The 57,671-nt window shown below is 58.5% G+C and carries 47 protein-coding genes (1 of these 47 running past the window's edge); 13 read left to right on the top strand and 34 right to left on the bottom strand.

Translation table 11 applies throughout. The features are described 5' to 3' along the window. On the bottom strand, positions 1–783 hold the 5' portion of the coding sequence (locus EPN93_16275; protein TAL32372.1) for a DUF4185 domain-containing protein. It extends 303 nt beyond the left edge of the window; only the first 783 of its 1,086 coding nucleotides appear in the window; it begins with the start codon at positions 781–783; its stop codon lies beyond the left edge, outside the window. 645 nt (positions 784–1,428) lie between these two features. Here EPN93_16275 and EPN93_16270 point away from each other — a divergent pair. Next, complete coding sequence (locus EPN93_16270; protein ID TAL32371.1) at positions 1,429–1,905, top strand: cyclic nucleotide-binding domain-containing protein; 477 nt, start codon at positions 1,429–1,431, stop codon at positions 1,903–1,905. Here EPN93_16270 and EPN93_16265 read toward each other — a convergent pair. The 13 genes from EPN93_16265 to EPN93_16205 form a co-directional block, all read right to left on the bottom strand. After that, positions 1,887–2,789, bottom strand: coding sequence for a DMT family transporter (locus EPN93_16265; GenBank protein TAL32370.1), 903 nt, complete (start codon positions 2,787–2,789; stop codon positions 1,887–1,889). The genes EPN93_16270 and EPN93_16265 overlap by 19 nt on opposite strands. 119 nt (positions 2,790–2,908) lie before the next feature. Then, positions 2,909–4,918: a diguanylate cyclase gene (locus EPN93_16260; protein ID TAL32369.1), complete on the bottom strand. Its 2,010-nt coding sequence runs from the start codon at positions 4,916–4,918 to the stop codon at positions 2,909–2,911. A gap of 279 nt (positions 4,919–5,197) precedes the next feature. Beyond that, positions 5,198–6,877: a long-chain fatty acid--CoA ligase gene (locus EPN93_16255; protein ID TAL32368.1), complete on the bottom strand. Its 1,680-nt coding sequence runs from the start codon at positions 6,875–6,877 to the stop codon at positions 5,198–5,200. 139 nt (positions 6,878–7,016) lie between these two features. After that, entirely contained in the window at positions 7,017–8,186 is a 1,170-nt protein-coding gene (locus EPN93_16250) for a hydroxymethylglutaryl-CoA reductase (protein ID TAL32367.1), read from the bottom strand. A 39-nt stretch (positions 8,187–8,225) separates the two neighbouring features. Further along, the gene (locus tag EPN93_16245) at positions 8,226–9,104 is read right to left on the bottom strand and encodes a 3-hydroxyacyl-CoA dehydrogenase family protein (GenBank protein ID TAL32366.1); all 879 of its coding nucleotides are present in this window, start codon (positions 9,102–9,104) and stop codon (positions 8,226–8,228) included. A gap of 59 nt (positions 9,105–9,163) precedes the next feature. After that, complete coding sequence (locus EPN93_16240) at positions 9,164–10,630, bottom strand: 4-hydroxybutyryl-CoA dehydratase (GenBank protein ID TAL32365.1); 1,467 nt, start codon at positions 10,628–10,630, stop codon at positions 9,164–9,166. Further along, a complete protein-coding gene (locus EPN93_16235) occupies positions 10,627–11,502 on the bottom strand; it encodes a patatin family protein (GenBank protein ID TAL32364.1) in 876 nt (291 codons plus the stop codon). The genes EPN93_16240 and EPN93_16235 overlap by 4 nt, the downstream gene beginning before the upstream one ends. 4 nt (positions 11,503–11,506) lie before the next feature. Next, positions 11,507–13,366, bottom strand: a complete 1,860-nt coding sequence (locus tag EPN93_16230) for an acyl-CoA dehydrogenase (GenBank protein TAL32363.1) — start codon at positions 13,364–13,366, stop codon at positions 11,507–11,509. 88 nt (positions 13,367–13,454) lie between these two features. Then, positions 13,455–14,255 carry an enoyl-CoA hydratase/isomerase family protein gene (locus tag EPN93_16225; GenBank protein ID TAL32362.1) on the bottom strand — a complete coding sequence of 267 codons (801 nt, stop codon included), beginning with the start codon at positions 14,253–14,255 and terminating at the stop codon, positions 13,455–13,457. A 185-nt stretch (positions 14,256–14,440) separates the two neighbouring features. Next, a complete protein-coding gene (locus EPN93_16220) occupies positions 14,441–15,049 on the bottom strand; it encodes a TetR/AcrR family transcriptional regulator (GenBank protein TAL32361.1) in 609 nt (202 codons plus the stop codon). Positions 15,050–15,298: 249 nt separating this feature from the next. Beyond that, complete coding sequence (locus EPN93_16215; GenBank protein ID TAL32360.1) at positions 15,299–16,435, bottom strand: response regulator; 1,137 nt, start codon at positions 16,433–16,435, stop codon at positions 15,299–15,301. A 133-nt stretch (positions 16,436–16,568) separates the two neighbouring features. Continuing rightward, a complete protein-coding gene (locus EPN93_16210) occupies positions 16,569–18,905 on the bottom strand; it encodes a PAS domain S-box protein (GenBank protein ID TAL32359.1) in 2,337 nt (778 codons plus the stop codon). Between the two features lie 126 nt (positions 18,906–19,031). Further along, positions 19,032–19,886: a LysM peptidoglycan-binding domain-containing protein gene (locus EPN93_16205; GenBank protein TAL32358.1), complete on the bottom strand. Its 855-nt coding sequence runs from the start codon at positions 19,884–19,886 to the stop codon at positions 19,032–19,034. A 245-nt stretch (positions 19,887–20,131) separates the two neighbouring features. Between EPN93_16205 and EPN93_16200 the strand changes: the two genes are divergently transcribed. Next, positions 20,132–21,676 carry a long-chain-fatty-acid--CoA ligase gene (locus EPN93_16200; protein ID TAL32357.1) on the top strand — a complete coding sequence of 515 codons (1,545 nt, stop codon included), beginning with the start codon at positions 20,132–20,134 and terminating at the stop codon, positions 21,674–21,676. 30 nt (positions 21,677–21,706) lie between these two features. After that, complete coding sequence (locus EPN93_16195; protein ID TAL32356.1) at positions 21,707–22,207, top strand: DUF4442 domain-containing protein; 501 nt, start codon at positions 21,707–21,709, stop codon at positions 22,205–22,207. A gap of 123 nt (positions 22,208–22,330) precedes the next feature. Here the strand turns inward: EPN93_16195 and EPN93_16190 are convergent, their stop codons facing one another. The 13 genes from EPN93_16190 to EPN93_16130 form a co-directional block, all read right to left on the bottom strand. Continuing rightward, positions 22,331–23,503, bottom strand: coding sequence for an acyl-CoA dehydrogenase (locus tag EPN93_16190; GenBank protein ID TAL32355.1), 1,173 nt, complete (start codon positions 23,501–23,503; stop codon positions 22,331–22,333). 49 nt (positions 23,504–23,552) lie between these two features. Next, on the bottom strand, positions 23,553–24,704 hold the full coding sequence (locus EPN93_16185) for an acyl-CoA dehydrogenase (GenBank protein ID TAL32354.1): 1,152 nt from the start codon (positions 24,702–24,704) through the stop codon (positions 23,553–23,555). Positions 24,705–24,806: 102 nt separating this feature from the next. After that, positions 24,807–26,249, bottom strand: coding sequence for a hypothetical protein (locus EPN93_16180; GenBank protein ID TAL32353.1), 1,443 nt, complete (start codon positions 26,247–26,249; stop codon positions 24,807–24,809). Next, entirely contained in the window at positions 26,242–27,429 is a 1,188-nt protein-coding gene (locus tag EPN93_16175; protein ID TAL32352.1) for a hypothetical protein, read from the bottom strand. Before EPN93_16175 ends, EPN93_16180 begins: the two co-directional genes overlap by 8 nt. 1 nt (position 27,430) lies before the next feature. Continuing rightward, on the bottom strand, positions 27,431–28,639 hold the full coding sequence (locus tag EPN93_16170; protein ID TAL32351.1) for a thiolase family protein: 1,209 nt from the start codon (positions 28,637–28,639) through the stop codon (positions 27,431–27,433). 12 nt (positions 28,640–28,651) lie between these two features. Continuing rightward, positions 28,652–29,797, bottom strand: a complete 1,146-nt coding sequence (locus tag EPN93_16165; GenBank protein ID TAL32350.1) for a thiolase family protein — start codon at positions 29,795–29,797, stop codon at positions 28,652–28,654. A 138-nt stretch (positions 29,798–29,935) separates the two neighbouring features. Beyond that, positions 29,936–30,865, bottom strand: a complete 930-nt coding sequence (locus EPN93_16160; protein ID TAL32349.1) for an electron transfer flavoprotein subunit alpha/FixB family protein — start codon at positions 30,863–30,865, stop codon at positions 29,936–29,938. Beyond that, a complete protein-coding gene (locus EPN93_16155; protein ID TAL32348.1) occupies positions 30,866–31,624 on the bottom strand; it encodes an electron transfer flavoprotein beta subunit/FixA family protein in 759 nt (252 codons plus the stop codon). A 63-nt stretch (positions 31,625–31,687) separates the two neighbouring features. After that, positions 31,688–31,972, bottom strand: a complete 285-nt coding sequence (locus EPN93_16150) for a hypothetical protein (GenBank protein ID TAL32347.1) — start codon at positions 31,970–31,972, stop codon at positions 31,688–31,690. After that, on the bottom strand, positions 31,969–33,252 hold the full coding sequence (locus EPN93_16145) for an FAD-dependent oxidoreductase (GenBank protein ID TAL32346.1): 1,284 nt from the start codon (positions 33,250–33,252) through the stop codon (positions 31,969–31,971). Before EPN93_16145 ends, EPN93_16150 begins: the two co-directional genes overlap by 4 nt. A gap of 32 nt (positions 33,253–33,284) precedes the next feature. Beyond that, a complete protein-coding gene (locus tag EPN93_16140) occupies positions 33,285–34,427 on the bottom strand; it encodes an acyl-CoA dehydrogenase (protein ID TAL32345.1) in 1,143 nt (380 codons plus the stop codon). 27 nt (positions 34,428–34,454) lie between these two features. After that, positions 34,455–35,621 (bottom strand): acyl-CoA dehydrogenase, encoded by a 1,167-nt coding sequence (locus EPN93_16135; protein ID TAL32344.1) that lies wholly within the window; start codon positions 35,619–35,621, stop codon positions 34,455–34,457. Between the two features lie 36 nt (positions 35,622–35,657). Further along, positions 35,658–37,685, bottom strand: coding sequence for an FAD-dependent oxidoreductase (locus EPN93_16130; protein TAL32343.1), 2,028 nt, complete (start codon positions 37,683–37,685; stop codon positions 35,658–35,660). Positions 37,686–37,969: 284 nt separating this feature from the next. Here EPN93_16130 and EPN93_16125 point away from each other — a divergent pair, with 284 nt between their 5' ends. The 7 genes from EPN93_16125 (at position 37,970) to EPN93_16095 (ending at position 45,510) form a co-directional block, all read left to right on the top strand. Beyond that, complete coding sequence (locus EPN93_16125; protein TAL32342.1) at positions 37,970–39,763, top strand: long-chain fatty acid--CoA ligase; 1,794 nt, start codon at positions 37,970–37,972, stop codon at positions 39,761–39,763. Between the two features lie 213 nt (positions 39,764–39,976). Then, positions 39,977–40,621: a TetR/AcrR family transcriptional regulator gene (locus EPN93_16120; protein ID TAL32341.1), complete on the top strand. Its 645-nt coding sequence runs from the start codon at positions 39,977–39,979 to the stop codon at positions 40,619–40,621. A gap of 219 nt (positions 40,622–40,840) precedes the next feature. After that, the gene (locus tag EPN93_16115; GenBank protein ID TAL32340.1) at positions 40,841–41,164 is read left to right on the top strand and encodes a hypothetical protein; all 324 of its coding nucleotides are present in this window, start codon (positions 40,841–40,843) and stop codon (positions 41,162–41,164) included. A 20-nt stretch (positions 41,165–41,184) separates the two neighbouring features. Next, the gene (locus EPN93_16110) at positions 41,185–42,132 is read left to right on the top strand and encodes a 3-hydroxyacyl-CoA dehydrogenase family protein (protein ID TAL32339.1); all 948 of its coding nucleotides are present in this window, start codon (positions 41,185–41,187) and stop codon (positions 42,130–42,132) included. Positions 42,133–42,136: 4 nt separating this feature from the next. Beyond that, the gene (locus EPN93_16105) at positions 42,137–43,717 is read left to right on the top strand and encodes an acyl CoA:acetate/3-ketoacid CoA transferase (protein TAL32338.1); all 1,581 of its coding nucleotides are present in this window, start codon (positions 42,137–42,139) and stop codon (positions 43,715–43,717) included. Between the two features lie 25 nt (positions 43,718–43,742). After that, the gene (locus EPN93_16100) at positions 43,743–44,753 is read left to right on the top strand and encodes a CoA transferase subunit A (protein ID TAL32337.1); all 1,011 of its coding nucleotides are present in this window, start codon (positions 43,743–43,745) and stop codon (positions 44,751–44,753) included. Then, on the top strand, positions 44,740–45,510 hold the full coding sequence (locus EPN93_16095; GenBank protein ID TAL32336.1) for a 3-oxoacid CoA-transferase: 771 nt from the start codon (positions 44,740–44,742) through the stop codon (positions 45,508–45,510). The genes EPN93_16100 and EPN93_16095 overlap by 14 nt, the downstream gene beginning before the upstream one ends. A 30-nt stretch (positions 45,511–45,540) precedes the next feature. Here EPN93_16095 and EPN93_16090 read toward each other — a convergent pair whose 3' ends face one another. The 3 genes from EPN93_16090 to EPN93_16080 form a co-directional block, all read right to left on the bottom strand. Next, positions 45,541–46,185, bottom strand: coding sequence for a response regulator transcription factor (locus EPN93_16090; GenBank protein TAL32335.1), 645 nt, complete (start codon positions 46,183–46,185; stop codon positions 45,541–45,543). Then, positions 46,182–47,303 (bottom strand): PAS domain-containing sensor histidine kinase, encoded by a 1,122-nt coding sequence (locus EPN93_16085; GenBank protein ID TAL32334.1) that lies wholly within the window; start codon positions 47,301–47,303, stop codon positions 46,182–46,184. Before EPN93_16085 ends, EPN93_16090 begins: the two co-directional genes overlap by 4 nt. Before the next feature lie 84 nt (positions 47,304–47,387). Next, the gene (locus EPN93_16080; protein ID TAL32333.1) at positions 47,388–48,470 is read right to left on the bottom strand and encodes a hypothetical protein; all 1,083 of its coding nucleotides are present in this window, start codon (positions 48,468–48,470) and stop codon (positions 47,388–47,390) included. Positions 48,471–48,720: 250 nt separating this feature from the next. Between EPN93_16080 and EPN93_16075 the strand changes: the two genes are divergently transcribed. Continuing rightward, on the top strand, positions 48,721–49,503 hold the full coding sequence (locus EPN93_16075; GenBank protein TAL32332.1) for an RNA methyltransferase: 783 nt from the start codon (positions 48,721–48,723) through the stop codon (positions 49,501–49,503). A 148-nt stretch (positions 49,504–49,651) separates the two neighbouring features. Here EPN93_16075 and EPN93_16070 read toward each other — a convergent pair whose 3' ends face one another. Both EPN93_16070 and EPN93_16065 read right to left on the bottom strand, forming a co-directional pair. Further along, complete coding sequence (locus EPN93_16070; protein ID TAL32331.1) at positions 49,652–50,629, bottom strand: M23 family metallopeptidase; 978 nt, start codon at positions 50,627–50,629, stop codon at positions 49,652–49,654. Further along, positions 50,616–51,083 carry a YaiI/YqxD family protein gene (locus EPN93_16065; GenBank protein ID TAL32330.1) on the bottom strand — a complete coding sequence of 156 codons (468 nt, stop codon included), beginning with the start codon at positions 51,081–51,083 and terminating at the stop codon, positions 50,616–50,618. Before EPN93_16065 ends, EPN93_16070 begins: the two co-directional genes overlap by 14 nt. Before the next feature lie 186 nt (positions 51,084–51,269). On the opposite strand from EPN93_16065, the gene EPN93_16060 reads away from it, so the two are divergent. After that, positions 51,270–51,980, top strand: coding sequence for an ABC transporter ATP-binding protein (locus tag EPN93_16060; GenBank protein ID TAL32329.1), 711 nt, complete (start codon positions 51,270–51,272; stop codon positions 51,978–51,980). Between the two features lies 1 nt (position 51,981). Beyond that, positions 51,982–53,103: an ABC transporter permease gene (locus EPN93_16055; protein ID TAL32328.1), complete on the top strand. Its 1,122-nt coding sequence runs from the start codon at positions 51,982–51,984 to the stop codon at positions 53,101–53,103. A 229-nt stretch (positions 53,104–53,332) separates the two neighbouring features. On the opposite strand, the gene EPN93_16050 is transcribed toward EPN93_16055, so the two are convergent. Then, entirely contained in the window at positions 53,333–55,699 is a 2,367-nt protein-coding gene (locus EPN93_16050; GenBank protein TAL32327.1) for an FAD-binding protein, read from the bottom strand. A 9-nt stretch (positions 55,700–55,708) separates the two neighbouring features. Then, a partial coding sequence (locus tag EPN93_16045; GenBank protein TAL32326.1) for a hypothetical protein occupies positions 55,709–57,671 on the bottom strand: 1,963 nt, incomplete at its 5' end.

Here is a 57,671-nt window from a genome sequence, read left to right as displayed (position 1 = left end):
CGGCACGCCCTCACGCACTGCACCGGTCCAGGCGCCCCCCCTGCCCAGGAACTCGTAGGCCCCTGGATTTCCGATATTTTCGGGACGGACCCGCGCGATCTTCACGGGGCTCGACAGGTCCGGCGCCGTATAGTGCCCAGCGGTATAAAGGTAGCCGTCCTTTTCGAGAACGCTCACCCCGAACGCCGGGTAATCGCCCGGGAACAGGTCCGGGAGGCGTACGAAGGAAATGGGGTCGCCGATACGCCATTGTTCCGGCACGACCCAGCACGCCAGCCCCACCGCGCGCATCGAGAAGTCGAACGGCTTCCCGCTGGATCCTACCCTGATCGCCAGGTAATACACGTAAACCTTGTCACCCATGCGAACACCATCGACCGCCCAGAGCCGGTCGGTTTCCGGGCGCTCGTGCGGCAGCAGCTTTATAAACTGGGCCACCTCCCCGCGATCGGTGTAGAAGGTGAACGGGAGCGCGGCGATCGTCTCGGGGGTGGGCGCGGGGGTGAAGGCGAGCGAGTTCGATATCATGGAACGGACGTTTGCGCGCTCGGAAAAGGTCGCCGCGGAGGATACCGAGCCCTTCCAGTCGCCTAAAAGCGTATCGCCAAAGGTCCACATGGTGATGTAATTATTGAAGGGGATGGACGTTACCCCGTCCTGACCCAGAACGAGCGCGCGGCGCGACTCGCCGAAAGGTCCCATCATCTCGGCGCGGGGGCCGCAGGCGGGGACGAGCCAGATGCAGAGCCCGAGGAGCGCGGGTACGATGAAGCCCTTCTTCATAGAGGTATTATTATCGGTCACGGTTTCGCCTGTCAACCGGCTTTAGCGGCGCCGATCCGCTGAAGGCTGCCGGAACCGGTCTTTTTGCGCATCGGCCCCCAAAAAAAACCATAGCCTTAAAAAATTTGCTTGGTTTGGGAGCCGTGCGGCCTTACACTTAATCGGGCGATATCAAGGGAGGGATATATGGACATCAAATCTATCACCGGGACGGATCTATTGCATACGGGCGCCGTCGAGAATTCAACGCAGTACAGCAGGGACAAGATCAGCAGGGAAGAGAAATACGTACAGCGTGACGTGATAAAGGAAGCCGTCGCCGAATCTCTCAAGAAGGGCCAGAACGTAGACAAGACCGCCTGACCCCGCGTGGATTCCCTAACTCCACCAGCGCTTGCGGACGTCTTTTGGACAGGAGAGCACACTCCCCTCGAAAATCACGCGGTGCTGCATGTCATGACCGTGGATACAGAGGGCGCAATCGGCCCTGGATTCCACGAAAAATCCGCACTGCCTGCAATCGTTTATCTTCATGGCCCGGAATTCTCTCCCTGAATTTCATGCTTCGTTACGCTACAATATCGGACGTTTCCACTGTTTGGTTAATACCGGGGCCCTGCCGGGGCCTCCCACCGCGGGGGTGTCATGGATCTCGAAAATGCGCTGAAAGTTCTCATGGAGAGCAGCAGGTTCTTCAAGACGTTCAATGACGCCGAAACGCGTGAGCTCCTCAGGTGCTGCACCAGCCGGGCGTTTAAGGGCGGGGAGACGATCTTCAAGGAGGATTCGGGCGGCACCGAGATGTACATTATCGTGAACGGCTCCGTCGTGGTAAAGAAAGAAGGGAAAACCATTGATATCATCAGGTCGGGCGAGTGTTTCGGGGAGATGGGCGCGCTTTCCGGGGAAAAGCGCTCGGCAAGCGCCGAGGCGAGCGGCGACGTGATCCTGCTTGCCGTGAGCGAATCGAAGCTGGGAACCCTGGACCCCGCGATCCAGGCAAAGCTATTCAAAAATATCCTGCTTATTCTATCCGAAAGGCTGCGCGAGCGCATTGAGGAGAACGTGCGGATGGGCAGCCAGTCGCAGGACGAAAAGCCCGCTCACACCCCCGGATCGTAGGGAATGGGGTTGCGTATTCCGCCTGCCGGTCCCCTGCGCCGCCGTTCCAGGAATCCACTCACGCCTATAAGCGCCGCCAGTATGAGCACGGCCCCCGCCAGTATCCTGCACGTAAGCGGGTCCGCAAAGAACGTCACGCCGATTATCCCCGCGAACAGTATACGGCTCCCCGAGACGATCGCACCGGTCGCGGCCTCGATGTAACGGTATCCCACGGTGAGAAACATCTGCCCGGTTACCGCCACGGCTCCGGAGAGTATCGCGTACACGAGCGCCATCCCTTCCGGCATGATGAACGAGGGGAGCATGATCAGGAAGGTGATCACCATCCCCGGCACCATGAGGTAGAACAGTATGATATCACTGTCGTCGTACTTGCGCGCCTCGCGCAGGTAACAGATGCCGAACCCGGCAACGAACCCGGACGCGAGCGCGAACACGTCCCCGGTATTGATCCCCTGGAAATCCGGCACCACCACCAGGTACACCCCCGCAAGGGCCGCGCCGATCCAGAGCAGGTTTTTCATCCGGCTCTTCTCGCCGTTGATGAACGGCGAAAAAAAGAACACGAACACGGGATAGGTGAGGTTCAGCATGTTCGCGTTCGTCACGGTTCCGTACTGGAACCCGGTATAAAAAAGCAAGACTGCTACTGTGTTTGTTACACCCCTCAATAATACGAGCCGGGTATTATTCGGACGGAATGAAGCATTTTTATAATACATATATCCGGACACGGTTACAAACCCAATAAGGTAACGAAAAAATGCCAGTTCTGTTCCTGAGACAGGCGATAAGTTTGTCGCGGACTTTCCAAATACCGAGGATAGAGTGAGACAAAGCTCGGCGATGAGAAGAAGTATCGTTCCCCGGTAGGCTTCCATGAAGGGAAGAGATGGGTCTGATAGATTTTAAGGCAAGAGAAAAATGCGGGCTGGACAAAAAGAGCCATGATGCGCGTTCAGGAAGGGCGCGCGCGGTCAGGCGGGAGCGCCAGTTTAATTCACGATCCGGTTTTCTCGACCAGGGGCGCGTGCTCTACCCTGTTCTTGCCCTTGTGCTTTGCCTCATAGAGCGCTTTGTCGGCTTGCTCGGTAAGCTCCTTGCTGGTGGACGAGGTGGACGGGTAACACGCAACCCCAAGGCTTACGGACAGGCGCAAGTCGGGTCCCTCGATGTCTTTCAGAAAGTCGAGCTTTTCGACGGCCTTCCGGACCTCCTCGTTCACCGCCATCGCGGTCGGGAGGTCGGTGTCGGGGAGGAGGATCGTGAACTCGTCGCCGCCGTAGCGCGCCACGATATCGGTTTCGCGGAACGCCTGCCTGAAGACCTTTGCGACCTCCACAATGTAGCGGTCCCCCACTTCGTGGCTGTAACCTTCGTTTACCTCGCGGAAGGAGTCCATATCGGCCATAACCAGGGAAAGCGCCTTGTTGTCCCGGCGGGCAGCGTTGAACCTGTTCTCGAGCTCGCTCTCGAGGTAGCGGCGGTTGAATACGCCCGTGAGCTTATCGGTCACCGCGCGCAGCGACGCGTCCTCGCCCCATTTGACCATCTGCATGATGAACTGGCCGCTCGCGTTGAGGCGGTCCGTGGTCTTGTTCAGCATGTTCTTCATCACGTTGATCGCGGTATGGGGGGACGATTTCATGAGGCTGAAAAAATTGTCCTTGTGCAGGCGCAAAATCTCGCAGTCCTCGGCGGCGAGACAGGTCGCGGAGCGCGGGGCGTTCTCGAAGATCGCCATCTCGCCGAAAAACTCCCCGGCCTTAAGCACCGCGATCTCCTTTTCGCTCCCGTCCTGGACCCGGATGCGCACCGAGGTGCTTCCTTCCTTAATGATGAAAAGCTCGTTGCCGTCTTCCTTTTCCCGGAAGATGACGTTCCCGTTCTGGTAGCGGACAAGGTCCAGGTATTGCGCGAACTGGTGGAGCTCGGACATCTTGAGGCTCGAGAGTATCCCCACCGTCCGCAGGAAATTGTTGAGCTCGTCCTCGCCGGCGCTGGCGACGCGCACTCCGTTTCCCCCCGCCTCGCGCTGCTCGAACACCTTGGTGAAGGCCTTCTCGATCAGGTCGAGTATGCTCTTCTCGTGCTCAGGGTAGGCGGCGACACCGATGCTGAAGCTCTGGAAGAGGCTGTCGCGCTTCATCGCGAGGCCGATATCGTACCGGTTCATCTCTTCAAGGTATCTGGCGGCCAGGGCGGCGGCCTCGTCTATGGGCGTTGACGGGAACACGACGATGAACTCGTTGCCGCGATACCGTACGGCGAAATCCTGCTCGCGCAGCAGGCTCTGCAGCTTCGAGGAGATAGCCTGGAGCGCGCTGTCGCCCGCCTCGTGGCCAAAGGTATCGTTGATGAGCTTGAAATTGTCGGGCTTGATGACAAGCAGGCTGAAGGCGGCCCCCAGGAACGAGAAGTTCTTCGCGAGCTCGTCCTCCAGGTACGTGCGGTTGTACACCCCGGTGAGCTTGTCGAAGAACATCTGCTTCTTGAGCTCCTCCATCCACCCGGTCTTTTCGCTTATGAGCTTGTGCGTGAGGCGCTGCCGCCCGGCGTTCACGGAGATGAGCCGGTGGTAGACCTTCGCGAAGATGTGCGCGTACTCGTCGAACAGGTGGTCCAGGTCCTCGCCGTCGCGCGGGAACGCGAGAAGGGTGCTCTCCTCCGCCGCCAGGGCGAAGGCGGTGCGGGTGTCCTCTTCGAAAAACTCGAACTCGCCGAATATCTCACCGGCGATAAACCGGGCTATGGCCTGGCCCGTGCCGCGGTCATTCTCGCGCGAGGTCGTGTCGAAGCTGCTGGTGATGGCGACCTCGCCCCTTGAGATTATAAACAGGTTCCGGCTTTTGCTCCCTTTTTCAAAAACCAGTTCGCCCTTTCGGTAGACATAGAAACCGGCGCGGCCTGCAAGTATCTCGAGGTCCGCCTCCGGCAAGCCCGAGAAGATCGCCGTTTTCTTAAAGATGTCGATTATTTTAGTATGGTCCTGTTCCATCAAAGCTGGCATGATGCGTTCTTCCGTATAGTGTGACTTTTCCTTCCAAGTTCATGGTGTACGACGTAAGGCTTATTTTTCAACTCTAATATGCCGGGTTCCCGATTATTTCGGCCATTGCGATTATCGATTCCCTCCCGGCGATGCACTATTATCCAAGAAGTTGAAAACAGGAATTGATTCCATCATGCGGAAATAAGGGAGGGTACCCGTGAAATATGAAGCTCATGCGGGAATATCGATATAATGACGCACGCCCGGAGACCATACGCCCGGGCATGCGTCGCGACGCTATGCGGTGTGCCCCTTCCTGAGTTCCTCGGCGCGCAGCTCCTTCCGGAGGATCTTGCCCACCGTGCTCTTGGGGAGCTCCTTCCTGAACTCGACGTGCGTGGGGAGCTTGTACGTGGCCAGCTTCGTCGCGCAGTAGTCGACGATCTCTTTCTCCGTGGCCGATTCCCCCTCCTTGAGCACGACGAAGGCCTTGATCTGCTCTCCCCGCGAGGGATGCGGCACGCCGATCGAGCAGGCCTCCATCACCTTGGGATGGGCGAAGAGGACTTCGTCGATATCCCGCGGGTACACATTATAGCCGCCCGAGAGTATCATATCCTTCTTGCGGTCAACGATATAAAAATACCCCTCGTCGTCCATTGTCGCGATATCGCCGGTAAAGAGCCATCCGTTCCGGATTGTGTTCTTCGTCTCTTCCGGCTTCTTCCAGTAGCCCTGCATAACCTGCGGTCCGCGAATGATAAGCTCACCGGGCTCGCCCGCGGGAACCTCCTTCTCGCCGGTATCGAGGTCCACGATGCGGCACTCGGTGTCCGGGTACGGCAGGCCTATGCTGCCCGTTTTCTGTATTCCATCGAACGGGTTCGCGTGGGTCACGGGCGAGGCTTCCGTCATGCCGAATCCCTCTGAAATTTTCGCCCCGGAACGGTTTGCGAACTCGTTGAAGACCTCCACCGGGAGCGGCGCGCTGCCGGACACGATCCTCTTCACGAACGACAGATCGAGCGCGTCGAATTCCGGGTGCTGGAGCAGCCCGATAAACATGGTGGGTACCATCGCGACTATCTCCGGCCTGTACTTTTTTAAAATATCGTAGATGACCTCAGGCGTGGGACGCCCGGACAGGCAGCAGGTAAATCCGTAATACACCGTGAGGTTCATCACGGTGGAGAGCCCGTACACGTGGAAGAACGGCAGGAACCCGGTTATCTTGCACACCGCGCCGCGTTCGATAGAGGTATCCCATGCGTCGATCTGCTGTATCTGTTTCGAGAGGTTCGCGTGCGTAAGCACGGCCGCCTTCGACACGCCCGTGGTGCCGCCGGTGTACTGGAGCATGGCGATGTCGTCCATCGAGATCGGAACGGTCGGCGGCGTCGGTGAATATTTCTTCATGATATCCGTCCACCGGTACAAGTTTTCCGCCTCCTTCGGGTCGGCCGCGAAGACCTTCGAGGGATCGGCGTCGGGGGGCAGATAATCCTTCAGGGAAACATATACGATCTGCCTGATCCCGGTCTTCGGTCGCAGGTCGATCATGCCGTTCGCGAAGAGATCGAGCGTCACGAGCACCTTCGACTCGGAATCGTTGAACTGGTACTCGAGCTCGCCCGCGGAATAGAGCGGGTTGTTCATGACCGCGCGCGCCCCGATTTTCAGGATGCCATAATAGGCCGCCACCGTCTGGATGAGATTGGGCAGGTGGAGCGCGACGCTGTCGCCCTTCTTCACGCCGAAATCCGCGAGGCACGCGGCGAAGCGGTACGCCGCGTCCCTGAGCGCGCCGAACGTCATCGCGTATCCCTGGGAGATGAACGCGTCCCTGTCGGTGAAGTTTTTGGCCGCGTAATCGAGAAAATCCACCAGGGTCTCGTCCCGGTAGTTGACAGCGGCCGGAACGCCCTTGTCATAATGAGCCAGCCAGGGTTTTTCGGAATACAGTGCTCTCTTGGTCATCGTTTTCCTCCTGTTTATTTCATGGAACCAACTGTGCATAGTGTAAAATCCAGGCGCGGCAGCGTCATGCCGCCGATCCCCGGAAGGGAGCGTGCCGTGCATCGCCCCCTTCCGGCATTTTCGGGCGCCGATTCGCCTCCTACCTGTTGCGACCCATCTTCTCGTGGCTCGACACCCAGTCTCCCGCCAGTACCGCTGAAAGCAACGAGAGCTCGCCGCAGAGCACCGTCGCGGCAACGATCTCCGCGAACTTGTTTACCTTTCCGGCGCCGTAGCACCCCAGCATCTCCAGGCACTCCCGCTGGGTGGCCAGCCCCGTCCCGCCCCCGTACGTCCCGACGATGAGGGAGGGTATGGTTATCGAAAAGTAATAACTGCTGTCGCCCGGCGCCTGGTCGGAGTACACGAGCGCCGCCGAGGATTCCGCGACGTTTGCCGCGTCCTGCCCGGTCGCGATGAACACGGCCGTGATCCCGTTCGCGGAGTGCATGCCGTTGTTGTTCGAGCCCGCGAGGATGGCGCCGGTGTTGGTGATGTTGCGCTGCCGGAGAAGCTCGCCCGCCGGGAATTTCGCAAGCCCGGAGATGAGGTCCGCGCGCAGGTTTATCTCGGCGATGACGCGCTTCCCGCGCGTGTTCAGGGTGTTGATGAACGATGTCTTCTTGTCGGTGTCGATATTGCCCGAAAGATTGTAATGCCGGACGGCCGGGTACGAAGCCCTGATCCATTCGCATGCCGCGAATGTCGCCTTCCCCACCATGTTCTGTCCCGCGGCGTCGCCCGTGGTGAAGTTGAACCTCACGAAGAAGAGCTTGCCCACAGCGTAGCGCTCCAGTCCCTTCAGCTTCCCGACGGAGGTGGTCTTCTCCGCCTCGCGCTTGATCGCCTCATAGTTCTCATCCAGCCACGCGTTGAACTTCTTCGCTTCACGCGCGTCGTCGAACATGAATACCGGTGCCCTGTTCATGGCGTCATCGACGATCGTGGTCCGTACCCCGCCGCAGGCGTGTGCCAGCTTCATCCCGCGGTTGTAGCTCGCCACGAGGGTCCCCTCTGTGGTGGCCATGGGCACGTAGAACTCGCCCTGCGCGTATTCGCCGTCCACGAGGAGAGGCCCCGCGAGGCCCAGGGGAACCTGGGCCGTTCCCAGGAAGCTCTCGACATTGCCGCGGAGCGTCCCCGGGTCGATCGAGTACTTGTCCACGTGCTTGAACGCCGCGCCGGTCTTTTCCTTCACGAATTCCTGGCGCGCGCGTATGATGGGCGCCGCGTAATCGTCATCTTTAGATCGTGGTATATGGTCGTTCATTAATCTTTTCCTCCAAAAAATAATTACTCGCCAACCCTTTCATTTCTTATCCTGCGCGTATTCGTACCAGCCCCTGCCCGTCTTCTCGCCGTGATCGCCCTGAAGGTAGCGCTTCACCACGCCGGGAGAGGGAAGCTCGGCCCTGTCCCCTGTATTCTTGAATGCCTCCATACGGATAAAGTACTCGAGGTCGATTCCGGTGAGGTCCATGAGCCTGAACGGTCCCATGGGATACCCGGCGCCGTGCACGCACGCCTTGTCGATGTCTTCGGGCGAGGCGATGCCCATGTCATTGAGCCACAGGGCTTCTTTCAGGAGGGCGCCCAGCATCCGGTTGAGGAGAAAGCCGTCCACTTCCTTTTCGAGAAGCACCGGAATCTTCCCGAGCTTTTTGCACAGCTCGAACGAGACATCCACCGTGTCCGGCGCGCAGTGCGGCCCGCGCACCACCTCCACGAGTTTCATCACGAGCGCGGGATTGAAAAAATGCAGGTTGCATACCTTCGAGGGACGCCCCGTCGCGTCCGCGATACGCGAGCTCACTATGCGCGAGCTGTTCGTCGCGAGAATGGCGTGGGCCGGCGCATGCGTGTCGATATCGGCGAAGATTTTTCTTTTAATGGCGAGCGTCTCCACCGCGGCCTCGATCACGTAGTCGGCGTCCTTAACGGCCTGGGGCAATTCCCGGGTGAACCGGGCGTTTCCGCGCGCCTTCGCGGCCTGTGACTCCGTGAGCTTGCCCTTCTGCACCCGTCCGGCAAGGTACGTGTCGAAAAACGATTCCGCCTTCGCGAGCGCATCGGCGCTCGTGTCGGTGCACGTCGTCCTGAAACCGTTCAGGGCGCACAGTGTGGCGATCTGGTGCCCCATGTTCCCGGCGCCAATCACCGCGATGCTTTTGATGTCCTTGATGTCCATTGCGTCTTCCCTACCCCGTAGTAAATTTTCCGGCAGGTTTGGCTATCGGCCCCCCGCCCCTATTCCTTTCCGTCCATGTCCCCGTCCTCGACGATGCCCGCGAGACGCTTCGAGAGTTTCTGCTTTTCCTTCATGTTGACAAGCCGCGCGATCATGATGCGCTGCGCCTGCGGCGAGCCCGCGCCGTGCATAGACTCCGTGAGATACCCGACGGCGGCGCTCCCCATCGTGATGTTTTCCAGAAGCCTGAGGATCCGGATGCGGTGCTCGGTGGGAACGCCCGGCGCCGCCTGGAAATATTTTTTCACCCAGCGGCCCACCTCGGGCGATTCGAGGTCGTCCTCCGAGGGACAGGTGACCATGAGGCCGCCGGCGATATCCTGCGCGAGGCGCGCGATCTCGTAGGGGAAGCGCGTTATGTTCTGCTTGTGGACGTTCGCGAGGAGCGTGTTCACGTAGTACGTGCCCGACGGCTCGCAGTGCCCCTCCGAAGCGCACGCGATGCAGCCGCAGTAGAGCGTCTCATTCAATTGGTTCATCTCGATGATCTTGTCTTTCACGTGCGACGCCTTGTGCGCGCCGTTGTACTCGGCCGCTGTCTGGGTCGCGCCTATGAGCACGTCGCCCACGCCCACCTTGCAGGCGTAGCTCTGGCGATGGTACGACGCGAACTGCTCGACGAGCTGGCCGGAGAAATCGTGCTCCCTGTACATGAACACGCGCTCCCAGGGCACGAACACGTCGTCGAACACGATGAGCGCCTCGTGCCCGCCGAACCCGGCGTTCCCGCGGTCGATCTTCCCGGCTTCGAGCTTGCGCGTGTCGCAGGACTGGCGCCCCATGATGTAGGTGATGCCCTTCGTGTCGCTGGGCACGGCGAAGGCGATCGCGTAGTCGCGGTCCTCCTCGCGCATCGCAATCGTGGGCATCACGATCACCTCGTGCGAGTTCACAGCCCCGGTCTGGTGCGCCTTCGCGCCCTTGACGACGATCCCGTCCTTCCGCTCCTCGACCACGCGGAGAAAGAGGTCCGGGTCCGCCTGCTTGTGCGGCGGCAGGGAGCGGTCGCCCTTGGGGTCGGTCATCGCGCCGTCGCAGACGAGGTCCTCGTCCTGGACGTAGCGCAGGAAATCCAGGAAGCGCGTGTTGTAGTTCGTGCCGTATTTCGCGTCGATATCGAAGGTGGTCATGGAGAGCGCGTTCATCGCGTCCATGCCCACGCAACGCTGGAAGCAGCAGCCGGTCTGCGCGCCCATGAGCCTTCCCATCTTGCTCTTCCTGACCAGGTCATCCACGCTCCGGTGTATGTGCGTGAAACGGTTAATCTTCTTCCCGGTGAGGTGCGAGGTCGCGGTCATGATGTCCTCGTACTTCGGGTTGCGCGCGAGCGCGTAGGTGAGCGCCACGGCGTTGAGCGACGGCCGTATAATGGGATCGTCCACCACGTTCTCAACCCTCTTCCCGAACATGTACACGACCAGGTCCAGTTTTCTCAGGCTCTCGATATACTCCTGCGGTGTCTTCATCGCGTTTTTTCCCCCGCGTGGTAATTTTTTACAAAATCGCTTCCCCTCTCGACTCCCCGCAGATACGCGAGGCGAAGGACGCGCATGTCCCGCGTCGCTCGGCCCGGTCCCTCTCCCGGCAAAGGCGCGATCTCGTCGATAATGATGCCCACCGGCGGATCGTTTATGAACCGGACCGATGCGTTGTAATTCTCCGCGCGCTCTTCCAGCGCCTTCGCGAAGCGGGGGTGCTTCCTGAACGCCATCGAGCCCAATTTTTCCATGCGACCGGCGGCCATGCGGTAATCCGATGCGCGGGTCCGTATCACGGTGATCCTCCCCGCCCCGCGACGGTACGCCTCCCGTACCGGTATCGAATCGGCAACACCGCCGTCGGCCGCGCGCTCCGTGTCCGCGAATAGGTTTCCCCGGTACAGGAGCGGGAGGGCGCTCGAAACCTTGAGCGCGTGCTCCAGCGTGGTTTCGTCCGGCCGCAGGTACAGGGCCTCACCGCGATCCATCGATGTGACCGCGACGAGGAACTCCTTTTCCCGCGCGTGCAGCGTTCCGAAAAGCCTTTTAAGATCGAGCCGGTACTCCAGAATGGTCACGTCCCAGAGCCAGTCCAGGTCCATTAGATGCCCGCCGCGCACGAACCTCAAGAGATTTATGAAGCGCTTTGTTGAGGAATAGCGCTCGATGATGTCGAAGTTCCTGTCGTTCTGCCCCGCGAGGTGCGAGGCAAGGTTGCACGCCCCGGCCGACACGCCGATATACAGGTCGAAGGGATCGAAGCCCGCCTTCCCGAACGCGTTCAGGACGCCCGCGGCGAACACCCCGCGCATCCCGCCGCCCTCGACGACGAGCGCCCATTTCCCCGCGCGTTTCTTCATGCCGTCACTCCGGCGCCCCCGTGAAGATGTCCGCGAACGATTCCGCGACGGCGCTCTCCCCCGAGGTCACCGCGTCCATGAGCCCGAAGTATTTATGGAGCTCGGTCTCCAGGAAGAAGCGTGCCGAGAGCACCTTCCCGTAATAATACGCGGCCTCGGCGTTATCGGCGGCGAACGCCGCGAGCTTTTCGCCTTCAAGGCCTCCCGACAGCTCCCTGAGCCTGGGCGCGCACAGTGAAAGGGACCATAGGTGCATCCACGCGTGGCTGAGCATCCTGACCGCCTGCAGCATGGGCGTGGCCGCGGCGAGGACCGCCGCCATGTTTCCCGCATCGCGGTACCCGGCGAGCACGCCTATCGCCGCGTCCAGGCGCTCCAGCGCCTTTTCGACCGACCCCGCGTATCGGCCCCCTTCCGTATCCTTCGCCCGCGCGATCGTTTCGGCGACACGCTTCCGGAAAACGGAATAGTTATACATGCCGGGGTCCATGAGGAGCTTGCGCATCGTGAGGTCCAGGGACTGGATGCCGTTTGTCCCCTCGTAGATCGAAAGGATCTTCGAATCGCGCGCGAGCTGCTCCACCGGGTAATCGGTGCAATAGCCGTAGCCGCCGTAGACCTGGATCGCCTCCGCGGTCACGAGCCACGCGAGATCGGTGTTCCCCGCCTTGCACACGGGGATCAGGAAATCCAGGAGCGCCCTCGCCTCGCGCGCCCTCTCGCCCGTCTCCGCGTGCGCGACGTCGGAAGAATACGCGGTGAGCAGCGTGAGCGCCCGCATCGCCTCGACGTGCGATTTCATCCAGAGCAGCATGCGCCGCACATCGGGATGACACACGATGGGGGCCGATACGCCTCCCTTCCGGAGGGGGTCCGCACCCTGCACCCTGGTGCGCGCGTAACCCACCGCGTGCATGTACGCCGCACTCGAGACCGCGAGACCCTGGAGCGCGACGTCCAGGCGCGCTTCGTTCATCATCTGGAACATGATCTTCATGCCCTGGCGCTCCCCGCCCATCAGGTAGCCCGTACAGGCGCCGTTATCGCCAAACGAGAGCGTGCACGTCGCCGATCCCTTGATCCCCATCTTGTGCTCTATCCCCGAACACGCCACGTCGTTGCGCGCGCCGATAGACCCGTCCTCGTTCGCGAAAAACTTGGGAACCAGAAATATGGAAATACCCTTCGTCCCGACCGGATCGCCCTCTATCCGCGCCAGCACCGGGTGGACGATGTTTTCATACAGGTCGTTCTCGCCGGAAGAGATGAATATCTTCTGTCCCGTTATGCGATAGCTTCCGTCCGCCATCCGTACCGCCTTCGTCTTGAGCGCCCCCACGTCGCTGCCCGCGTCGGGCTCGGTGAGGCACATGGTCCCGCCCCAGCGCCCGGACACCATCTTTTCGAGGTAGAGCTTCTTCATGTTTTCGGGCGCGAAATTTTTCACGAGATTCGCCGCCCCCACCGAGAGCGACACGTACATCGTGAAGGAAATGCTCGCGCCGAAAAAGTATTCCATGACCGCGCGGCTTATCGCCTCGGGCATGCCCATGCCGCCCCATTCGGGATCGGCGGCGAGCCCGGTGAACCCGGACTCGTTGAAATACTTCATCGCGTCATGGAAGGATTCCGGCACGGACACCTGTTTCGTCGCCGCGTCGTAGCGCGCCCCGTTTTTATCCGCGAGCGCGTTCGCGGGGTATACCCGTTCCACGGCGATCAATTCGGCCAGGTCGAGCGTCGCCTCGAAGGCGTCCCTGTCCAGGCATGCATATTTTTCATACGCCGCGAGTCCCTCTGCGCCCAGCATCTCGAACAATACGAAGCGCGTGTCCCTTGAATCCACCAGTACATTGCGTGCCATGTCGCTCTCTCCACGGTTAATTTATTTCCAGCACCGCGGCGGTGCCCATTCCCTCGCCACGATCACCACGTCGTTCAATGCCGCACCCCTACCTGCCCGTGAAATTCGGTTTTCGTTTTTCGATGAACGCCTTCATGCCTTCCTTCTGGTCCTGTGTGGAAAAAAGCCCGGCCCACACCTTTTCTTCGTGCGCGATCCCGGCGCGCAGGTCCAGCGCGCTCCCGTAATTGACGACCCCCTTGGCGTACCTGAGCGCGACCGGCGATCGCTCGATCAGTTTTTTCGCGATACGAACCGCCTCCTCGACCGGGTCCCCGTCCGCCACGCGATTGCAGAGACCGTACGCAAGCGCCGTCTGGGCGTCGATAAATTCCCCCAGGAAGATCATTTCCTTCGCCCGCCCGGCCCCGACCAGCCGTGGAAGGCGCTGCGTACCGCCCGCCCCCGGAAAAATCCCCAGCTTGATCTCCGGCAGCCCCAATTTCGCGTCCCGGCCGCAGATACGCATGTCGCACGCCATCGCCAACTCCAGTCCCCCGCCCAGCGCGTACCCCGCGATCGCCGCTATGACCGGAAGGGGGAAATCCTCTATTGCATTGAATACCGCGTTGAAGGTCATATCGCCGGCCTCGATCGGGGACTGGTCAACCATCCCGGTGATGTCGGCGCCCGCCGCGAAATTGCCGGCGCTTCCCGAGATTATGACCACGCGCGCCTCCGCCGATTTCCTGACAAGATCGAGCGCCTCGCGCAGCTCCCCGACGAGTGCGAGGTTGAGCGCGTTCAGCACCTTGGGGCGGTTCAGCATGAAATGCGCAAGTCCGTTTTCGATCGTAAGCGTGCTTAATTGGAAATTCAAATTTCGGTCCTCCCGCTGGATTCGGTTCATCCGGCCTTACCGGGGACATATTAATGAATGACCATTAACCATTACAATCAAAAAAAATATCTCGCATAAATATTAATCCGGCTCATTTAAGCGCATGGAACCGCGAATTGACGCGAATGAACGCGAATCATTAAATTGCAGATATTAGCGTTTATTCGCGTGCATTTGCGGTTACTCCTTCTTCCTTACAAATTTCCATTTGATTTGGCACCAAGGCCGTTCAGGGCGAACGCGCATATGAAATCGATGATTTCATCGACGGTATGTTTACCCTGCGGGTTGAACCATATCCTCGATCGCGCGATCATGGAGGCGATGCTGTATACTGCCATCTTCGCGTCCGTCTTCCTGAATACCCCCGTCCTTATTCCCCTTTCGATTATCTTGACCGATATGCGGTCGTACTCGTCGCGCAGCGTGATGATCTTTTTCCTGTTCGCGGGCGAAAGATTTTTCAGACCGGCATCGAATAAAAGCTTGGAGTTCATTTTTTCGCCCAGGGTGAGCTTGAGGTGGTTTTCGATCACCAGCCGCATGGCCTGTGGGGGGGGTATGGTCTCGTCGTCTTCCAGGCTCCGGATGGGGCCCAGGATTTCCATCATTTCATCGTAAAGAATCTCGAAAAGGATGGATTCCTTGTTCTCGAAAAAATTGTAGATGTTGGCGGGCCGGAAACCGCATTCACCCGCGATGTCCTTCATGCTGGTCTCGGCGTAGCCCTTTTCCCAGAAAAGACTGCTCGATTTCGAGATGATAAGCGCCTTCTGGGTCTTGTTCACCCTGTTCTCAGTCATCAAAGATTCTCGCCGCCCCGTATAAGCGCACCCGGAAGGCCGGTTGTATCGGAAATGGAACCTGACCGCATTCCTTTTCCGACGGCACCGTCATCGCTTGTATATTCTGGTTAATAAACGACCGTTATCCTTATTGAAAAACAATGTCAAGCGTATTCCCGCGTCATAACGGACAATGCACCGGCAGTGTGCGTAACAATATTCGTTCAGCACATTTACCTTCCCGCGGGAGTGGGATTGATCCGTGTATTATTCTTTCAGTAGTATCACTTTAATCGAACTTTTCACATCCATGCTTTTCCTGAAATTTACGAGGCGCAGCCGCATCGAAGCAGTGACCTCCTGCCCTTTTGCGACCAGAAGGAGCCCGTTCTCGTCAATGATGTCCTCTGCAATAATCATGCTCGTCGACAGCTCGTCGATGCCGACCTCGCGTACGGCATAGCCTGTTTCCACGGTAATGAGCTTTTCAAGCGCGGTAACTGCGCCGGGATCGTACCATGCTCCCTTTTTATGAATCTCCACAAGGGCAAGCCCGCTGTCCAATCCGGCCATGACCAGAATATCGTGATCGAGCGCTACTTTTAGAATTCTCGATTCAAGCGGGATGTCGTTCCCCTTGGGACCCTCTCCCCCCGACCCATCGTACCGCTGCTCCTGGTTCGCGATGATCTGCGCGATTTTCTCGAGGCGGGGAATATTGGCGATGAGCGAGGCCCCCGCCTTAGCGTAACCCTGGTACATCTTCGATTCCGTTTCATTGAGCGACTTTCCGGTAAAAACCTTGGCGAGTATCTCATCGGGGATCGTCACGCATCCGAGCTGGGAGAGCATCGCGGCGATCTCGAGCTGCCACGTATTATCGAGACCCAGGTGGCCCGCGAGTTGTTTCACAATGCGTCGCACACGGGCGGCATGGCTGAAAGCCCGGGGATTCACGAGCGAAAGGATATCGGTGAGCACCTTGATGCCGCCGCTGAGCGTCCTTTCCAGGATGTCCTTTTCGGCCATGACAAGGCGGTATTGCTCGATTCCTGCGGTGAGTACGAGCGCGAGCGTTTCCGGGGGGCAGGGCTTCGTAAGAAGCCTGAAGATATTTCCCTGGTTCACCGCATCGATCGCCGTTTGAAGATCAGCGTACCCTGTGAGCATTATGCGCACGCTGCGGGGGGCGATCCCCCTGGCAAGGGCGAGAAATTGAATGCCGTCCATTTCCGGCATACGGAAATCGGATACGATAACCGCAAACGGTCCCAGTTTCTTTATGGCCTCGATCGCCGCCTTCCCGCCGAGCGCGGTTTCGATGTTGATTTCCTTCCGCAGCGAGCGCTGGTAGGATGAAAGCAGATTAGCGTCGTCGTCCACGAACAGCACCTTCTCTTCCATAGCAAATCCTTCACGATTTTATTAGATTGGACGGTTGGTCCGTCCCATTTTTTCGCGTCTCACTCGATATCGCCATCCCCTTCAATCGATACCGGAAATTCTCTCATTAAAGTCATGGAAGATCACCCTTCCCTCAGGATATCGGCATCCGGATGACGAACGTGGTGCCTTTCCCCTTTTCCGAGTCAAAGGTGAGCGTGCCGCCGTGTTTTTTTACCACCACCGCGTACGCGATGGAGAGACCCTGGCCGGTTCCCTTGCCTACTTCCTTCGTAGTGAAAAATGGATCGAATACCTTAGAGCGGATGGATTCCGGAATGCCAGCCCCGGTATCCGAAATCCTGATTTCCACTTCGCCGCCGGCGCGCCGGGTCGTAATGCGAATGGTCCCCTTTCCCGCACCCCCGTTCCCGGCTTTTTCCTCGATCGCATGTGCCGCGTTTATTATTATGTTCAACAACACCTGGTTAAACTCGCCCGCGATCAGCGGCACCGCGGGCAGGCCGGGCTCCAGGTCGGTTTCAAGATCGGCAATATATTTCCATTCGTTCCGTGAGATCGTGACGGTGCTTTCGATCGACCGGTTGATATCGGTCATGGTCTTCTCCGTCGTGCCCGGGTGAGAAAACTCTTTCATCGATTTGATGATCGAGACGACCCGCTCGATCCCATCGATCGATTCCTGCACCGCTTTGGGAATCTCCGCGGATACGTACGCGCGGTCGATATGCGCGATGCTCGCTCGGGCCGAATCGGCATCCCCCGCGCACCCCGGCATCCCGGAGAGCGTTTTTTCCATTTGATCGTACGCGCCGAAAATCTTCATGAGGTCCCCGAAGGAGTCCCGCAGAAAGGAGAGATTATCGCGGATATACTGGAGCGGCGAATTGATCTCGTGCGCGATGCCCGCGGCAAGCTGCCCTATGGATTCCATTTTTTGCGCGTGCGCGAGCTGCGACTCCATGATCCTTCTATCCGTGATATCGGCGCCGAAAATTATGAACCCCCTCAACAAATCATTCGCGTCCTTGATGGGGCTGATGGTCACCCCGAGAATCCTCGCGTTACCCGCCCTGTCCTTGAACGTAAGATCTTTGAGTCTCACCGAGCGTTCCTGGAGTATGCAATCCGAGATGCCCTCATATACCCTGCCCCAGTCCCAATCGATCTGAATCTCGCCGAACTTCCACCCGATTACCGCCGCCTTTGGCAGGTCGAATGCCGCCGCGGCGGCCGGATTCCAGTGGGTTACGACATCCTTGAGTGAAACCCCGATGAGAATCGAGGTGATGGCGTTAAGGATATGCGCGATCTCCGCATGAGTCGTTTTGACTTGCCCCATCGCGTACTCGCGTTCCGTGATGTCATGGCTGATTCGCATCGCCATCGGCCGGCCATGATAATCGATTATCCTGGTGTTTACCTCCATGGGGATTCTACGGCCGTCCTTCGCGATATGGATCGATTCGAATTTACTACGGCCTTCCTCGCCGAGTTCCTTGAGCTGAAGTTCTACAAGTCCCGCCGACTCCGGGGCTGTAAGCGCGGAGATCGACGACCCGAGCAATTCGTCCTTTTCGTAGCCGAGCTGCTTGTACGCGGCCGCGTTTACCTCGACAATTTTCCCACCCAGATCGTGAATATATACGGGATCGATAATATTGTCGAAGAATGTCTGAAACTTCGACAGGCTCTGCTGAAGAGCGGACTCGAGGGCTTTTCTCTCGGTGATATCGCGAAGGGAACCCTGGATGAACGCGGGATTACCGTGTGCGTCCCTGAGAAGCGTAGAAGTAACCAGGCAGGAGAGGATGGACCCGTCCTTGCGGCGCAGCGAAATCTCGAAATCCTTCACGAATCCGTTTTGCAGAAGTATCTCCTGCAGTCGAATTCGATCCTCCTTGTTGACGTACACGTCGGCCGCGTTCATGGCGCTGAATTCTTCCCGGGAGTAACCGAACAATTCGAGCGTAGATTTGTTGAAATCGAGAAGGCTCCCGTCGATCCTCCGGATGTAGATCGCGTCCTTCGAATTTTCGAACAGGGTCCTGTATTTCGACTCGCTCTCGCTCAGCCTGATCTCCATCTGGTGCTTGACGAGGGCGAGCTCGATATTGGAAATTATTTCGGATCCCTGGAACGGCTTCATTACATAACCGTACGATATCACCTTGTTCAATCGTGCGAGCGTCGCGTCATCCGAGTACGCGGTCACGAAAACCACGGGAATCCCGAATCTCTCGTTGATAAGGGCGGTCGTCTCGACCCCGTCAAGGTCGCCCTCGAGATGCAGGTCCATGAGGACCACGTCGGGGCGTTCCCCGGCGATAAGCTCAAGCGCGCGCCGCCCGCTGGGCACCGGTCCCGCGGTTTCATACCCGCGGTTCTGGAGGATGGAAGCGATGCTGTTTCCGATTATCAGCTCGTCATCGACTATAAGCACCCTTGTTTTCTGCATGTCCTCTTCCATGGATTGACGGACCCGCTTTTGCCGGGTTTATCCCCTGCAATGCGCGAGTCAAAAAAAACGCCCGCATCATGTGCTACAGAATACGGGCCTTCCTGACCGGTATGGGGCCGGTCTCGTCTTGTTTTCTTATCTGTTCCGGGTCATGCCCTCCGGTATCCGCAGCCGCTGCCCTACGAAGATGAGCACGGGGCTCTGGACGGTGTCCCTGTTCGCGTCGAATATCTTCTCCCAGTTCCTGTAATCCCCCGTGATCTCTTCGCTGATTTTAATCAGCGTGTCCTTTTCCTTCACCACGTAGATGTTTTTCTCTTCCACGGCCGCTGGTTTCTCCACAGGGGCAGCCGGTTTTTCCGCGGGGACTTCCTGTTTCATTTCCGCGGGCTTCGCGATTTCCGGAACCTTCTGCTCTTCCACGCGGCTCCTCTCGCCGCTCCGGGGGATCTCGGGGGTGGGACCGAAGAACAGGTTTTTAAGCGGCTTTATCAGAAATATGGCCGCCACGGCCGCGATTACCAGTACTGCCGCCAGGAAAAACCGTTTTATTCCATCACCTTCGCCGGGCGGAGGCGCTTTTCTTTCCGGCGCGGGCAGCAGGGGTGTTTCCCTCAACGGCATGCCGGTTTCCCTGCGGGAAGCGGGCGCGGGGGTGCGTTCGGCCCTGCCCTTGGCGGCGGGGGCGGCCTTCGCGGGCGATGCGGTCTTTCTGGCGGGAGAGCCCTTCCCCTTCTTCGCGGCCCACTTTCGGATCTCCGTGCGGAACCACGAATTAGCCTCTTCGGTGAATTTGTAATTGTCCCGGATATAGCTCATGGTCGTCTTTTCGACGCCCGTGTACTCTTCAGAGTCCTTGACCGTCGCAAGAATCCGTTTCGCTTCCTTCAGGGATATTCTGCCGTCTCCCTTTCCCTTTACCGCCGCGTCCGCGATCTTGAGGAGGTTTCCGTCATAATCTTTACCTTTTATCTTCTTATAATACGCCATGGTTTACTTACCCCCAGATTTTATATAATTATACATGTAATATTGCACATCGAGGAACGCATGTCAAGACGGCGGAAATTAAAATTTTATTTGACTTACAACAATTTTACCATATTATCACATAAAAAGGGATTATAATCATCTCTGCCAGCGTTTCCGAGCCCATCTCGCCGGCTTTTATCGACCTCCTCCCCCTCCGATGCGTTAATCCCTGCAATCACCATACATTTTTGAGGAGGCTTCCCATGGATCTGGGCGGATTGGTAGCACGTAACGCACGAACGGTTCCCGAGAAAGAGGGCGTAGTCTACGAAGGAAACCGCTATACCTGGAAAGAAGTAAACGAGAGGGTGAACGCGGTTTCGAACACGCTTATAGGAAAGGGCCTTAAAAAGGGGGACAAGGTCTCGATGTGGATGTTCAACACCGATAATTTCGTATTCGCGTTTTACGGAATCGTGAAGGCGGGCGGCGTCGCGGTCCCAGTCAATTTCCGGATCGCTCCCCCCGAGGCCGAATACATCTTCGGCAACAGCGATTCCACGGCGGTGATCTTTGACGATATTTTCGAGCCCGCGGTCAGGGAGATGAAGCCCCGGCTTCCCGGGGTTAAGGGTTACTATTCGGCCGGACCCGGCGCCTTTCCCGATTTCGTTCCCCTCGGGGAGGCAATGGCGACGGGCGGAAAGGGAGAGCCCGGCATACCCGTGGACGAATTCGACGAAAGCGAGATCATCTATACATCGGGAACGACGGGGCGGCCCAAGGGGGCGGTGCTCACGCACCACAACCAGATGATGCTCACAACCTCCATGGCCACGCTCGTGGGTCTCAATCCAAGGGACCGCATCCTTCACAGCGCCCCGCTCTTTCATTCCGCGGAGCTGAACCTGTACCTTAACCCGGGCACGTACCTGGGGGCGACCCACGTCATCGTACGCGATTTCGTGCCGGGGCCGGTGCTGTCGCTCATCCAGAATGAGAAGATCAGCCAGTTTTTTGGTGCGCCCGTGATGTACTCCTTCATGATGATGGTCCCGGAGTTCGACAGCTTTGACCTGTCGGGGGTTCGCTTTTATGGTTACGGGGCGGCGCCCATGGCCGCCGAGGCCGTGAAGGCCATGATGCAGAAATTCAAATCGACGAATTTCTTCTGCCTGTGCGGATACACGGAGGCGGGGCCCGGCGGGATCGCGCTTCTCCCGGAGGACCAGGTGCGCAAGGCGGGCGCCGGGGGCAAGTACGTGGTGAACATGGAATCGCGCCTTGTGGGCGCGAGCGGCGAAACGATCACCACGCCTGGTGTCGTGGGCGAGCTGGCGGTCAAGGGTGAGACTACGATGAAGGGGTATTACAAGAATCCGGAGGCGACACAAGCTGCGATCAAGGACGGCTGGGTGTATTCCGGGGACCTGGGCGTCATGGACGACGAGGGGTACATTACCCTGGTGGATCGCAAGAAGGACATGATAATCACCGGCGGGGAGAACGTATACAGCAAGGAGGTCGAGGACGCCATCTACGAGAACCCGAAGGTCCAGGAGGCCGTGATAATCGGCATCCCGCACCCGAGCTGGGGGGAAACGGTCATGGCGGTGGTCGTGCTCAAGCAGAAGGAAACCATGAGCCTCGAGGATCTCAAGGGATTCCTCAAGTCGCGCATCGCCGATTACAAGATCCCCCGCCTGCTGGAGATCATCCCCGCGCTTCCGCGCAACGTTTCAGGCAAGGTGCTCAAGTACAAGCTCCGCGACGAGTACAAGGACAAGGCGATGAAGAAAACCGGATAAGAATCCGAACCACATGGAAAGAGAGGAACCATGCAATCAGAACTGCCCATGATCGATGAGCGCTTTCGGGACTTCGCGGCCTATGTCGAAACGGGAATAAACGCCGTGCGGAATATGGGGATGAAGTTTCTCGTCTGCCGGGAAAACCACGTGCGACTCATGATGCCGCTCGATGGCAATATCAACCATATCGGCACCATGTACGCGGGCTGTATTTTCACCCTGGGGGAGGTGGCGGGCGGGGCCATATTCGGCGCCTGTTTCGATCTCACCCGCTATTTCCCTATTGTAAAGGAGATGACCATCCGGTACCGGCGGCCCGTCACGAGCGACATCACGCTCGATGCGTCGCTGTCGCCGGAGCGCGTGAGGGAGATCGAGGCGGTGGTCGTCGCGCAGGGAAAATGCGACCTCATCATGGACCTGGAACTGGTCGGCACGGGCGGCGAGGTCGTCGCGCTCGTGCACGGGACCTGGCAGGTCCGCGCCGTTCCGACGGGTTTCGTCAATCCGCTGGCGGACAAGGCCTGAGTCAGGTTCGCACACCGGGATAATCGCGTGATTATAATCGGCGCCCCCTATCAATGGCATGGGGGCCGATACGCAAGTTCCGCGCAACGGAGCCCCCGGAAAACGGTTCCGTTGCGCGCCCTTCTACGAAGCGTACCGGCGCATAAGGTCCTTCGCGATGAGCACCCTCTGAATCTCCGAGGTGCCTTCGCCGATCTCGCCCAGTTTCGCGTCACGGTACAGCCGCTCGACCGGGAACTCCTTCATGTACCCGTACCCGCCGAACACCTGCACCGCGAGGCTGGAGCTCTGCGTCGCCGATTCCGAGGCCCACACCTTCGCGACCGATGCGAGCACGGCCGATTCGGCGCTCCCGTTCTCCTTGGCCCACGCCGCCTGGTAGATGAGCAGGCGCGCCACGTCCGAAAGTATCATCATGTCGGCAAGCTTGAAGGAAACCTCCTGGTAGCGGTTGATGGGCTTGCCGAACGCCTTGCGCTCCTTCGAGTACGCGTTGGCGAGCTCGAGGCAGCGCGTCGCGATGCCCAGGCACACCGTCGCCATGCCGATACGCCCGTACTCGAGCGTCTGCATCGCCTGGATGAAGCCCTTCCCGACCTCGCCCAGGACGGCGCTTTCCGGGACCTCGCAGTCATTCAGGAATATCTCTCCCGTGGGCGAGCCGCGGAAGCCCATCTTTTCGAAGGGCTTGCCCGTGGAAAATCCCTTCGTGGTTTTATCAACTATGAAGCAGGTCACGCCCGCACCGGGTCCCTTGGCCCTGTCGGTGTAGGCGAAGATGAGGGCGGCGTCGGCGATGGGCGCGTTCGTGATGAAGGTCTTCACCCCGTTGAGGACGTATCGGTCCCCCTTCTTTTCCGCGCTCGTCTTGATGGCGGCCGCGTCGCTCCCGGCCTCCGGCTCCGTAAGGCCGAAGCACCCCACAAGGTCCCCCTTGACGAGGCCGGGTAAATACTTATCCTTGTGCGTATCGGTCCCGAAAAGCCGTATGGGTATGCCGAACAACCCGGCCGATGCCCCGCAGGAGAGGAACGTCGAGGCGCACGCCTTCGCGACCTCTTCCCCGGCGATCATCTGGCTTATGAGGTCCAGGTTTGTGCCGCCGAATTTTTCCTCGTGCATCATGCCGGGATACCCGATCCCCGCGAGCTTTTTTATGTTTGCTCTAATAAGCGTTTCGACATCGCCGTGCGCGGCAGTATCGAGTACCTGTGCGTTCGGTTCGATTTCCTTCGTACAGAATTTCGAGAAGGTTTCCTTTATCGCAATCTGTTCCGGCGTAAGATCGTAGTTCATGGTGTCGTTCTCCTGTCTGGATTGTGCGTTTCCCCGCAAGACGTATCGGCTAGAAGAAGCTCAGTATCCGCGAGATGATGAAGCGCTGCACCTCGGAGGTGCCCCCGCCGATCTGCGCGATCTTCGCGTCCCGGAGAAAGCGCTCCACCGGGTACTCGTGGATGAAGCCGTATCCGCCGAATATCTGCACCGCCTCGCTTGCCGCCTTCGTACCCCAGTCGCCCACGAGCGCCTTCGCGATGGAAGTATGCAGGTGGTTCAGGGGCTTGCCCGAGTCCTTGTCGTGGGCGACGCGGTAGACGGTCATGCGCGCGGCCTCCTTGACGATCTTCATGTCGGCGAGCTTGTGCTGGATCGCCTGGAAGGAGCCTATGGGCTTGTTGAACTGCACGCGCTCCTGCGAATAGCGCGCGCACTCCTCGATCGAGAATTGGAGCGTGCCTATAAACGGCGCGAGCAGCGCGCTCCGGTCCCAGGAGAGCGTTTCGTGCGTGTACTCGAATCCCTTGCCAACCTCACCCAGCAGGTTTTCCTCCGGGATCTCGCAGTTGTCCAGGAAGACCTCGGAGGTCGCGGACGCGCGCACGCCCATCTTGTGGAAGGGCTGACCCGTGGAAAATCCCGGGGTCCCGCGATCCACGATGAATGCCGTGATGCCCCCGTGCTTCAATTTTTTGTCGATCGTCGCGTAGACGACGCACACGTCGCATACCGGCGCGTTTGTGATGAAGGTCTTGGACCCGTTCAGTATCCAGCGGTCGCCCTTCTTTTCCGCGGTGGTCGACATGGACGCCGCGTCGCTTCCCGCACCCGGCTCCGTGAGCCCCATGCAGCCGATCCATTCGCCGCTCGCGAGCTTCGGGATGTACTTCTCGTTCTGCGCCTTCGTGGCGTGCTTGTAGATGGTGTCGGCGCACAGGTAGGTGTGCGCGCCCAGCGCGAGCAGGTGCCCCTGGTCGACGCCCGCGTGCCCCAGCGCCTCGGCCGAGAGGCAGCAGGTCACGACGTCGGCGCCGGAACCGCCCAGCTCCTCGGGAAAGGGAAGGCCCAGGAGCCCCATCGCCCCGAGCTTCTTCCACACCTCCATGGAAAATTCCGACTTGAGGTCGGCCTCCTCCACGAGCGGCACTATTTCTTTCTTGGCGTACCGATACACCGACTCCCTGAACATCATTTGCTCTTCAGTAAATCCGAACTCCATACGAACCTCCGTTTCGATCGGAAATATATTTCCTTTTACGCGTCACAACGTACGGGGCGGGCGCACGCCCGCCCCTGAGAGAGACGGCCCGGCGGCCCGTCTCTACCGTTTATGAATACCCATGATCGCACGCGCCTCGTCCGGCGTCGCGACGCCGCGTCCCAGGCACTCGGCCGCGTGCACCGCGACCTCGACTTGCTCCCAGCTTCCTTTCGCGAGCTCGCCGTCGGGCATACGGATGTTGTCCTCCAGTCCCACGCGCATGTGTCCGCCCAGGATCCCCGACTGCATGATCGCCGGAAACTGGTCCAGACCCACGCCGCATGTCGTGAAGTTCGCCTTTGCCGGAAGCGCGTTCATGAGCGCGACGAAGGTCTCGACCCTGAAGGCCTGCCCGCCCGCGACGCCCCACACGAAGTTGAAATTCATGGGATTGGTGAAAAAGCCCTGCTTCGCGATCAGCATCGTGTTATCCAGCCCGCCCATGTCGTAGACCTCGATCTCGGGCTTCACGCCGTTCTCCTCCATAGCCTTCCCGAAGTCCTGCAGCATCGTGAAGGTGTTCTCGAACACGAAGTCGATGAAGATCTTGCCGCTCTTGCGGTCTAGGAGGCTGAAGTTCATCGTGTTGGTATTGAGCGATGCCATCTCGGGCTTCACCGCGACGATCTGGGAGATGCGCTGTTCGGCGGTCTTGCCCATGCCCACAGCCGAGCTCAGGTTCACGATGAGCTCGGGACAGCGCTGTTTGATGGCGTCGTGCGTCGTACGGATGCGCTCGTGATCGTGCGTGGGCATGCCGTTGTCCTCGCGCGCATGTACGTGGACCATGGCCGCGCCGGCCTTCCAGCACTTGTACGCGTCTTCCGCGAATTCCGACGGGGTGTAGGGCACCGCCGGGGTCTGATTCTTCATGGTTGCCGCGCCCGCGAGCGCCGCGCAGATTATCACCGGTTTCGACATGTCGGGTTTTCCTCCCCTTCTCTTATCCTCGATCCCGGATTCGGGTTCGGGTACGTAAGGCTTGCGCGCGGCTTTGGGCCGCCAGCCGGTTTTCGCCCTTTCCGCCTCGGGCTTGAAGTGGTCGATGTCCAGGATCGTCGTCGTCGTCTTTTCGGCGAAGACGGCTTCCACGCGCATGCCCTTCTTCACGTCCTCGGGCTTAAGCCCGTCCAGTATGTGCGCCATGGGTGTATCGGCCCCATCGAGCTTTATCATCGCGATCACATACGGGGGCTTGCGTGCGAGATGCCGGTCCTCGTAGCGCACGACCGTGAAGTTCACGACCGTACCGGAGCTTCCTACGTCCACCCAGTTGTTGCGGATGTCCGTAAAGTCCTTCTGGCAGACCTGCCGCGGGGGCAGATACACCTTTCCGCACGTGGGGCACTTCGTTCCCATAATCTTCTTCTGGTCCCGGATGGTGGTGAGAAACTTGCTTCCCACCCTCCCGGCGAAGTAGGTGTAGGGGAGCGCGAGTTTCCCTTGAACGGCGAAACTGTCCTTGTCGGTGTTTTTCGTGCTCATCTGTCCCTCCTCACTCATCTATCTCGAAATACTTGATGTCGAAAATGCTGCCGACCCGGTGCTCGTTCCACACGGGCCTGACCCTGGTGCCGGATTTTTCGTTGCGCCCGCCCTGGATGCGGTCGATCTGATCGCTCCGGATCAGATGCATGAAGAGATCGTTCCCCCTGCAGCCGTCCAGGCGCACCATGATCATACCGTACGGCGTTTCCCTCGATTCGCCGGTGAGCGGGTCGGGGCTCGAATAGTACACGTACTCCATGTAGCGCACCTGGCCCTTGGGGCCCACCTCGACCCATTCCTCCGCGCGCACGCGGCACTCCGCGCACACCTCGCGCGCCGGAAAATGCATGCGACCGCACTTGGGGCAGCGATTGGTGATGATCTTCTTCTCCTTGAGCGCGTTCAGGAACTTTCCCATGACAGGACCGGTTACGAACGTCTGGTTGACCGATATTGTTTTCTTGAGCATCAGGAGCTCCTGCTCGGGCTCGCCGGTCGCCATCGGGTCCGCGTATTTCTCGAAATACTGGCCCCACTTGAGCGCGATGTTGATATCGCCGATCGCCGCGCCGCGCCCGGCCGCAAGCAGGCTGTTGGCGTCGATCTTTCCCAGTATCATGTCGACGTAATCCTTCGCCTCGCCGAACTCGAGCGTGACCGAGGTCTTCCCCTGGAGGCCGGTCACCAGCGTGCATTTCCGGTCCTTGATGAACACCGTCCACTTTCCGCCGTCCGTGCCGCCAAGGTCGAAGCCATAGACGTAGTCTACTCCCGCCGCCGCATCCGGCTTGAAGCGCGCCACCACGGTGCCGAACATGTCCGCGAGGTAATCCTTCACCGACATCTCCTTCTTGGGGGGAGTGTACTTTCGAAACAGCTTGCCCGTTTTACCGAACGCGCCCAGGTCCCCCTCCACCTTGATCTTGCCGCCGGTGAATGCGCTCGCCGCGTCCACCTTGCCTATGTTCACGCCCACGAAGCTCTCCGCGTCCGAGACCATGGACGAGACGCATCCCGAGAGATCATTCGCCTTCTCGAGCCTCATCGCCCCGTCCTTCACCGTGAGCTTCCACTTTCCCGCGCCGCCTATGTCGTAGCCGAACACGGCGTCCACGCCCTTCGCGCCTTCGGGCCGGAAACGCTCCTGCATCGTATCGAAAATATTATCTACCGTTACTCCCCAGTATTCCGCCATCTTACGCCTCCTGCCAGTTGAGTTCCTTCTCGAGCATCATGAGCACGGTCCACATCGTGCCCCCGAACCCGGACGCGAGCGCGTGCTTCACGGGCTTCGGTATCTGGTGCGCCCCCGCGTCGCCGCGTACCTGGAGGGCCGCCTCGGCCATCCTTAAAAGCGCCGTCGCGCCGATCGGATTCGATGCGATCACTCCTCCCGAGGGATTGACCGGCATTTTCCCGCCGATCATGATCTCGTGGTCCTCGACGAGCTTCACGGCCTCGTCGCCCTTGAGAAGCATGAAGTCGCGGAACCAGTCGACGCCCCACCACGATGCCGGGTCGTACATCTCGAACACGTCGAAATACTCGAGCGGCTTCGTGATCCCGTTGCGCGTGTACAGGTTCTCGGCGGCAAAGCGCTGTGTCTGGGCCGCCGGATATTTATCGTCGTAGCCGAAGATGTTAAAAACCTCTTCGCGGTGTACGGTAATATGGTCGCGCACCCATACAGGCTTCTTCGAAAGCTCCTTCGCCCTCTTTTCGCATGCGAAGATCACCGCGCAAGCGCCGTCCGACTGCGAGCACATCTCGATGAGCTTGAGGTCACCTACCAGCTTGGGCGAGTTCTTGATGAGGTCATCCGCCTGCGCGAAATCGAGGCCGAACGAGCGGTGCGCGTTCGGGTTGAGGCCCGCGTGCTTGTCCATGATGATGCGGTAGGTCATGGACACCTTCTTCGCGCGCTCCTCGCCGAACTCATAGATGAGGTCGTACGCCTTCGAGCCCGTGAGGGCGCCCGTCTGAAGGTTCCGAAACCACAAAGGGTCCGCCATATTCGTGATGCCGCCGGTGGTGTGGCCCTCCTGCAGCTTCTCGAAGCCGATCGCCATAACGATGTCGTACATGCCGCTTGCGACCAGGTTGTCCGACGCGCACGCGAGGGTGATGCCCACCGTGCCTCCGGTCGTTAAGCGAAACGTATCCTTGCCCCCGGCGCCGGTCCCCAGCGTGTGCCAGAGATCGGGCTGGTGTATCATCTCGAAGAGCTCCATGTTGCCGTGCACGATGCAATCGACGTCCTTCATCGTGAGACCGGCGTCCTTGAGCGCCGCGGCTATCGCTTCGTGTATCATCTCGGGCTGGTTGACATCCTCGCGGTGGCTGGAATGCCTGGTCTGCCCTATGCCTATTATCCCGACGTTTCTGTTCTTCTTTCCGTGTGCCATGTTCCGTCCTCCCTAGCTCTCCATGATGAGCACCGCCTGGTGCTGGCCGGCGCCGCCGTATGCAGCCTGTGCGAGCGCGCGCTTCACGCCCTTCACCTGGCGCTCACCCGCTTCGCCGCGCAGTTGCAGGAAACACTCGATCGCCCTCGCGGCCCCTCCCAGGAGCAGCGGGTTCCCGTTCAGGTGCCCTCCCGAAAGGTTGACGTTGAATTTGTCCGGTCCCCCTTCGTCAATCCACGCGCCGCCCTTTCCATCGCCGGCGATTCCCACACCCTCCGCCCACAGCGGAAGCTGGTAGGCCGCATGGTCCGAGAGCTCAAAAAGCTGGATGTCCTTTTTCGGATCTTTCACGCCGGCCTTCGCATATGCGCGCGCGGCGGCATTTTTAAGCGGGAAGTTCGACGCAAGATCGCGGTCGCCCATGAAATACTCGTCCATGCAGGACCCGAAGCCCGTCATCCACACGGGATTCTTGGTAAATTCCTTCGCGCGTTCCTCACTCGCGATGAGCATCCCGTATGCCCAGTCGGTGACCGGGTAATAATGCAGGGCGCGCAGGGGATCGCAGATCATGGGCGATGACATCACCGCCTTCTCGTCCACGGACTCGTTTGCGCGGGCGTAGGGATTCTTCTTCGCGTTCTTCCGCGCGCGCACCACGATCTTCGCGAGCTGCGCCTCGGTGATCCCGGCCTTGTCCATGTATTCCCCCGCCTGCAGCGCGTCCGCGTTCTGGAAGTCCATTCCCAGCGGCCTGCAGTAGAACGGATCATAGGCGAGATTCGTGCACATGCGGCGGCTTTCGGACTGGGACTCCTTGCAGTGTCCCATGAAGAGGATTACGTCGTCGTGCCCGGACAGGATGCACGCCATCGCGTAGCCCAGGCCGTTGATGCTTTCCTGCGCCATCTTTTCCTCGCCGCGGAAATGGGCGCCCACCACGTCCGTCACGCCGTTGTCCGATATCGTGCGCGCGTCGAACACGTCGTCGGAGCAGGTGATGATGTTGCGGATGCCCTTGTCCATGTCGAAGGTCACCTTCGTCTGCTCCATGATTGACTCGAAGCATTCCAGCAGCATGTTCTGAAAACGCATCTGCGGGTACTCCGGCTGATTCTTGATCTGCGCCACGGCGCAGATCGCCGCCCTTTTACCCATTACCGTTCCTCCTGCCTTGATTTAATTTCCAAAACCCGAGATCCCTTCGATAGACGATTTCGGCCCATACCGGTGTGCCGTTGTGCGCACTGCATTTTTTGCCCGGCCATAAGCCGCCTCTCCCGCAGGAGCGGCTGGTCAGGCCTTAAGCTTCGCGACCAGCTCGGGGACGATCCGGTACAGGTCCCCGATGATGAAATAGTCCGCCATCTTCGCGCTGGGCGCGTTCTCGTCCGTGTTGATCGACACGATCGTCCCGGCGTCGCGTATTCCCGCCGCGAACTGGACCTGGGCCGATACGCCCACCAGGAACGCGAGGTTCGGCGCGCATTTTTTTCCGGAAAGCCCTATGATCCTGTCCTCCGGCATCCATTTGCGGTCGGTCGCGAGCGGCTTCGAGCAGCCGGTCGCCGCCCCCAGCGCGTGGGCAAGCGACTGGACGAGGGACAGGTCTTCCCGGTTCTTGAGCCCCATCCCCACGGCGACCAGCGTATCGGCCCCCTCTATGTCTGCGCCGTCTTTTTCCTTCGCGCGCGTCTCCACGAGGGTTACCTTCGACGGGCCGGGTTGCGTCTCGAGATCGATAATCTCGCCGCCCGGCGCTTCGGCCGCGGCAGCGTACGCACGGGGTACGAGCGCGATCACCTTGGCGGGACCGGGAATCTCCTGCTCGGCGATCGTGGCGCCGCCCAGGCTCATGCGCTCGCACACGATCGCACCGTCCGCGCCGCGCATCGTACGCACGTCGGTGAGGCATCCCGCGCCCATCGCCTGCGCGAGCATGCCCGCGAGCGGCTTTCCCCTGCGGTCCGAGGCAAGCATCACGATGGACGCCCCCGCCGCGCGTGCGGCCTGCCCGACTACTCGCGCGATCCCCGCGTGGTCCGCGAATATTAATTTCTCGTCGCGCACCCGGTACACACGCGAACCGCGCGCGCACAGCGCCGTGGCGAGGTCTTCATCGTTTATCGCGACCGACGAGGCCGCGTCCCCGGTCAGCGCGCGCGCCGACTCCAGGAGCTCGAGCGCCCTCTCGGGTGAATCACTGTAACAGAGTATCGATTTCATTCAGTCCCTCCCCAGCACGCCGCCGGCCCTGAGCACGCCCAGCAGCTCTTCGGCGGTTTTCACCTGTACCTGCTTCCGGTCGCTCACGGGCGCGAGGTTGCTGCGCGTCGCGACGAGCGCGGGCACGAGAAGCTTCACGCCCAGTTCATCCGGCGTGAACGTCGTTTTCGGTTTCTTCCCGGCCTTCAGGATTTCCATCACGGACGGGATGCGCGGCTCGTTGATCCCGGACATCACCGTCACCACCGCGGGAAGCTCAAGCTCTACGACCTCGAAGCTGTCTTCCAGCGAACAGGTGACGCGCACGCTCGATCCGTCCAGCTCGATCCCCGTCGCGTACGCCGCGAGGGGCATGCCCAGAATCTGCGCGACCCGCGGCCCCACCTGGCCGGAATAATTGTCGCCGCTCCCCTCGCCAAAGAGAACAAGTCCCACGTCCCCGATCTTTTTCACGAGCGAGGCGATCAGCTCCGCGCTCGACGCGCTCTCGATTCCCGAGAGCCGGTCGTCCTGAGCGAGGTACGCCTCGTCGGCCCCCATGGCGAGACCTTCCGTCACGGTGTCCTCAAACGTGTGCGGGCCCGCCGATACGATCACGAGTTTTCCGCCCGCCGCCTCTTTGAGCGCGCGTCCCGCCTCGAGCGCGTTTTTTTCAAGGGGCCCCAGCGTCAGGGGGGCGCCCTCAAAGACGGGCTTCCTGTCGCGGATGCGCACTTGCGCGGGCTCCGGTATCTCCTTCATCGCCACTGCTATGTTCACGGCATGAACCCTCCGTTCGATTTTTCAGGCGCGCACCGTTCCATGGCGCATAACGCTATTTTTTCACCCGAACCGGTACTGCACCCCGGCACCCCCCTCCGGGTACGCCCATTCGAGCGCGTCCCCGTCGCACGCGATGAGGCAGCTGCCGCATTCGAGGCATCCGTCCAGGCTCAAACCTACGGAGCCGTCGGCGTTCTCCCGGTAGAGTTCGGCCGGACAGATCGCAACGGCCTTTTTCAGCACGGGGCTGTTTTCCATACCCGCGCGAATGCGTATGTGCGGTTCGCGCGCCTCTTTGAAGACGTTGCGCCCCAGCTTTTCCTTCATGCCCGTTTCGCCGCTCATACCTTTCTCACCCCCGCGAGGTCGCGCGCCATCGCGAACATTTCCTTTACCGTGAAGTGGCGACGCGCCGTTTTGTACAGCCGCTCCTTCACGCCCGCGGGCACCTCGTACAGATCGCGGAGAAGCCCGCCAGCCAATTGCGGATAACGGGAAAAAAACCGGGGATTATCGAGTACGCGGGGAGCGTTTTTGAACGCCGTGAAATCCTTCATCACGAAGCTTTCGGCAAGCATACGCGGGTAGCGCGCGAGCGCCGATACGCCAAAGTCCTCGGTCTTTTTCGCTTCGATCACTGTCCGGGCCGCGTAATAGCCGGAAGCCAGGGCGTACTCCATGCCGCGCACCGTGATCCCCAGGTTCATCGCGAGCCCCGCCGCGTCCCCCGCCACGAGGATGCCGTCGCCGAACAGGCGCGGCATCCCGGCGAGCCCGCCCTCGGGGATCACGTGCGAGGAATACTCCACCGTTTCCCCGCCGCGCAGGAGCCGCGCGACCTCGGGACGCTTCTTGAATGCGTCCAGGAGCGCCGCCGCGCCGCACGCGGGTTCGCTCCCGGTCATCGCGTCGATTCCCGCGACCACGCCTATGCTCAGGCTCTCTTTGTTCGTATAAATGAATCCCCCGCCCAACCGCCCGGCCGTGGGGTCCCCCAGGTAGAGGCGCGCCGTTCCCTGGTCCCCCTCGAGATTAAACCGGTCCTCGATCACGCCCCGGTCCATCTCGATCACTTCCTTGTAGCCGGTCGCGAAATGTTTAGGCGCGTGCGCTCCGGCAAGGCCCGCACCCTGCGCGATGCGGGAAAGGGCCCCGTCGCAGGCGATCACGACGGCGCTTCTCAATTCGTCCCCACCGGCGCGGATACCCGCGACACGGCCGTTCTCCATGATGAGCCCGTCGACCCTTGTCTTGCATACGATTGCGGCGCCGTGCCCCTGCGCTTCCTTCGCGAGCCAGCGATCCAGTTTCGCGCGAAGCACGCTGAAGGACTGCGGCTTCTCATCCAGCTCCGCACCCTCGTAGCGCACCGTGACCGCGCGCGCGCGGTCCATGAGGCAGAATTCCTCGTGCGCGATGTGCCGCTCGAACGGCGCCTTCTCCCATAAATCCGGGAAAAGCTCCCGCACGGGGTTCAGATAGAGCCTCCCCCCGCTTACGTTTTTCGCCCCTGGATAATCGCCCCGTTCCAGGACCAGCACATCGAGCCCCTCCTTCGCGAGCGCGTATGCGGCGGAAAGCCCCGAGAGCCCCGCGCCGACTATAATTGCGTCGAACGATTCCATTGGTTACCCGTGCCCCCGATTGCCCCGAACGCTCATTTCCCCAGTATTACGCCCGCCGCGAGTATCTTCAGCAGCGGCGCCGTACCCTCGACCTGGGGACCGAAAATCACGTCGCTCCAGAGGCGCGATATGCGATATTCCCGCTGCAAGCCGTACGAGCCGTGGATACCCATGGCGAGCTTGCACACCTCGATCCCGGTCTCGGCGACGAATACCTTGGCGAGGGCCGCCTCTTTCACGAGCTCCATGGGATCTTTCAGGTGGTCCGCCGCGTGCCCCAGGTAGTAGGCGTACAGCCGCGAGGCCTGCATCTTCATGGTCATCTCGGAAACCGCGATCTTCACGTGCTCGAACTTCTCGGCAATGGATACGCCCCGGTGCGTCTTTTCCTTTGCGTACCTCACGCCCTCCTCGTACGCCGCGGCGGCGACGCCCAGGAAGAGCGCCACCAGGCCCAGCTTCCCGTAGACCATGGCGATCTTGAGCACCCACAGCCCGTCGCCCACGGATCCGAGCATGTTTTCCCTGTGCACACGCACGTTGTTGAAGTACACGTCGTACAGCTCGCCGCCGTGCGCCGCGATCTTGTCCCACGGTTTCGAGACCGAGTAGCCCTCGCAGAACTTGTCCAGGATGAACGCGGTCGCCTTCCCGCTCTCTTCCTCCTTCGCGATCACCACCATGGTCCCCTCGAAGCCGGCATTGGTGATGAAGCGCTTCGTCCCGTTGATTACGTAATGATCGCCGTCCTTCACCGCCATCGTGGTGAGCTGCTTGGGGTCAGAGCCCGTGCCCGGCTCGGTGAACGCGAAGGAGTATATCTTCTTTCCCGTCACACCGTCGCGCATGTACTTCGCCTTCTGCTCCGGCGTGCCAAAGGCCTGGATCACCGCGAGCGGGACGGAATTGACCGAAATGGTCGCGCCCACCCCCGGAGCCGCCTTCGAGAGCTCCTCGAGCGCGAGCATGTAGCACAGGTGCCCCGCCCCGCTCCCGCCGAACTCCTCCGGAAACTGGATGCCGAACATGCCCAGCTCCGCAAGCCCCTCCATCACCTCTTTCGGTATCTTGTTCTCCCGGTCGATCTGGTCCGCTACCGGCGCGATAACCTGTTCGCCGAACTCGCGCGCGGCCTTCTGGATGAGCTGTTCTTCCTTGCTGAAAAATAGGTCCATCGTTCTTCTCCCGAATTCAGTTCTACGTTAAATGGTCTTCGACCGGGTTCCCGTGACGAGCCTCGTAATGAGCTCCAGCAGCATCTGTTCCGTCCCCGCGCCTATCTGTCCCAGTTTCGCGTCGCGCAGCGAGCGCTCGACCTTGTACTCGGTCATGAGTCCGTAACCGCCGTGGATCTGGATCGCCTCCAGGGCGCTCCTCACGCTCGCCTGCCCCGTGAACACCTTGTACTCCGTGGCCTCCAGGGGCGCGGGCGTCCCCGAGTCTTTCTTCGAGGCTGCCCGGTACATCATGAGCTTGGAGATGTCGTAGTCGATCTGCATCTGCGCGATGCGGTCGCGTATCTGCGCGTAGAGGAGGATGGGGTTGCCGAACTGCTGGCGCTCCCCGGCGTATTTCACCGAGAGCGCGATGTTGTACCCTATGTTCCCCGTCCAGATCGCCGTGAGGCAGGTGCGTTCGTATTCCAGCGTCTTCACGCCGACCTGCATGAACCCGTCTCCCTCGTTCAGGAGGCGGTTCTCCACGGGGACAAGCGTATCGGCGAAGCCCACCTCGCAGGTCTCGGACCCGCGATTGCCGATCTTGTCAAAGGGCGCGCTCACGGTGATGCCGGGGGATTTCATGTCCACGATGAAGGCGCTCACCCCCGCGGCCCTTTTGCTCTTGTCGGTCGTCGCGATCACGATGCCCACGTCCGCGACGCTCGCGTTGGTGATGAAGGTCTTCGTCCCGTTCAGCACATAGTGGTCGCCGCGCCTCTCTGCCTTGAGCTCCACGCCCGCCGCGTTGGAGCCCACACCGGGCTCGGTGAGGCAGAAGCAGCTCATCCATTCGCCGCTCGCGATGCGGGGCAGGTATTTTTTCTTTTGCGCCTCGCTGCCGCACAGGACTATGGGTATGGTGCCGATAGACAGGTGCGTGCCCCATGCCAGGCAACTCCCGATATCGCCCCCCGCCTGGGTCGCCGCCTGGATCATGATGCAGGTATCGAGCAGTCCCAGCCCCGTGCCGCCGTACTCGGCGGGGACCATGAGGCCGCACCAGCCAAGCTCCCGCATCCGCGCCCAGAGCCACGCGGGAAACCGGTGCGAGGCGTCTATCTCAAGGGTCCTGGGCTCCCATTCCTTTTTCGCGAATGCGAACACCGTGTCGTGCAGCCGCTGCTGTTCCTCGCTCAGCTCGAAATCCATGGTTCCCTCCCGGTTTTCTGTTGCAGATTATTCCGTCTAACGGCTGTGCGCCTCCGCCCTGCTCTCCATTTCGGTCACGGCGAGGTAGCCGTCGTGGATCGCGTCCATGATCTGGCCTATCTTTTTCCCGTCGCCCACCACGGCGTGCGGGATTCCCGCCTTCGCGACCGCGTCCGCAAGCTTTTTCACCGGCCGCGAGCCCGCCGCATTGACGACGGCGTCGAACTCGAGGCTCTGGAGGACGCCCTCCCGCTCGAACTCCACCGTGCCGTCGGACACCGAGATGACCTTCGCCCCGGTGACGAGTTTCACGCCGTATTTTCTCAGATTCTCCATGAGTATCCAGATGGACGACTTACCGACGCCCTTTCCCGCCCTGGGGAGCATTTCGAAGATCGTGACCTCCTTGGTTCCCCTGAAGACCAGCTCCTTGAGCCGCGCGGCGTCCGCGGCCTCGTAACGGAAGAGGAATCCCAGCCCCTCGTCGGTAATCGTTCCCTTCACCGCCAGGAAAAGCGCGGTCTCCATACCCACGGCTCCCCCGCCTATCACGGCGACCCTGCGCCCGATCTTAGGATCGTTCTTCAACACGTCCCACGCGGTGAGTACCGGCGGGGCCTGTATCCCTTCGATGGGGGGCATGAGCGGCTCGGCACCCTCCGCGATGATCACGTAATCCGGTTTTCTTTCCTTTATAAGGTCGATACCGACCTCGGCGCCAAGGTTCACTTCCACGCCGTGTTTCCCGAGCATCGTATCATAGTACTTCACGAGCTCCCATATCTCGCGCTTGTGCGGAGGCATCCCCGCGATCCAGAGCTGTCCCCCGGTGCGCCCGGCCCTGTCGAAGAGCTCCACCCGGTGACCGGCCTCGGCGGCCCTCATGGCCGCCTCGAGCCCGCCCGGTCCCGCCCCGACCACCATCACGCGACGGGGAGTCTTCGTCTTCACGATGCGCCTCTCCCCCTCGAAGCTCGTGCGCGCGTTGACGAGGCATCGCACGTGACGCACCTCGAAGAGCTCGTCCATGCAGCCCTGCAGGCAGGAGATGCACGGGATGATCTCCCTCACGCGACCCGACTGCGCCTTCTCCGGCCAGTACGGGTCCGCGAGGAGCACGCGGCCCAGGTTGACCATGTGCGCCATGTCGTCCCGGAGGATTCTTTCGGCCGTGTCCGGGTCGGTGATGCGGTTGGACGCCATCACGGGGATGGAAACCGCGTCCTTGATGGTGCGCGCGAGGTAGGCGAACCCGCCGCGCGGAAGCTCCATTGCCATCTGCGGCACCCGGGCTTCATGCCAGCCCCCGGTGACGTTAAGGGCGTCTATCCCGGCCTCCTCGTACATGCGCGCGAACGCCGGCGTCTCGCGATCCGTGTTGCTGCCGGGGACAAAGTCGTTGCCCGCCATGCGCACCGTTATGGGGTAGCCCGTTCCCAGCCGCGCGCGCATCGATGCGATCATTTCGCGCACGAAGCGCGTGCGGTTCTCGAAACTCCCGCCGTACTCGTCCTTCCTCAAGTTCGTGAGGGGCGAGAGAAACTGCGTCACCAGGTAGCCCGCCGAGCCGATTATCTCCACGCCGTCGAACCCGGCCTCCCGGGCCCTCTCCGCGGTGCGTACGAAGGCCTCCTGGACACGGTGTATCTCGTCGATGGTCAATTCACGCGGGGTCGCCTTCGTGTACGACGAATACACCGCCGACGGCGCCACCGCCTTCTCTCCCCCGATCTGGATGGGTCTCACGTAGCGTCCGCCGTGATAGAGCTGGAGCCATGCCCGCGCGCCGGCCTTCCTGACGGAGGTCGCCAGTTCCGTGAACGCGGGAATCGCATCGTCGCTGTCCAGGCCGGGAGACGCGATCCCCACCGCCATCTCTCCCACGCCCACTGGACCCACGGTAACGATACCCGTTCCCCCGCGCGCCCTTTCCGTGTAGAAATGCAGGTGTCGCTCATTCAGCTTTCCGTCCAGTGAAAACAGCAGCCCGAGGGCGGGAAATACGATTCTATTCTTGATTTCGAGGCTGTTAATCTTGATGGGGCTGAAAAGGTTGTCGTACATGGTCGTACCCCGTAATCGTGGTTATAGATAGTAGAACATCAGAGTATCGAACGCGATGAAAAACTGGTCATTCTCGGTCTTTGGTTGACCGTTACCGGACAATTCATTAACCTTATTTACTTATGTAAACATTGTTTACTAGTCTAATTTTTTGTCAATGCTTTTTCAAATTAGTTGGACGGTAATCCAATTATTTCTTGACAGGAGCATGTTAGTAAACATTATTTACTTAGATATACATAATTCACAATTATAAACGATAAATCAATCAAACCGGGGGCGATATGTATCAATTGGATAAGCCGGACAATCTTGTCGAGATGCTGGAGGAGAGCGTTGCGAGGTTTGGAGAACGGGAATGGTTCGGCGCGAAGGACGCGGGCGGAGAATACCGGTGGCACACCTACCGGCAGGTGGGTGACCGGATCGACAACCTCCGGGGGGGCTTCGCGAGGCTGGGGATCGGGAAGGGGGACACGATAGGCATCATCTCCAACAATTCCATCGAATGGGCGGTCGCCTGTTACGCTACCTACGGCCTCGCCGCGCGCTACGTGACCATGTACGAGGCAGAGCTTGTCGCCACCTGGGAATACATCATACGCGACAGCAACACGAAGCTCCTGCTGGTATCGAAGCGCGAGATCTATGAAAAGGTAAAGCACCTGCTCCGGGACGGGGGCGATCTTAAGCACATCGTCGTCATCGAAGGGGAAGGCATGGATTCAATGACGGAGCTTGAAAAAACGGGGAGCATGCACACCTTCCCCGCCGTGCGGCCAGGCGCCCAGGATATCGCGGGCCTCATCTATACGTCGGGCACTACGGGCGATCCCAAGGGCGTGCTCCTCTCGCACGGCAATATCACCAGCAACATCCACGCGATCCTCAAGCATTTCCACATGCTCGACGAGCGGACCCGCACGCTTTCCTTCCTGCCCTGGGCGCATTCCTACGGACAGGTCTGCGAGCTCCACACCGTGATGCGCATCGGCGGCTCCTGTGGGCTCGCCGAAAGTCCGGCAACGATCGTGAACGACCTGGCGAAGGTGCGTCCCTCGCTGCTCGTATCGGTCCCCCGGGTATTCTATAGGGTATACGACGCAATTCACGCGCGGATGAACGAACAGGGGGGACTGCCGCTGGCCTTGTTCCGGATGGGGGTCAACAGCGGGAAGAAACGCAGGGAGCTCGCGCGCGCCGGCAAATCGAGTGTCGCGACGAATTTGAAATTCAGGATAGCCGACAGGCTCGTCTTTTCCAAGATAAGGGATAAGTTCGGGGGCCGATTAACCATTGCCCTTACCGGGAGCGCGGCGATCAACCCCGCCATCGCGGAATTCTTCAACGATGCCGGGGTGCCCCTCTACGAGGCGCTGGGCATGACCGAGGCCTCGCCGGGCATCTCCACCAACACGCCCGATTATAACCGCATAGGAAGCTGCGGGAAGGCATTCGACAAGGTGAGGCTCGTGATCGACACCTCGGTGACCGACGGCGACGGGCGCGAGGGCGAGCTCATCGTGTACGGTCCCAACGTGATGCAGGGATACCACAACAAGCCCCAGGCCACCAGGGAGGTCATGACCGACGACGGGGGGCTTCGCACCGGGGACATGGCCTTCATCGACGACGACGGCTTCCTTTACATTACCGGCAGGATCAAGGAATCCTTCAAGCTGGAAAACGGTAAGTACGTGTTCTCCGCCTCTATGGAAGCCGAGATCGTGCTCAGCAGGTACATCGAATACGCTATGATCTGCGGGCTCAACAGGCCCCATACCATGTGCCTGGTGCTCCCCGACTTCGAGGCGCTCAAGGGATTCGCCGCGGCCCGCAACCTCGCCGCCGACCCCGCCCTTCTCGCCCAAAGCGCCGAGGTGAAAACTCTTTTGATCAACGAGATACGCACCCAGCTCGAGAAACGGTTCGGATCGTACGAAATTCCCAGAGATATCCTCGTGCTGAACGAGGGCTTCTCGGTCGAGAACGGCCTGCTTACGCAATCGTTCAAGCTGAAAAGGAAGAAGGTGCTGGAAAAGTACGCCGCCGATATCGAGGGGCTCTATGCTCGTTGATCGGTTTTGCCCGGAAATACGCGCGTGCGTCCGGTCCGGACGCACGGCGAATTTACCCGGAATGAGTACGAGTATTTTCTTGACACGGAGGCGCGCCCGGCGAGACTCTTGCAATTCGGCGCGCGTTCGGTATTATTCGAACGGGGCCGCGCTGAAAATTACGATTAAGACAGGTACCCCCGGGACTTCCCCGGGGAAACGGAGCCGGACGCGATGAATCCACGAAAATCCTTCTCGCATCTGAAAGAGCAGGAGCGGCAGGCCCGCAGGGAGATCATCGTCTCCGCGGCCGAGCGCGTGTTCGCCTCCAAGCCCTTCCATGAGGTTCACATCCGCGACATCGCCCACGAGGCGTCCATCTCCCCGGCGCTCATCTACCGCTACTTCCCCGACCAGCAGGCGCTCTTCGTGGAGGCCTTTCTCCAGAACGCCGCGCGGATCATCGAGGTGCTGGACGCCCTGGAGCTCGACCGGTACGAGGGCGTCGCGAGCCTGGACCGCCTGGTGGAGGGTTTTATAAATTTTCTCACGGGCAACGACCTGTATTTCAAGATGCTGGTCAATTTCATGCTCGAGGGCAGCCTTAAACCGGAGCTCCTTGAGCGCATAAAGACGACGGAGCGCCAGATATTCGACCGGTTCGACATCGTGTTTAAAAAGGTGAAGCCGGAGGGCAACGTCCGTGTCTTTTCACACGCGCTCTTCGCCGCCCTGAGCGGCATCCTCATCACCTTCAGGAACTACCCCGACAAGAGCCCCGAGGAGCTGAAAAGCTACATGAGGTTCCTGGGACGCGTTATACGCGATATGGTTTCCTCCGGGGTCGAGATCATCGACCTGGGCAGGCTCCAGCAGTAGGGTATACAGCCGTTGTAAAATAATGCCCGTACCCAGGGCGCCCTTCATGTGAATAATTCCCCCCGCCATAGGACAAACACCTATGCCTATCCGTACGTTTTACCGTAAAAAATTTCCATTCCCGTCCCACGGCCGTATCGGACACGGACGGATTGCGGAAAATACCGCCAATCAATAGCTTTCCATCGTAGAGCAAAGACTAACTCAAGGAGCGAGACGATGAAAGCCGACAAGAACGAACGCTGCTCAGTATGCGGAAAAACGGATGCAAAAACCGAATGCGACCATTGCGGTGCGCCCTTATGCAGGGATTGTTGCAAGCTCGAGATATGGGGCTCCGGCGCCGAAGACCTGAGCGCCCGGTATTTCTGCCCGGCATGCAAGGAAGACCCGGCGGTCAATCCGTGGGGGGCCCACTACAACGTTCCCGACACCGAAGACGGCCGGAAACCCGTTGCCCGAAAGGCGAAAAGCGTCATCGTGCGTACCGCCGGGGCGAAGCATATTTCCGACAAGAAGGAAAATAAACGGCAGGCCGGCTAGGCGTACAAGGAGTTGATATAATGGACGGGATCAGGAAGGTTGCGGTCATCGGTACCGGCGTGATCGGGGCGGCGTGGGGCTCCCTCTTCGCCCAGAAGGGGTACGAGGTGACAGCGTATTCGAGACGGCCCGAGACCAGGGACAAGGGATATCGGCAGATATGTTCCAATCTCGATTTTTTCGTGGGAAAGGGCGTAATGACCGTGGAGGATCGCGACCGGGCCATGAAGCGCGTCAGGTTCGTTCCCGAAATCGCGGAGGCGGTCCATGACGCGGACTTCATCGAGGAGTGCACCGGTGAAACCTATGCCATAAAGAAACCCATCTTCGAGGAGATGGACCGCTGTGCGCCGCCGGCAACGATTATCGGTAGCAGCTCCTCGGGCCTCTCCATGACCGAGATACAGAAGGCCGTCGCGCACAAGGACCGGTGCGTCATCACCCATCCGTGGAACCCGCCCCATCTCATTCCCCTTATCGAGATCGTGCCCGGCAAGGATACCTCGAAGGCGACTGTCGATACATCGATCGCGTTCATGGAGCACCTGGGGAAAATCCCGGTCCTGGTCAAGAAGGAGGTTCCCGGGTTTATCGGCAACCGCCTGGCCGTCGCCCTCTGGCGGGAGGCGATCGATCTCGTGGAAAACGGCGTGGCCAGCGTCGAGGACGTGGACAAGGCACTGTACGCGGGTCCCGGGATCCGGTATGCCCTCATGGGCTCGCACATGATCTACCACCTCGGGGGCGGCGAGGACGGGGGCGTGGGTCACTTCATCGACGGTATCGGCAATACGACCTTCAAGGCCATCTGGGAGGAGTTGACCACCTGGAACTACATCACCGAGCCCATGAAGGAAAAACTCATCGACGGGATCAAGGACGAGATGAAGGGCCGCAGCTTCAAGGATTTCGTGCAGTGGCGCGACGACAAGCTTTTCGAGCTTATAAAACTCATCTATGGAGAATAGCGCGATGTCCGGCAAGATCATGAGCGTCGAAGACGCACTCGCACTGATCAGGGACGGCGATACGGTGGCCATAGGCGGATTCGTCGGCAATGCCCATCCCGAAGAGCTGACCTCCTCGCTGGAGAGAATGTTTTTAGAAAAAGGGCGGCCGAGAAATCTCACCATAGTCGGGGCCGCCGGGCAGGGAGACGGAAAAGAGAAGGGACTCAACCACCTGGCACACGAGGGCCTGATAAAGCGGGTCATCGAGGGATACTGGAACCTCGCCCCCAAGCTCGGCCGTATGGCATTGGAAAACAAGATCGAGGCGTACAACTTTCCCCAGGGCGCCATATCGTGCCTGTTCCGGGAAATCGCGGGGGGGCGCCTGGGGTTCATCACGCATACCGGTCTCAAGACGTTCGTCGATCCGCGCCTGGACGGCGGGAAGGTGAACGCCCGCACGACCGAGGAACTGGTGGAGCTCATCGAGCTGGGCGGCAGGGAGCGCCTTTTCTACAAGGCGTTCCCCATAAACGTCGCCCTCGTGCGCGGTACGACGTCGGATTTACAGGGAAATATCAGAATGGAAAAAGAGAGCACCTCGCTCGAGATGCTTTCGATGGCGCAGGCAGTGCGTAATTCCGGCGGCATCGTGATCGCCCAGGTGGAGCGGATCTCCGAAAACGGCCGCTTCCGGCCTTTGGACGTGAGGATCCCGGGAATATTCGTCGACGCCGTCGTCGTCGCCAGACCGGAAAACCACTGGCAGACGTTTCTCGAACAGTACAATCCCGCCTACTCCGGCGAGGTGTACGTTCCTGTCCACCAGATGGAACCCATGGCGTTCACGACGCGGAAAATCATCAGCCGCCGGTCGGCCATGGAGCTCATGCCGAACGCCATCGTGAACCTGGGGATCGGAATGGCCGACGGGATCGCCGCCGTGGCCGCCGAGGAAAACATGCTCGATCTCTTCACGCTTACCGTGGAATCCGGACCGATAGGCGGTGTACCGGCGCGGGGACTCAGCTTCGGCGCGTCGTCCAACCCACAGGCGATCATTGACCAGCCCTACATGTTCGACTTCTACGACGGCGGGGGGCTCGATATGGCCTTCCTGGGCATGGCGCAGGCCGACCGGCACGGAAACCTGAACGTGAGCCGATTCGGCACAAGGCTGGCCGGGTGCGGAGGATTCATCAACATCACCCAGAACGCGAAGACGGTGGTCTTCATTGGCACGTTAACGGTCGGCGCGGAGGTGGCCGTGAAAAACGGACAGATGACCGTCGTCAAGGAAGGCCGGGACAAGAAGTTCATCGACCACGTGGAACAGATCACGTTCAGCGGGGACTATGCGCGCGAGATCGGCCAACGGGTCCTGTATGTCACCGAGCGGGCCGTATTCGAATTACGGAAAGAAGGCGTGACCCTCATTGAGATCGCGCCCGGGATCGACCTGAGAAGGGACGTTCTCGATCAGATGGATTTCGAGCCCCGCGTGGCCTCCGACCTGCGGCCCATGGATCCCAGGATATTCCTCGAAGGCCCCATGGGAATCCGCGAGGAAATCGCTCCCGGGAAAAAAGACCGGGCATCATGAGGACGTTCGACAAGGAGACCTGAACATGATTGCGGATAGTACAGCCCAAACCCTGGGACCGCTGTTTATGAATCCCGATCCGGACGAGGCGCGCGCATATTTCCGTTCGAAATCCCGGATGAAGGCGAACAAGCTTATGAGCCTGAAAGAGGCCGTGGAAAAATTCGTTCACGACGGGGACTACCTGGCCATGGGCGGATTCGGCACGAATCGCACGCCGGTCGCGGCCTGCCAGGAGATCGTGCGCCAGGGAAGAAAAAACATGGGGTTCGCCGGTCACACGTCGACCCACGATTTCCAGATACTCGCAACGGGGGAGGTCTTCGACCGGGTGGACATCGCCTCTATAATCGGGCTGGAAACGCGCGGCATGAGCCCGTGCGCCCGTGCGTACATGGAAAGCGGGCGCGTCAGGATATGCGAATGGACCAACTTCAGCCTGGCGGCGCGCCTCAAGGCCGCGGCCATGGGAATACCGTTTCTGCCGACGCGGAACATGCTGGGCACGGATACCCTTCGCCAATCGGGGGCCAAAGTCGTAACGTGCCCGTTTACCGGGAAAAGGCTCGTGCTGCAACCCGCGCTCTACCCCGACGTATCCGTCATCCATGTACACGAGGCAGACATTTACGGGAATTGCCGGATCCGTGGAATCACGATATCGGACGACGACCTGGCCGGGGCCAGCAGGAAGCTGATCATCACCACTGAACGCCTTATCCCCACCGAAGAGATCAGGAGCGATCCGGCCCTTACATCGATCCCCTATTATCTCGTGGATGCGGTATGCGAGGTTCCGTACGGGGCGTATCCCACAGGGATGCCCGGCGAGTACTATTCGGATGAAGCGCACCTGAAGGAATGGCTTACGGCGCAGGGCGATCCGGCCGCATTCGCGTCGTTCCTGAAACGCATCATCCACGATTGTCCCGACCACGCGGCGTATATCGAGCTTGCCGGCGGCATCGGCAGGATCAAGGAACTCCGGGCACGGGAACTGATGCTCCACAAGGAGGGGATCCGTGAAGAATTATAATATCATGGAGCTCATGATATGCGTCGCGGCGCGCGAGCTCGGCAACGGGCGCACGGCGGGTATCGGCTCGGGGGCGCCCTGCGCAGCCGCCATGCTGGCGCAAAAAACCCTCGCACCCCATCTGGTCATCATGTTCGAATCGGGCGGCATCGATCCGCTCATACCCGAGATGCCGGTTTCGGTGGGCGATTCCCGCACGTTCCACAAGGCCGTGAGGGCCGGTACGATGTTCGAGGTCATGCAGGCGTGCAGCCGGGGAATGGTCGACTACGCGATCCTGGGCGGCGCGCAGATCGATCTGTACGGTAATATCAACTCCACCATGCTGGGGAGCGATTACCGGAAACCCGCCGTCCGCCTGCCGGGCAGCGGCGGCTCCAACGATTTCGCGTCCCTGTGCTGGCGCACGATCATCATGTCCGTCCAGGAAAAAAGCCGGTTCGTGCCCACGCTGGATTTCATCACTGCGCCGGGATGGCTGGACGGAGGAGATTCGCGTGCGGCCTCGGGATTGCCCGCGGACTGCGGACCCTATCGCGTCATTACCGACATGGCCGTCATGGATTTCGAACAGGAAAGCAAGCGCATGAGGGTGATATCCATCAACCCGGGCTGCACGTTCGACGACGTTCAGAACAACTGCGGGTTCGAGCTGCTGAAAGCGCGTAAGGTATTCACGACGAAGCCGCCCACGGTCATGGAGCTCAGGATACTACGGGAGGAGATCGATCCGGAGCGTACTATCATAGGCCGCTGAGCATGCCTATCGGCGAGTTAAATTCCATGGTCACTCCACGAGTTTGTTGTGGACCGCGTACAGCGTAATTTCCGCATTGTTTTTCAGCTTCATTTTTTGCAGCACGTGCGTGCGGTACGTGCTGATGGTCTTCACGCTCAGGTTGAGGCCCCTGGCAATTTCCGAAACGGTTTTCCCCGACGCGATAAGCTGCATGACCTGGTATTCGCGGTCGGAGAGGGTTTCATGGAGGGATTTCGTCATGTCCACGTCAAGGTAGTTGGCCAGGTTCTCCGCCAGCGATTCGCTTATGTAGCGTCCCCCTTGGGCGAGCTTCCGGATAGCCAAAATGAGCTCGGTAGGCGCGCTTGCCTTCGTGAGATATCCCGACGCCCCCGCCCTGAGGGCCCTGATCGCGTACTGTTCCTCGGGATACATGCTGAGAATGAGGACGGGAAGCCGCGGGTAACCCGCTTTCAATTCCTTGAGCGTTTCCATGCCGTTCTTCCCGGGCATGGAAATGTCCAGGAGAACGATATCGTATTTTTTCTTTTTCACGTATTCGAGAACGTCCCGCCCGTCCTCCGCCTCATCCTCCACGACCAGGTCGGGGGTGTCCGATAATACCTGTTTGAAGCCCGCGCGGACGATGGGATGGTCGTCAGCAAAGAGAATTCTGATTTTTTTCCCTATCATGACGCCGTCCCGGTCTTCCGGAGGGGTATGACGATCGATAGGGCGGTGCCCCTGCCCTTCTTTCCGACGATAGCCACCTGCCCTCCCCAATGGTAGACCCGTTCCTGGATTCCCAGGAGACCGAACGAATCCGCTTTTCGCATCTGTCTCTCAACAATTCCTTTTCCGTTATCCTTGACGACGAATTCAAGATTGTCGTCGGTCACCTTCAGGGACCCGGTCACCTTCGTGGCCTCGGCATGACGATGCACGTTGGTGAGCGCCTCCTGGAATATTCGGAATATGGTCGTGGTCAAATCCGGATCCAGCGTGATTTCTTCATGGCTGAACGACACGGTGCAGGGAATGCCGGTGCGTTTTGAAAACTCCTGGGCCTGCCAGGAGATCGCCGCCGTCAAGCCAAGATGATCGAGCATACCGGGCCGCAGTCCCATGTAAATCTGCTTCACCGACTGCATGGTCAGGTCGACGAGGGATGACATTCTCTCCGTCCGTTCCGCCAGGGTCTTCTGTCGCGCGGGAATTTTATTCTTGAGCATGACGATTTCGGTATTGAGCGCCGTGAGCAGTTGGCCCAGCTCATCGTGGAGCTCACGGGCTATACGGGCCCTTTCCTTCTCGTAAATCGATTGCAGGTGCGCCGATAATTTCCTCAACTGACGCTGCGAGTGTTCAAGCTCGCGTTCCGCCCGCTTGCGGTCCGTAATATTTTCGTAGGTGATGACCACCTGCCGTTCTTTCAATTGCGTGCCGATCCGCGCGGCCCTGACCATGCATTCGATGAACGTACCGTCCTTGCGCACGCAGGGAAAGTCGATGCTTACGCTGGGGTGCGTTTCTAAAATCGAATAGATGAGCCCGGCGATTCGTATGTAGTCCTGCTCCGACCGGTACAAGAGGCGCGTGCTCTTGCCGATCAGCTCTTCCGACGTCCACCCGAATACCGACTTGACGCCGTCGTTGACGAAGATAATCTGCCGATCCTGCAAACCGATGACGGCGTTGGGGATTGCCTCCAGGATGGACGCCTTCAGGGCCTCCATTTCGGCGACCTTTTTGCGCGCCTGGATCAACTCAGCGTTATCGAAGGATTTTTCTTTCCTGGTTTGCCCTTTCACAATTGAAACATATGAAAAAAGTGTTCCATGTCAAGTTGATTTTGGCTGACACGTTTCGAGCATGAAATCGCGCGTAATTGAGTTTCAATCTGCATTCACCTGGATGGAATAACTTTCATTCTGCAGCCACCCGGTTATAAAGGTCGGGAAAACACCGCTCACCGTAACGGTTCTTTGTTCGGAAAATACCTCGGCCATATCCAATCCGCTTGCCAGGTACACGATCGAAGGAGAAAACATGCTCGAATCGCATTCCATGATCACGAAGGAGGATTTATCCGTTCGATGCAGGCACCAGCCGCGCGCGGCGGGCTTGAATGCCATTGTTTCGTAATCTCCCGCCATCTTGTTCAGTTTCAATGTCCCTTCCGGAAATTTCGAAAGGGTCGTTTTTTTACTGATCTCAATTCCTGCGATGGTTTGAAAATCCTCCGGGATTTGACGCGCGAACGGCACAAGGTTGGCTTTTTTTTGAAAAACACCGTCGCTCCATTTTCTCTCCAGGACCATCATACTTGCGCCGCCTGTATTTTCCGCCAGGAGCACTGTGCGGGACCGTTGCGGTTCGATAAAAATGGCTATTATCTGGCCTCTCGAGCGGTAGGCGATGGTGAAAGGACTTTCCATTCCATAAATCGAGGTGTGCGGAAACCCCATGATATGGCTTTCCAGGTAAAATTCGTGGTAGTCATCCTTATAGTATTTCGGATACCGATACGTACCCCGCAAATTTATAATGTCATAACGGATAATACCGAAATGCATGCTCGTATCCTTTCCCAGCAGGGCATCCTTGAGCTCGGCGTGCGGCAGCATTGCGTAGCCATCCTCGGTTAGAAATCCTTTGTTCTTATTGATATGCTCCGCCGCGCTTACACGGTAATGCTCCGAACGGCTCACCGATGGCAGCGCCAGGGGCGGCATGGGCTGGTCTTCGATGTTGAGGGATGCCGGTATTCCGCTCCTTGGGGTCAATTGATCGCTGGTGGGAATAAAACCAAGCTTCTGACGCAGGGATTCTTCGGCGGTTTTGTTCGGCGTTGAAACCTGCCGCGAGAAAAGGCTCCCGGTCGGCATGATGAGTGAGAGGGTAATGATGACCGTGAGCAGAATCGTGCCTGCACTACATGAATTCCTTCGTTTTACTACAGAAGAAAATATATGCATGGATTGCCCCCTCCCCCATGCCCTAACTACGGCCGGTTTACTTCGAAAATATCAAGCATAAATGCTGGTGTCCGCACAATGAACTTTTTCGAAATGCGCCCGGACATTCCCCTTCTCTTGACGCGACGGCGCCCCCGTGCTATCGTCCCCGCATGGTCGGGTCGGGCGTACGACCGGCACCGTCGGAAAATGAAATCGCAGGCAGGGAGATAATCGTGCTCAAATACGGAAATTGTCGGAGCGGGCGCTGATGCGCCGGAAGACCGTCATTGATGCGGGATTGTTCGCGGGGCTTAAGGACCGCGACCTCCGGCGGGAAGGAATCGTAATCGCCGAGGGCCGGCTCCTGGTGGACCGGATGCTCGCCTCCGGCTGGGAGGTCCTCTGCGTGCTCGCCGGCGCGCGGATGGCCGATGAATATGCCGCGCGCGCGGGAGGGAACGTTCCTCTCCTGGTGAAAAGCGACGCCGAAATGGAGGCCCTGGCAGGATTCCGCTTCCACCGGGGTGTGATGGCCGCATCCCGGCGGCCCTCCTCCCGCACGGTGTGCTCGTGCGTGGAGGACAATCCGTCCATCGAAAAAGTTGTCATCTGTCCCGATATCGGCTCCCCCGCGAACCTGGGGAGCATCATGCGCACGGCTGCGGCGTTCGGCTACGGAGGCCTCATTATCGGACCCCAATGCTGCGATCCCCTTAGCCGCATGGCGCTCAAGGCCTCCATGGGCGCCCCCTTCAAAATGCTTCTCGCGGACATGGGCGACGAGGCGCTCGATTGCGCCTTCCTGAAGCGGAACGGTTTCGCGCTGTACGGCACGGTGCTTTCCGAATCGGCCACCCCCCTTCATGGGTTCGCGCCGGCCCGCAGGCACGCGCTCGTCTTCGGGAACGAGGCGACCGGCCTCTCCGCGCAGTGGCGCGCGCTATGCGACAAGGAACTGACGATACCCATAGAGTCTCACACCGATTCGCTCAACGTGGGGGTCGCCGCGGGGATTTTCATGCACTGCCTGGGGGGGATGAACAGGGATTGACGCGCGGACGCACGTGCGCGCAGGCACCGCCTTTCACACACCGATCTAATGAACGCGAATTAAATATTTGATATGGACGATATTCGCGTCTATTCGCGTGCATTCGCGGTTCAGTATATCTGGGGCGGTTTTCCCGGTATCACTGCTATCATTCTGAGTAGGCAACAGGATCAGTCACGAACAGGAAGTTTGGATTGATAAACGTGCCCTCCTTCCAGACCGCGAAGTGAAGGTGCGCACCCGCGGCGTAGCCCGTCGAGCCCATCTTTCCGATCATATCGCCTTTCGCGACACGCCTGCCCTCTTCCACGACAATTTCGCTCAGGTGCACGGAAGACGTGAATATTCCCATACCGTGGTCGATGACCACGGTATTCCCGGGCACGATTAGCTTCCTGGCCAGGACGACCTTCCCGTTATTGGCGGCCATCACGGGCGTTCCCTCGGCGTTACCGATATCGATCGCGAGGTGGCGGGTGGGAACGGGATTGCCGTTCGTATAGCGCATGGAATTGTACGAGGTCGTGATTGTTCCCTGGGCCGGCTGAACGAACGGCCCATCCCACAGCTTCTCGCGAATCGGATTGGCCCTCGCGGCGTCAAAATAGGCCTGGTCCTTCGCCGTGTTTTCATCGCTAAGTATCGCCGCGGTGGTTTCGGCAACCCATAGATACTGAACATCGAAGGTCTTGGGCAATATCTTTACGGACAATGACGTTTCGGTATTCGCGACCAGGTCCTTCACCCTGATCTGGTAATCGCCCGGTTTCAGCCAGGCGTATATCGGCACCAGGCCTGCATACCCGTCCCGGTACGGGTAAAAGGTGAGCGGCTTTTCATAAAACGGCGCGGACACGGAAAATTGACCGGGCCCTTTCGCGTGCGCGATATACAGGCTTATGCAGTCGCCGGGATACGCGCTCGACTGGTTGAGGATCGGGCTAAGCTGTCTGGCGGGCGGCGCGGAGCATACCAATGAGATCACGCCCCCGGGTTGCGCGTGGGCATCGGCGACCGTGTGAATGGGTGCGCGGTCATCCTTCAACACCGCATGTATCCAGGTGCCGGAAAACATGAGAAGAAGGATGGCATACAAAGCAAATATGTGTTTTTTAGTCATCGGCATCCGTGCTTTTTTTGTGTTTTGTAAGAAACCGGTCAAGCTGGTTCGCGAATTTCTGCCGGTCGCGACTTGAGAATGCCGCCTGATTCCCCGTACTGATGCCGCTGCTCCTGAGATCGTCCATCAAGTCGCGCATGGCAAGTCGCTCTTTTATATTTTCCCTGGTATAGAATTCTCCCCGTGGATTAAGCGCGAATGCCCCCCGCGTCACCACACGGTCGGCCAACGGTATATCCGCGGTGATTACCAGGTCTCCCGGCCGGGCAATTTCGGCTATTCGGTCATCGGCCTCATCCGGTCCCGCGGCAACGATGATTGATGATATGAATTGAGATTCGGGAGATTTCATGGGCTGATTCGCCACAAGGATTAGCGGTATTCTATTCCGTTCAGCGGCCTTGAAGAGTATTTCTTTTATTACGACCGGTGTCGCATCGGCGTCGATTAGTATCTGCATAAAGTCCCGTCTATTAGTAAATTCGTTAATCTATTTTAGATCCTTATTCCATTGAAGATATCTGGTCCGGCGCAATATTTCGAGTTGAATTCTATTACTAATACAAATAGTGTTTGTAAATTACAAGCCAATTGCTTTATCCATAATTTTATTGATCAAATCATACTTGGAGCGGTTTATATCCCCATGCTGCACGTAACCGACATTTGCAAAAGTTTTCCCCTGAAAAAAGGGATGGTTCTCTCGGATATATCTTTTTCTATAAATAAAGGAGAGGCTGTCGCGCTGGTGGGGGAGAATGGCGCGGGGAAAACGACGTTGATCAGAATTTTATCGATGATCCTGAAACCCGACAGGGGATCCATCACCCTTGACAACATGCATTACAACGAATCCCCGGAATACCTCAGGGGTAAAACGAGTACGCTTTTTTCCGGCGAAGGCTCACTTTACGACCGTCTCAGCGCGCGGGAGAATATCATATACCATGCGGCGCTCAACGGAATAAGTAAATCATCGTACCGCGGAATGCTTGAAACGCTTGCCGGCGAACTCTCGCTTTCTGATTTTCTGAACGATAGAGTCTCCACATTTTCCAGGGGAATGAAACAGAGGACCGCGATCGCCAGGACCCTGATCACGGATCCCGAATTCGTCATACTCGATGAACCTTCAACGGGTCTTGATATAATCGCCGGCAACGCGGTCAAACGGATCATACTGAAGCAAAAGGAGAACGGTAAAACGGTTTTATTCTCGAGCCACAACGCCGACGAGATCTTCACCTGCGCCGATAGAATCATCGTTATACATAAAGGGAAAATCAATTGCGATAAAAAAGTTGAATCCTACCTGTCCGAGCATGGGAAAGATCTGACATTTTACATTAAAGAGTAATATGAAATTTACGGTAATCATCCGCAAGGAAATACTCGACCAGATACGCGACAAGCGCACGATTGCCGCGGCGATTCTTTTGCCTGCGATTATCGTTCCCCTGCTTTTATTTTTAACATCGCAGACTACATCCGGCGAGGAATTTAAAGAACCGGCGCGGATAATCATCTCCGGGGATGAAACTCATTTAAAGAACATGATCCTGGAATCATTCGGTAATACTCAATTTATAGATCCGGAATCCCCTTCAAAAACGATTGCACACGGTAACGCCGATCTCCATATTGTTACGACAAAATCCGACGGAAAGTATCTGTCCATTATAATTCATTATGATCCGGCAAGGAGGGGCTCGGCGCTTGCATTCGTTAAAATAGAGAATTTATTCAAATCACATTTTAACGGGCCGGGGGCCGCGGCAGGGAATCCGTTGATCACCTTTTCAGCAATACGCAGCGAGAAAGAGAACAAAACCCTTTTGACCCTTTCGCTTCTATTGCCCGTTTTACTCATGGTGTTTGCCGCATCTTCGACGATGTCCAGCGTAATTGACATGAGCTCGGGCGAGAAGGAACGCTCGACTATTGAGATTCTATTGAGCTGCAATATTTCTCATCTGACGATCATAATGGGGAAAGTACTTGCCGCGTCGGTAATCGGGCTCACGGCCATCGTATCGCTGCTTGCCGGCTTGATCGTAAGCTCGCAATTTTATCCCGGAATTACCGGGGGGATATCATTGCTTGAGTATTGCGGAATAACAAATATTGCCCTGATTTTTATCATGACTTTTTTTTCAATTATACTTTTTTCCACCGCGGGAATGGTTATCGGCCTGTATGCGAAATCGATCAGGGAGGGAACGATCCTGACTCTCCCCGTGATTATTCTGTGTTCGGCCTTATCCAGCGGCCTTGTTGCCAGCGATCCATTTACGATCAATACGCTCTATCTTCTCGTGCCGGTGTTGAACTTGGCGTATTTAATCCGTTCCGCTATTTTCAATCGACATGAAGTTTTATTTATAATTGTTTCTATTTCCGTTACCATGGTTTATTCATTTTTCTTGTTGGTAATAAGCCGACATCTGTTAAAAAACGAGAGGGTCATTTTTAGAAGTTGACAATTACCAGGTCTGTATATTATTTTATAATATAATTTACAACTTCAGGAGTTTATATGGGTATCATAGGTCTTTTAGTAGTCGTTATTCTTGTAATAGTAATAATTAAACTGGTTTAGTTATTTACCAACAGCGAGTCAGCGATATTTTCTATCGTGACATGTTATTTCGCCCCATGAATCTGATTCAGCTCGCTGTTATCCGCACGGAATGGACAAGTGAGTCATAATCAGTCGCCTGCTTCAAGAATGGCTTTCTTGATCAATGCCTTCATGATCTGAATTTTATATTTGTTCCCGGATAGCGGCTTGGCGTCCCGGGCCGCTATCTCTCCGGCCTCCTGGGCCACCGCTTCCGTTGCCTCTTTCCCTGTTAAATATTTTTCGACGGCGGTCATTCTCAGGGGAATGGGCGCAATCGCGTTTAGAATGATCTTTGTCCGCGTAAACACGCCCTTATCGGAACTCAATACGGAAGCCAGGCTCACGATGGGAAAATCCATTGAGTTTCTGATCCTGAACTTGATATAGTGCTGTGAATTCTTTTTTCTTTGGGCCGGAATTTCGATCTCGGTTACAATCTCATCGGAATCCAGGGCCTTCCCGATTGAAAAGAAATCCTCCGCGTTGACTTTCTTTTTCGTCGTTCTGATAACCGCGTCAAGTGCGATGAGCGCGGGGGCAATATCCGAGGCGTTCACGGCCACGCACCCGCAATTCAAACAGCGCTGAATCTCGGAATCCACGGATTGGCTGTCCAAAGTGGAGGTATCTTCCGCATCGAGGCTTTTACACGAAGTCTGAACGCATTCAGGCTTAACCCTCTCGGTCCTGTCATAGCAACGGTTGTTCGTTTCCAGGAATCCATCCCGGTAAACCGTTTTTTCGACTGGGCCGGTTTTGTTTTTCCCGCCGGAGAGAAAGGCATCGATGGACGTCGCGGCTCTTCGTCCCGAGGCGGCGGCTGCAATGACGGATGAAGGACCGCTTGTCGCATCGCCGCCCGCGAACACCCCGGCCATGCTTGTAGCGGCGGTTTCCGGGTGTATTTTGATCAGTCCCCGATCAAGTTTGATCGATTTACCGGCATAGGCCAGTTCCGCGGATTGACCGATGGCGAGAATGATTTTATCAGCCTGCACGATTGTGCTCTTTGACATGTCGAACTCGGGATTAAAACGTCCCTGTTCATCGAAAACTCGCGTACACGCAGCGAATTCTATGCCGGTTAACCGGCCGTTTGATTCCATTATCTTATGGGGTCCCAGAGAATTCATGACCTTGACGCCTTCATGAAGGGCCTGATCGATTTCTTCTGGAAAAGCGGGCATTGTCTTTCTATCCTCGAGGCAGACCATCGTAACTTCCCTCGCGCCGATTCGCAGTGCGCTGATGGCGACATCGATCGCGACATTGCCTCCGCCAATAACAAGAACAGTACTGCCGGCATAGTGCTGCCTGTTCCGCTCTATATGGGTTAGAAATTCCATTCCGGAAGTGAGCAGGTCCGATTTTTCCAGCCGAAGAGATTTCTGCTCCCAGGTTCCCGTCGCTAGGAAAACGCTGTTGAATTTATTCCTGAGATCGCGCAGCGTTAATCCTTTTTCACCTATGCGGGCATTCAGCACAAATTTTATGCCCATTTTTTCATAAGCCTTGATCTGCTTTCTCACCACATCTTTTGGCAGACGATAGCCGGGAATACAGTAGGTGAGCATTCCTCCGGCCTCCGGCATCTTATCGAACACCGTTACTTTATATCCCCGGACCCTCAGGTAGTAGGCCGCCGAAAGTCCTGCGGGCCCCGATCCGACGATCGCGACGGATTTCGCCGATTGCTTTTGGGGAGACTTCATGAATTGTGCCGAATGAGCGAGAATGTAATCTCCCAGGAAACGTTCGACATTCCGGATGGAAACCGATTCGTCAAACCCACCCCGGTTACATGCCGATTCGCAATAATGAGGACACACCCTCCCCGTCAATGCAGGCATGGGATTATTCAAGAGTACTGTTGTTGCAGCCGCGCGTGTTTCACCGGATCTCATCGCGCGCATATATTCCGGTATTTCAACATTGCCAGGGCACGTGTGCGTGCACGAGGGAGAACCCGCCCAGATGCCGCCGAATATCGAATGGTACCGGTTTTCTCCGAGCACCGCGCTGCACTTGGTGCCGCCTTTTCTCAGGCAATGGAACCGGTTATCCGGGGCGCGATAATACCAGCATCGCGGCTCCTGGCAGATATTACCGCCCAGGGTCGCCATGTTTCTTATCTGCGGCGAGGCTACGGAACGGGCCGCCAGCGCCAGCAGCCTGTAGTTCTCCTTGATCTCTTCACTTGATGCAATCTCCTGAAGCCTGGTCATGGCGCCGATTCGAAGGCCTTTCCCGTCGCTGCGAATATAGCTCAGTTCCGGGACGCTTTTAATATCAACGATCGTCCCGGGACTTTCCGGATGAACTTTATCCTTGAGAACGCCGAGCAGGTCGGTACCACCCGCCAGCAGTTTTGCGGGTTTATCCTTCCCGGTGTTCGACAAGGCGGATTCCGCCTGTTTGAGGGAGCTTGCCGCGATATACTTGAATTTCTTCATGAATACACCTCACGCCTTTCCCAGGGCTTTGAGAACTTTCTCGGGCTTGACAGGGATATCATTGATTCTGACCCCGATGGCGTTATAAATGGCGTTCAGAACGGATCGCGGCGTGCAGGTCACGGTGCCCTCCCCGATTCCACAGGCGCCGTACTCTCCCGCGCCCTTCCATACCTCGAGTAATACCGGATCTATGTCCGGCATATCGGCCATCGTCGGGATTTTGTAATCGATCCAGTTGAAATTAAGGGGGATGCCTGTTTCCCGGTCGTATATGATTTCCTCGGTCAACGTCTCGCCGACCCCAATGCACTGGCCGCCGATTTGCTGCGCTTCGGCCCCAGAGGCGAACATGACGGTCCCGCAGTCGTTAACAACGACAATCCTGATGATATCGACTTTTCCCGTATCGGTATCGACCTCAACCTCCGAGAACGTGGCAATGTAGGGCACCCCTGTTTTTTCGGTGTTGGGAACCTTGCTTTTTCGAATGACCAGGGGAGTCAGATCGCCATGATTCATCAATTCCCTGACCGTCATGCCGCCCAACCCTTTTGAAACCACGCGCCCGTCGGCAATATCCAGATCTTCCGCCTTTTGATTCATGACGATGGCGGCTTTTTCGATAAGACGGTTTTTCAAATCCTTTGCCGCGTGAGCAATGACTTCGGACTGCAGGTAGGAAACCGCACTATCCGTCTGTACGCAATCCTTCATGCTTGTTTCGGTATCCACGACATGGGACCAGTGGATATCGTCTAATGCGATGCCAAGAAAGCCCAATGCCTCGGCGCAGCCCAGTACATTGCAGGTATTCGAGCCGGTACCCGTTTCGACGGTGGGCGCTTCAAGTATCACGGTACAGTCGGTATTTAGCGTTATACCGACCTGTATTTCCCCCCTGCGCGTTTCCTGCCATTCGGCATGCCAGGCCGGATGAAAAGAAAACCCGACCCCGCGCTTTCGAGCGCCCTTATCGGCCCCGGGCTTGCGGCGCTTTTCACGCCAGCCGATTTTTTCGGCTCCCGCGGTCAATACCGCGACCAGGCTTTTATCGGGCCGGGACCCCCACTCATGTCCAAAGTTCTTGATCGCGAGGTCTATCGGGTCCATCCCCAGTTTTTCGGCAAGCATGTCCACGACATGTCCAAAAATCAAATTGAACTGGGAGTTGCCGACGCCCCTCATCATGCAGGCGGGAAGTTTATTCGTATACACTCCGTACGATTCCATTTTGATATTCGGTATGTGCGCGAAGGCGACTTCGGTAATTTCCGTGGGAGCGAATTTCAACGCAAACATCGTATGGTCGGCGTAGGCCCCGGCGTTCCCGATTGATTTGAAATACATCGAGGTTATCGTCCCGTCCCTTTTTGCCCCCAGCTTTCCCGTATAAATTGCCGGCTGGCGTGAATCGTGAAAGCTTTCCCTGCGGGTATGCTTGAATTTTACGGGACACCCGGTCTTTTTCGACAGGAGCGCCGTGAAAAGGAAAAAGGGCTGATCCCCCGTATCCCCGCGGCCGAATTGACCGCCCACGTAGGAGCTTATCACCCTGACTTTATGAACCGGAAGACCCAGCATCTGGCTGATGTGCATTCTCGATTGATCGGTTTCGTAGGAATTCGAACGAAGCGTCAATTTGTCTTTGGTCCAATCCACCAGGCAGCACCAGTTATCAAGGGAGGCCTGCGTGGCATTATGGTGGATCGATATGTCTTCAACAATCACGTCCGCTTCCGCGAACGATTTATCGATATCGCCCCTGTTCACGAAGATATCGTCTCCCCCGACGGACTCTTTGGGCAAAATGTTGGTTTTGGTAATCTCGGGATGAATGATCGGGGCGCCGGGTTTCATGGCTTCAACGGGATCAAGCACGAAAGGGAGAACTTCCCATTCCACGGCGATAAGCTTCAGGGCTTCCTCGGCGATCTCTTCGGTCTCCGCCGCGACCACAGCACCTACTTCG

It is taken from the genome of Spirochaetota bacterium (genome assembly GCA_004297825.1).
Classification (GTDB): domain Bacteria; phylum Spirochaetota; class UBA4802; order UBA4802; family UBA5368; genus FW300-bin19.
The sequence above is the reverse complement of the archived record's forward strand: the minus strand, read 5'-3'. Positions and strand labels throughout refer to the sequence as shown.

Bases quoted from the DNA above. Each gene is read 5' to 3' on its own strand.
- EPN93_16270 (TAL32371.1), top strand. From the start codon at position 1,429: ATGGATCTCGAAAATGCGCTGAAAGTTCTCATGGAGAGCAGCAGGTTC.
- EPN93_16265 (TAL32370.1), bottom strand. From the start codon at position 2,789: ATGGAAGCCTACCGGGGAACGATACTTCTTCTCATCGCCGAGCTTTGT.
- EPN93_16260 (TAL32369.1), bottom strand. From the start codon at position 4,918: ATGCCAGCTTTGATGGAACAGGACCATACTAAAATAATCGACATCTTT.
- EPN93_16255 (TAL32368.1), bottom strand. From the start codon at position 6,877: ATGACCAAGAGAGCACTGTATTCCGAAAAACCCTGGCTGGCTCATTAT.
- EPN93_16250 (TAL32367.1), bottom strand. From the start codon at position 8,186: ATGAACGACCATATACCACGATCTAAAGATGACGATTACGCGGCGCCC.
- EPN93_16245 (TAL32366.1), bottom strand. From the start codon at position 9,104: ATGGACATCAAGGACATCAAAAGCATCGCGGTGATTGGCGCCGGGAAC.
- EPN93_16240 (TAL32365.1), bottom strand. From the start codon at position 10,630: ATGAAGACACCGCAGGAGTATATCGAGAGCCTGAGAAAACTGGACCTG.
- EPN93_16235 (TAL32364.1), bottom strand. From the start codon at position 11,502: ATGAAGAAACGCGCGGGGAAATGGGCGCTCGTCGTCGAGGGCGGCGGG.
- EPN93_16230 (TAL32363.1), bottom strand. From the start codon at position 13,366: ATGGCACGCAATGTACTGGTGGATTCAAGGGACACGCGCTTCGTATTG.
- EPN93_16225 (TAL32362.1), bottom strand. From the start codon at position 14,255: ATGAACCGAATCCAGCGGGAGGACCGAAATTTGAATTTCCAATTAAGC.
- EPN93_16220 (TAL32361.1), bottom strand. From the start codon at position 15,049: ATGACTGAGAACAGGGTGAACAAGACCCAGAAGGCGCTTATCATCTCG.
- EPN93_16215 (TAL32360.1), bottom strand. From the start codon at position 16,435: ATGGAAGAGAAGGTGCTGTTCGTGGACGACGACGCTAATCTGCTTTCA.
- EPN93_16210 (TAL32359.1), bottom strand. From the start codon at position 18,905: ATGGAAGAGGACATGCAGAAAACAAGGGTGCTTATAGTCGATGACGAG.
- EPN93_16205 (TAL32358.1), bottom strand. From the start codon at position 19,886: ATGGCGTATTATAAGAAGATAAAAGGTAAAGATTATGACGGAAACCTC.
- EPN93_16200 (TAL32357.1), top strand. From the start codon at position 20,132: ATGGATCTGGGCGGATTGGTAGCACGTAACGCACGAACGGTTCCCGAG.
- EPN93_16195 (TAL32356.1), top strand. From the start codon at position 21,707: ATGCAATCAGAACTGCCCATGATCGATGAGCGCTTTCGGGACTTCGCG.
- EPN93_16190 (TAL32355.1), bottom strand. From the start codon at position 23,503: ATGAACTACGATCTTACGCCGGAACAGATTGCGATAAAGGAAACCTTC.
- EPN93_16185 (TAL32354.1), bottom strand. From the start codon at position 24,704: ATGGAGTTCGGATTTACTGAAGAGCAAATGATGTTCAGGGAGTCGGTG.
- EPN93_16180 (TAL32353.1), bottom strand. From the start codon at position 26,249: ATGAGTGAGGAGGGACAGATGAGCACGAAAAACACCGACAAGGACAGT.
- EPN93_16175 (TAL32352.1), bottom strand. From the start codon at position 27,429: ATGGCGGAATACTGGGGAGTAACGGTAGATAATATTTTCGATACGATG.
- EPN93_16170 (TAL32351.1), bottom strand. From the start codon at position 28,639: ATGGCACACGGAAAGAAGAACAGAAACGTCGGGATAATAGGCATAGGG.
- EPN93_16165 (TAL32350.1), bottom strand. From the start codon at position 29,797: ATGGGTAAAAGGGCGGCGATCTGCGCCGTGGCGCAGATCAAGAATCAG.
- EPN93_16160 (TAL32349.1), bottom strand. From the start codon at position 30,865: ATGAAATCGATACTCTGTTACAGTGATTCACCCGAGAGGGCGCTCGAG.
- EPN93_16150 (TAL32347.1), bottom strand. From the start codon at position 31,972: ATGAGCGGCGAAACGGGCATGAAGGAAAAGCTGGGGCGCAACGTCTTC.
- EPN93_16145 (TAL32346.1), bottom strand. From the start codon at position 33,252: ATGGAATCGTTCGACGCAATTATAGTCGGCGCGGGGCTCTCGGGGCTT.
- EPN93_16140 (TAL32345.1), bottom strand. From the start codon at position 34,427: ATGGACCTATTTTTCAGCAAGGAAGAACAGCTCATCCAGAAGGCCGCG.
- EPN93_16135 (TAL32344.1), bottom strand. From the start codon at position 35,621: ATGGATTTCGAGCTGAGCGAGGAACAGCAGCGGCTGCACGACACGGTG.
- EPN93_16130 (TAL32343.1), bottom strand. From the start codon at position 37,685: ATGTACGACAACCTTTTCAGCCCCATCAAGATTAACAGCCTCGAAATC.
- EPN93_16125 (TAL32342.1), top strand. From the start codon at position 37,970: ATGTATCAATTGGATAAGCCGGACAATCTTGTCGAGATGCTGGAGGAG.
- EPN93_16120 (TAL32341.1), top strand. From the start codon at position 39,977: ATGAATCCACGAAAATCCTTCTCGCATCTGAAAGAGCAGGAGCGGCAG.
- EPN93_16115 (TAL32340.1), top strand. From the start codon at position 40,841: ATGAAAGCCGACAAGAACGAACGCTGCTCAGTATGCGGAAAAACGGAT.
- EPN93_16110 (TAL32339.1), top strand. From the start codon at position 41,185: ATGGACGGGATCAGGAAGGTTGCGGTCATCGGTACCGGCGTGATCGGG.
- EPN93_16105 (TAL32338.1), top strand. From the start codon at position 42,137: ATGTCCGGCAAGATCATGAGCGTCGAAGACGCACTCGCACTGATCAGG.
- EPN93_16100 (TAL32337.1), top strand. From the start codon at position 43,743: ATGATTGCGGATAGTACAGCCCAAACCCTGGGACCGCTGTTTATGAAT.
- EPN93_16090 (TAL32335.1), bottom strand. From the start codon at position 46,185: ATGATAGGGAAAAAAATCAGAATTCTCTTTGCTGACGACCATCCCATC.
- EPN93_16080 (TAL32333.1), bottom strand. From the start codon at position 48,470: ATGCATATATTTTCTTCTGTAGTAAAACGAAGGAATTCATGTAGTGCA.
- EPN93_16075 (TAL32332.1), top strand. From the start codon at position 48,721: ATGCGCCGGAAGACCGTCATTGATGCGGGATTGTTCGCGGGGCTTAAG.
- EPN93_16070 (TAL32331.1), bottom strand. From the start codon at position 50,629: ATGCCGATGACTAAAAAACACATATTTGCTTTGTATGCCATCCTTCTT.
- EPN93_16065 (TAL32330.1), bottom strand. From the start codon at position 51,083: ATGCAGATACTAATCGACGCCGATGCGACACCGGTCGTAATAAAAGAA.
- EPN93_16060 (TAL32329.1), top strand. From the start codon at position 51,270: ATGCTGCACGTAACCGACATTTGCAAAAGTTTTCCCCTGAAAAAAGGG.
- EPN93_16055 (TAL32328.1), top strand. From the start codon at position 51,982: ATGAAATTTACGGTAATCATCCGCAAGGAAATACTCGACCAGATACGC.
- EPN93_16050 (TAL32327.1), bottom strand. From the start codon at position 55,699: ATGAAGAAATTCAAGTATATCGCGGCAAGCTCCCTCAAACAGGCGGAA.